Genomic DNA, 57671 nt, shown 5'->3' with positions numbered 1-57671 from the left:
TGGCAACAGGTTCAGCAACTACATGGGCTTCTGGTGTTGTCGTCGCTGCAACTGCTTCAATGTCTTGTTGAACAAATGCAGTCAGCTCATTTAAGAAACGCTGAACCTCTTCACTTAACACCACACGCTGACCCGCAGCTAAAGTGTCAAATAAGTGAATGAACTCTTGATGTGCTTGCGCAAATAACTCATAGCCATAATCAGCATGGAGTAATTCAGGCTTTTCAACTAAAGACTGATACGCTGCACGCAGTTGAGTTGTGAAATCATGGATTCCAACAGAGGCACGATTATCCGTATGTTCAATCAACTCTAAAGCTTGCTGACTGAGCTGTTGAATATAGTCTGGGAATTCAGCAAGGGCACGTTTATCAAACTCAAATTCAGCATCTAATAACTGATCAATATTTAATTCGATTAGTTTAGAAACCAAACCTTGTGGATTATCTTCAGGCGCCAATTGATCTTGGCTAGCAAAACCATAATCATCCCAAGCGGCTTTGAAGGTTTCATAAATAGATGCAAGATTTGCCTTATCTCCTGAACGCAGCACGTGTAAATAATCACGAACAAATTCAGCATATTGAATCAATAAAGTAGTTTCTTTCGAGCTCGATACAATTTCGTCTTGTAATAAGGTTTTGAATAAGTTTTCAACTTTTGAACTGGCTTCAAAAATCTCTTCGATTTGCGCCATCGACGAACTACCACGCAATGTGTGTAGCGCGCGAATCAAACCATTATAGTCTTGTGATTTACTGTCATCAGATTGGAGGAACTGATCAATCGTTTGTAGATGTTCTTCAGCTTCTTCAATAAAAATGCTCACTGTCTCTTCGACCAGTGATGCATCTGCATCCACTTGTTCAGGAGCAGGTTCTGATTCAACAACCGCATCAATCGTGTTTTCAAGCACTTCTACAGGTGCTGTAGCTTCAACATCAGTCAGTTCTAAACCAGTGACACCATCTTCAGATTTTAATTGATCTGCCAGTTTTAATAATTCTTCGAGTGCAGGCTCAAGGCTAATATTTTGTTGTAATTGTTGCCCCATTAAAACCAATGGACGTAAGTCAACATCCAATTCGGCAACATTTTTAAACCGTGGATAGAGCTTATATTGATAAACATTTAAAACTGTTTGTGCAAACTTTTGAACGGTTGGCGTTAACTGTACTGAACCCGCAATGACACGGTTCAGCGTATCTTCAACTGCCCATGCAGTTTCACCCGCCGATTTTGCCCCAACCATACGACCTGAACCTTTCAGTGTATGGAAATGACGACGAATCGTCGTTAAAGTGTCTTTATCTTGTGGATTTTCCAACCAAGTTGTAAATAAACCCGCCAGTTCTTCAAAGATTTCTTCTATTTCTTCAACAAAAATCTCTAAAATTTCTGCATCTTGATCAAGATAACTATCTTCAGGAAGCGTAGTTGTTTCAACTAAATTTTTTAATATTTCTTTCATAGCTAAGGCTTCTTATGTTTTGCCACCAAGAAGGTTGCTCAAACTTAATTGTAACCATCACCTAAGACTTAACTGTGACGTTAAGTTCACCTTATCGATGTGTTATCTGTAATCGGTGCAGTACCCTAGCCGTAGCTAAGGTACTGCAGGTTTGCGCCTGACTTACTCTGGGAGTTTAAAGTCAGATACAGATTCACGTAATGATTCAGCCATGTTCGCCAATTCAGATACCGAACGTGCAGTATCAAATGTTGCACTGGTGGTTTGCGAGGTAATTTCTTGTACAACGTTCATCGTTGTCGCAATATGACCAGCTGAAGCAGACTGAAGTTTTGCGGCATCCGAAATGTTTGCGATCAGTTTCGCCAAGTTACCCGATACAGACTGAATTTCATCTAGTGCTACGCCGGCATCCTTAGACAAGTTCGCACCACGTACAACTTCCGAAGTCGTTTGTTCCATTGAAATTACGGCTTCGTTAGTATCCGTTTGAATGGTTTTTACCAAGCCTTCAATCTGTTTGGTTGCAGACGCTGAACGTTCCGCAAGACGCTGTACCTCATCCGCTACCACGGCGAAACCACGACCTGCTTCACCCGCCATCGACGCCTGAATTGCTGCGTTTAATGCCAAGATGTTTGTTTGGTCGGCAATATCGTTAATCAGTGCGACAATATTACCAATCTCTTGAGAAGACTCACCCAAACGTTTAATACGTTTAGACGTTTCTTGAATCTGCTCACGAATCGTGTCCATACCTTCAATTGAACGGTTTACGACATCTGCACCGTTTGCAGCAATTTGTACAGAACGTTCTGCTACGACAGCTGATTCTTCAGCGTTCGAAGATACTTGGTCAATCGACATTGCCATTTCGTTAATCGCGGCAGATGCACCAGCAATTTCTTGCGCCTGATGTTCAGATGCTTCTGCAAGCTGGTTGGTAATACCCTGCGTATTCGCCGTATATTGCGCAACTTCTTGAGAAGTTTCTGTAATACGCGATACAAGGTCACGTAATTGGTCGATTGCGAAGTTAATCGAGTCGGCAATCGCACCAGTAAAGTCTTCAGATACCGTCGCATACGAACGTAAGTCACCGTCTGCAAGATCGGCAATTTCATCGAGTAAACGTAAAATCGCGTTCTGGTTACGGTCATATTCTTCTTGAAGACGGGTTACACGGAATTTATCCGATTGACCACGTAAAGAAAGAAGTTTGAACACACAGATCAAGAAGGCCGTTAAAGCAAGAATCAACAGTACCGCAGGTAAAATGGTTTTCAAGCCTGTGCTAGAAGACAATTGATTTAAGTTGTCCAACAATTTGTCTGACTCAGCAAAAATTTGTGAAGATGCTTTACGTACGTTCACAATTTGCGTTGAGTTTTTCAAAATTGTCGCAGCCGCTGATTTTAATACATCGTCATATTCAGCTTTAATGCCTTCAAGTGACTCACGTAATTCAGGGCTTTCAATACGTTGTACACCAAGCTCTGTACTACCATCCAATTGGGCATTTAAGTACAAACCGAAGGTTTCAGTATCGGCACTGAAGTCATCTGCAGACTCACGTGAGCTATCAGAACCTGAAAGCACCGAACTGATCGAACGTAAAATACGTTCTGCAATGAATACTTGGTTTTTCGCAATCACCACCTGGTTCGAAGGCATGTCTTGACGTGCCATTTGGTCGACCATCAAGTTATATTCCGCCTGAATCCCCGGAATGGTTTCACCAATCGCGATGTTCGTGTCATATAATTTATTAATGATTTTTTGTTGCGAAGTAATCAAGTCAATACTTTTTGAAACCTCAGCCCACTGCGTATCTACAGATTTCAGCGCATCTGTATTTGCATGAATGTCTTTTACAGTTTCTAAGTTTTCTTTGAACGAATCTTGAGAGGCAATTAATTTTTTCATTGCATCTTCAGTACCTGATGCAGTTGCCTCAGTTGCTTGACGCGAAATTGTTTGCGAAAGAAGACGGAGTTCACCCAAACTTTGCGTTAATTGGTTACCGCGAGGAACGCTATAGAATAGGTATAATAAAATAATCGTTGCCAGTACTAATGAACCAATCGCACCATAAATAAATGGTTTGGATTTTTCACTATCACCAAAAACTCGAGATAATTGATCTGTCTGTGATTGCAGTTTTGCCAGAAAAGCATTACCGCCTTTACGACCACTGGTGCTTTCACCCGTATTTTTCTTTTTAAGTTTAAAGCCCATTCAGCTTCTCCCCGATTACGCCTTCTTTCGTTCGTGCGCGACAATTAATTTATAAATTTTATAGATGCGTTCATGTATTTTGGATTTTGCAGTAAACGACTGAAGAGAAATACATTCCACTGCTGGTTATGCTGGTGGAAATACCCCTGACAATATTCCTGCAAATTTCGATCCAACTCATTATCTTTAGAAAAATAACTTTTCTTATTAAAGTGTTGAATACCCAAAACTTGATCGACTATCAAACCGACATAATGGTCATTATGACTAATACATAAAACTTTTTGAGTGGGTGAAAAACTACTTCGATGACCGGTTATATATTGTGCTAGGTCAGACAAAGAAAGTAAGCGTCCCCGAATATTGGCTAGTCCCATCACCCAAGGTTGGGTGTTGGGAACTGGCGTATATTTTGGTGGGTAGATCACTTCAGCTACTTCACCTAAAGGAGCAACGTAATATTGCCCCATCATCTCAAAAGCAATGCCTGACCATCGGTTTACTTCATTTTCAGTGGAAACGTAGTTTTTGTTTCCTCGTTTTGCGATTCGAAGTAATTCGATAAATCCATTTGCTGCCATAGAGCTTTATCCTGCATTGAGGTGTTGCTTAATCACATCAATTAATTGTTTTTCGTCTACAGGTTTAGTTAGATAATCAGAAGCACCTTGGCGTTTACCCCAAACACGGTCAGTTGCCTGATCTTTGGTACTTACAATGACAATCGGGATATGTTTGGTGGTCGCACCACGTGCAATTTGACGTGTTGCTTGGAATCCATTCACACCCGGCATTACCACATCCATTAAGACCAAATCAGGTAACTCAGCTTGAGCCATTGTCACCCCATCAGCCCCATTTGAAGCTTCAATCACTTCAAATCCGTGTTTACCTAAAATTTCTTTAAAACGGAATGTTTCTGTTGGTGAATCATCAACGATTAGGATACGTGCCATGCTTTTTCCCCAAAAAAATAAAAAATCTAATTAAGCTGTAACGTGATTACGAATTGCATTCAGCAATTCATCTTTACTGAATGGCTTAGTCAAGTATTCATCCGAACCCACAACACGACCCTTCGCCTGATCAAATAAACCGTCTTTACTTGAAAGCATAATCACAGGAATATTTTGATAATTTTGAGAGTTTTTAATCAGGGCACAAGTTTGATAGCCATCTAGACGTGGCATCATAATATCGACAAATACGATATCTGGATTCGCATCTGCAATTTTTGAAAGTGCTTCAAAACCATCTACAGCAGTGACTACTTCACATCCTTCACGCTGAAGCAGCGTTTCGGCCGTACGACGAATGGTTTTTGAATCATCAATTACCATGACTTTTAGATTTTGGAATTTATCGTCCATTTATTGACCCTACCCATTGAGGATGTACAAACAATTAAGTTAGCAGCATTATTATTTACAAGTTATGAACATTTTTAACATATCTTTACTTGCGTTTTCAATGAACATTTTCTGCGCAAACACACAAGATTTCTTGTTTTTATTAACTGCTTCACACTTTCCGATGACCAACGATTTTTTTTTAACTTGGAATAGTATTTAATTGTCTTAATTAAGCATATTATAGCAAGATTATTACTTTAAAATAAGTAATTTAGTCAACTTTAAACTGGGGAGTACAAGGTTGAGTCCGCTTACAAAAAAAATTCACTTGATTGGCCTTAAACATTTCTCAAAAAAAGTCATCCTGACGACTTGTTTACTGGCTTATACCCCGCTTTTATTTGCTGCACCAAACAATATGCAGCAACCACAAAAGGCGACTTGGTATCGCTACTATGACAATAAAGGTGTAGCAAACATCAGTACCAATGTGACACCAAATCACATCCGCTATGGTTATGAAGCACTTGATCAAAATATGCAAGTGATTAAACGTAACCGCCCCTACAATGCTGAAGCTGACGTTAGACAAGCTCCTCAGCGTGCTGCTCAAGCACGTCAGCAAGCGTCAGATATCAAACTTAAAAAAGCCTATACCAATAGCCGAACTGCGGCCATCAAAAAGCGTGATGCACTGACTGGTATACGTAAACAGATCGTGTTTGAACAAGAACAATTAAAACAATTACAAAATGATCGTGTATTATTTGTTCGCCAAGAACGTGAACATTTTCGAAAAGGTGAAACCGTTCCGGCAAAATTAAAAACAATGTTGGATAATAATCAAAAAAATATGGTAGCGAAAAAAGAATACATTCAATCGTTACAAACTCGCTATCGAAATACAGAAGCTGAATACGACAGAATTATTACGCGTTTAAAAGCGATGGAATAAACTTGTTATTCAATTGCTTTTGTAGACCGCTGATATAAGGACCATTATGCACTCTGCACAGCAATCATCCCCATTTTTAAAGCTTAGCCTGCTTTGCATAAGCCTGACTTTGGCTGCATGTCAAAAAGAAGATCCGCAGCAAAGTGTAAAACCAGAAAATAAGATTGAATTGATTCAACAAGATCTGGTCACGATCGAACAAGGCAACGCCATTTCAAAAACTGCCTTTACTGGTACCATTCGGGCGGTCAATCAGAGCAGTATTCAAGCCCAAGTCACTGCGACTGCAACCAATGTTAATGCCGAAGTCGGACAACGTGTCAGCAAAGGCCAAGTGTTGGTGCGTTTAAATAATCAAGACAATGCCGCACGTCTTGCTCAATCTCAAGCAAACCTTGCCTCCACGCAAGCTCAAGCCAATCAAGCCAAACTGATGATGGAACGTAAACAGCGTTTGCTGAATCAAGGCTTTATTTCCAAAGTAGAGTTTGAACAAAGTCGTGTCGATTACCAAGCTCAAATGGAAAATGTTCGTGCCCAACAAGCTAATGTCGACATTGCGCGAAAAGCCAATCAAGATGGTACCATTTATAGCCCTATCCAAGGCGTGATTACCAAACGTGATGTTGAACCCGGACAAACAGTTGCTGCCGGACAAACCCTTTTTGAAATCGTTAATCCAGACCAATTAGAAATTCAAGCCAAATTACCAAGTGATCAGCAAGCTGCACTGAAAATTGGACAAAAGATTGAATATAGCATCCAAGGTAATAGCAATTTACTCACAGCACAAATCAGCCGGATTTCACCGATCGCCGATCAAGCCAGTCGTCAAATTGAATTTTTTGCAGCCCCAAATGAAACTATTACTTCATTAAGTATTGGTGCTTTTGTCGAAGGTCACATCTTAGGCACGGATAATATTTCAGGCCAAAAAATTCCACTCGATACCATTCAAAGTCTAAAAGATAAACCTTACGTCTGGGTCATTCGTCAAAATAAAATTGCCAAAGTACCTATACAAATTTTGAATCAGAGTTATAGCAATAACACCGCGATTGTTCAGGGCTTACAAAATAGTGATCTGATCAGCCGAATTAAATTTAATGATTCAGATATCAAACAAGATGTAAGTATCAGCCAAAATTAAAAGAATAAGGCAGGACAGTTGTTATGTGGTTAACCCGAATTAGTGTGAAATATCCTGTTTTCACCATCATGATGATGTTTTGTCTGATGGTGTTAGGACTTGCTTCTTGGCAACGTATGGGCGTTGAGGAGTTTCCTGATGTCGACTTCCCTTTTGTTGTAGTCTACACCAACTATCCGGGTGCTTCTCCTGAGTCTGTCGAATCTGAAATCACTAAGAAACTTGAAGATCAGATCAATACGATTTCAGGCCTCAAGCAAGTCATTTCACAGTCCAGTGAAGGTTTATCCACGGTTATTGTCGAATTTAATCTAGATGTCTCGTCCTCTGTAGCTGCACAGGATATTCGAGATAAAATTGCACCAGTAACCGCACAATTTCGTGATGAAATTGATGACCCGATTGTAGAACGCTACGACCCTACTGCCAGTGCGATTATGTCGATTGTTTTTGAATCGAAGGACATGTCTTTACGTGATTTGAGTTCCTATCTGAATCAACGGATTGTGCCACAGCTTAGAACGGTTCCCGGTGTTGGTACGGTCAATTTATTGGGCGATGCGCAGCGTCAAATTCGGATACAAGTAAATCCACAAAAATTACAAAGTTTCGGGATTGGGATAGACCAAGTTATAAACACCCTAAAATCTGAAAATATTGAAGTTCCGGGGGGGACTTTAAAACAAAAGAACTCAGAATTGGTGGTCGAAATTAAATCTCGGGTTATTCACCCAAATTCTTTCGGAGATTTAGTGGTTGCCAATAAAAATGGCGCGCCGATTTATCTCAAACAAATTGCTGAAATCGAAGATAGCCAAGCTGAAATGGAGTCGAGTGCCTATCTGAATGGTAAAACAGCCGTCGCTGTCGACATTCTGAGAAGTTCGGACTCTAATGTAATTGAGGTGGTTGATAATACCCGTAAAACCTTAAGTAAAATCCAACAGCAATTGCCGCAAGGCACGACCGCAGAAATTGTGGTTGATTCTTCAAAAGGTATTCGTGGCAGCATTAAAGACGTGGCACGTACGATTATTGAAGGTGCAGTACTTGCGGTACTCATTGTTTTGTTATTTCTCGGCTCATTTCGTTCGACAGCCATTACAGGTTTAACCCTACCGATTTCGCTACTGGGCACCCTCACCTTTGTTTGGATTTTTGGTTTTACCATTAACATGATGACCCTACTGGCTCTCTCACTAAGTATCGGTCTCCTGATTGATGATGCCATTGTGGTTCGTGAAAATATTGTCCGCCATGCCGATATGGGCAAGGACCACGTCACCGCTGCACTCGACGGCACGAAAGAAATTGGTTTAGCCGTATTGGCCACAACATTGACCATTGTCGCAGTATTTTTACCTGTGGCATTTATGGGCGGCATTATTGGGCGTTTCTTCTATCAATTCGGTGTAACCGTCAGTACCGCTGTACTGATTTCGATGTTTGTAAGTTTCACCCTTGACCCGATGTTGTCTGCTCACTGGGCAGAGCGCCACGATCCAAATAAAAAGCCGGGTAAAATCAAACGTTTTTTTAACTGGATTTCGGGCAAGCTCGACAACCTAAGCCATCATTATGAAAAATTACTCAAGCTTGCTTTAAAATTTAGGCTCATTACCCTTTTAATCGCCGTCGCGTCTTTATTTGGTGCATTAGGTTTATCCAAAATGATCGGAACTGAATTTGTACCCGTACCAGACAAAGGTGAAATTCGGATCAAATTTGAAACACAAGTTGATGCAACCCTTGAATATTCGCAGGCTAAGCTTAAGCAAGTAGATCGTATCATTCGCCAACATCCAGAAGTCAAAGCCACTTATGGTGCAATTAATAGTGCCACTGATCGGGGTAAAAACCATGCTAGCATTCGTGTCACTGTTTCACCACGTACGGAGCGTAGTCAAACCTTAACGGATCTCAACAATGAATTCCGTACCCGCTTAAAACATGTAGCAGGTATTACCATTACCTCGATTGCTTCAGCTGATGAAACAGTATCTGGCGGCCAAAAGCCGGTTATGATCTCGATTAAAGGACCAGACTTAGATGAGTTACAACGCATTTCTGACCGATTCATGAAAGAAATTTCGAAAGTCGACGGTATTGTCGACTTAGAAAGCTCACTCAAAGAACCTAAACCGACATTAGGTGTACATATCAATCGCGTTTTAGCCAGTGATTTAGGTTTATCCGTCAATCAAATCGCCAATGTTTTACGCCCTCTTCTTGCTGGTGATAATGTAACAACGTGGAAGGATGATAAAGGCGAAACCTATGATGTAAATTTAAGACTCACTGAAGATCAGCGTCGACTGCCAACTGACATTCAAAGCATGTACATCACATCACAAAAAACCGATGCTGCAGGCTTACCTATTTTAGTTCCATTGGCAAGTGTGGCAAGCTTTGAAGAAACACTTGGTGCTTCACAAATTAACCGTCGTGATCTGGCACGTGAAGTGATGGTTGAAGCCAACACAGCAGGACGTCCTGCGGGTGATATTGGTGCCGAAATCAATGAGATAGAGAAAAACTTCGACTTGCCACCAGGTTATAGTTTTGTCACGCAAGGTGCCAATAAAGATATGGCTGAGTCTGCGGGTTATGCAATGACAGCGATTACCCTCTCTATTGTATTTATTTATATTGTTTTGGGTTCACAATTTAATAGCTTCATTCACCCTGCAGCCATTATGGCTTCATTACCCTTATCATTGATTGGGGTTTTCTTAGCCCTATTCTTATTTAATTCAACCATGAACCTCTTTTCCATTATCGGGATTATTATGCTCATGGGCTTGGTGACAAAGAACGCAATTCTACTCATCGACTTTATTAAAAAAGCCATGGACCATGGTGTAGATCGTTATGAAGCGATTATTGAAGCAGGTAAAACCCGTTTACGTCCCATTTTAATGACTACCAGTGCAATGGTAATGGGTATGGTTCCGCTTGCACTTGGTTTAGGTGAAGGCGGTGAACAAAGTGCACCAATGGCACATGCCGTGATTGGCGGGGTGATTACCTCTACCCTACTAACACTTGTGGTTGTGCCGGTGATTTTTACCTATTTGGATGATTTCCGAAACTTCCTTGCACGTCAGGCCAAAAAAATCATGTCATAATGACAAAATCTAAAATGAGGTGACTTTGGAAAATGTTCACCTCATTTTTTATTGTATACTCTCCACTTTAACGCTTAATTTTTTAGGACAGTTTCCATGCGCGCGAGTCGCTTTTTATTTGCAACGTTAAGAGAAACCCCAAACGATGCTGAAGTTATTTCACATCAGCTTATGCTTCGTGCCGGGATGATTCGTAAATTGGCTTCAGGTTTATACACTTGGCTGCCGATGGGCGTTCGCGTATTAAATAAAGTTGAAGCGATTATCCGCGAAGAGATGGATCGTGCTGGTTCACTTCAAGTCCTGATGCCTGTCACTCAACCCGCATCTTTATGGGAAGAATCAGGTCGTTTCGTACAATATGGTCCAGAACTTTTACGTTTTAAAGACCGTCATAACAATGACTTTGTACTTGGCCCTACACATGAAGAAGTGATTACAGATCTTGCTCGCAATGAATTGAAAAGCTATAAGCAATTGCCTGCAAACTTCTACCAAGTACAAACCAAATTCCGTGACGAAATTCGTCCTCGTTTCGGTGTGATGCGTTCACGTGAATTCATCATGAAAGATGCCTATTCTTTCCATGTTGACCAAGCTTCTTTACAAGAAACCTATGACAAGATGTATGCAGCTTATTGCAAAATTTTCACGCGTTTAGGTTTAAATTTCCGTCCAGTTCAAGCGGATACAGGTTCAATTGGTGGTTCGGGTTCACACGAATTCCACGTCCTTGCGTCTAGCGGTGAAGATGATATCGCATTCTCTACAGAGTCAGATTATGCTGCTAACGTAGAAATGGCGGAAGCAGTATTAGTAGGTGAACGTGCTGCCCCGACTAAAGCACTTGAGATTATTGATACACCAAATCAAAAAACCATTGCTGAGGTTTCTCAATTCCTTAAATCAGACCCTACTCAATCTGTCAAAGCATTATTGGTTCAAGGTGTTGCTGAAGAAGGTAAAGCTGCACCAGTGGTTGCCTTATTCCTACGTGGTGACCATGAACTGAATGAAATTAAAGCAGAAAAACACCCATTAATTGCTGCTCCTTTAACTTTTGCAACTGAAGCACAATTAGCTGACTTAGGCTTAACTGCTGGTTTCTGTGGCCCTCAAGGCTTAACCGAAAAAGGCATTACCGTTATTGTTGACCGTGCAGCGTCTGTACTTTCAGACTTTGTTGCTGGTGCAAACCAAGTCGATAAACATGCTGTAGGTGTAAACTGGGAACGTGATGCACAATACACCGAAGTTTATGACCTTCGTAATGTTGTTGAAGGTGACCCTTCTCCAGATGGTCAAGGTACAATCTTGATTAAACGTGGTATCGAAGTTGGTCATATCTTCCAGTTGGGTCAAAAATACTCTGAAGCGCTTGGCTGTAAAGTTTTAGGTGAAGATGGCAAACCTCTCGTTGTGACTATGGGTTGCTACGGTATTGGTGTAACCCGTGTTGTTGCTTCTGCGATTGAACAAAACTTCGATGACAAAGGGATTATTTGGCCGTCTGCAATTGCTCCTTTCGAAGTTGCTATTGTGCCCATGAATGCACATAAGTCACCGCGTACAATGGAAGCTGCTGAAGCACTGTATGCAGAATTAACTGCTGCTGGTTATGATGTGCTTCTTGATGATCGTAATGAACGTCCGGGTGTTAAATTCTCTGATATCGAGTTAACAGGTATTCCACACCGTATTGTCATTGGCGAGAAAGGTTTGGATGCTGGTACATTTGAGTACAAAGGTCGCCGTGATGAAGAATCAAGCAACTTAAGTAAAGAAGACCTTTTAGCGAAAATTGCAAAATAATTTGCGCTAAACATAAAAAATCCCGCTAAGTGCGGGATTTTTTTATATGAAATATTTTAAGCCTTAACAGAATTTCAGACCGCCGAAGCAGTTAGAACGAAACTCCTGTCCAGACAGTTTTAAATTGGTTAATGGGAAATCAATTAATGACGGGTTTTTAATCTCTTTAACATCCAAAGAAGAACCTGCAACACAACCAAAGAGTAAATCTCCACAGTTACGAACATTGGTACTTAGGTCATGGTTAATTCCGGCGATCGTTTGTTTCAATACTTCATCCGTAATCGCCACTTTATCTGATGGTGTAATACTGCCCAAATCGACTTCATCTTCCATCGCCAGCCACCACCCTCTTTCTGCTGCGACTGCAGCACCAGGCCAGAGTATTTTTTGAGCTTGTAAAGATAGCGAAGCAGGGTTATTTAGATAAAGTGCGTGAATCAAACCTAAACTTTGATTTACCGTAATATCGGTTTTTAGCCCAGTAAGATACCCCGTCACATCTTTATTCAAATTAATGTTTAAACCGAGTAAAGAGATTTGAGCTTCTAATGGACCACTAAAATCTAGACGATCAACAGTTCCTGTACCCTTTAACTGTACATCTGTCATTCGATTCCCACTTACAACAGTGGCTGGAATCGTAAAAGGAGCCGTGGTTGATTTTAAATTAAAAGAATAATTATCTGATTTGTAGTGAAGCGGTAGATCAACTTCAGCACCAAATAATGTCCCCTTAACAGCCCCTTCAATGTATTGCTGCGTAGAAGCATAGTCCATCACACGCTCGGCAGTTGTTGCAACACCCGCAGACGCTTTTGTTTTCATATAACCACTAAAGGTATTGATACCATTGGGTGTATTGCTATTTTCTGTACCTAATGTCATTAATCCAGAAATTTTTTCAGCGCTCAAACGAAAGCCCATCACTTCACGTGTTGCCGCTGATTTCGGATCTTTAATTGCAATTTCGATAAAAGGATTGGTCAGCAAAGCTGAAGTTGCCGCACGTTCATCCGACGTATAATTGCTATTTGCAGGCAAGCCACTCAGTGAAATATGATCAATATCAATATCACAAGCACCTGAGCCATTTGCACCACCACAACCCAATTGGAGCTTTTTAATATTGGCATTGAGCTCCATTTCAGCTTCCAAACCAAGTTTATAAAAGCCAACTTTGGATTGGTCAACGGCTTGTCCACTCTCATCCACAGAATTATACCCCTGCGTATATTCCATGGAGAGTAAAGCTTGACCATCAACTTTTGATAAGCTTTCATCATCTAAAGCCATCATTGCATGAGATAAGCTACTCATCGCAAATGTCGAGAATATCAAACCTCTGATTAACTTCTTTTTCATAACAAATTCCCTGTTCGTTATTTTATTTATTTGTTATTGATTTAATTTTACTAGCGTGGAGTAATCCCCATCGTACTTCGCATTGTTCCACCGGTTAGGGCAATATCCGCCATCTTTTGCATATTGCCATTTGTTAACATCGAAACTTCTGCACGAAACGCTTTAGACATATTATTGGTTGGATTGAATTTTACCTGATTATCAAACTCTACCGAATCTTGTTTCATTTTAATTCGAGCATCAAAGCCTAGATCGCCCTGCATTTTATTAATATTGATACTTGAAGCTGAAACGACACCGCTGGCATTTACATCTTCATTCATCAAACTTAAATAGCTTCCCATAACTTTTTGATCTTTCTTTTCAGCATCAGTTAATGCTTTAAATTCAAAGCTTCCACGGAAAGACAAATAGTTATTTTCTGCACTGTCATTTAGACCCGGCACTATAAATAGCTCACCCTTACCATCGAGTTTAAACGCAATATTCGTCAACACATCATCACGTTTAGAGAAATTATCTAAAGGTACTGTAGTCCCACATTTGGCAGAAGCTGTAGTCGCACAGTTATAGGTTGAACCCGGAAGTTGACCAATCGCTAACTCGGCATTGGCTGCAATCAATAAATTATCTGCACGTACATAGATGCCATCATTTTCATAACCAATCACACCATCAGATTGAATAAGTGCATTGATGTTTCTTAAGCCTGCATAATAATTGACTTCTTGACCATTAATACCTTTTTTACCATCAATCAAAATAATGGATGTTGTACTTGGTGTTCCTGTTTTTTTATCAACACCATAACCATCTGTGCTCATTACAAGGTTATAGCCAATACCTGATTTTTCAGCCGCATTTTTATAACTGTATTTTTTCTCTGATAATGCAACGTTGGCATTCATATTATAAATCGGGATACCAATCCCCCAACTGTTGTCATTACTTGCAATTGCAGCAATTGAGTTATCCGAAATAAATCGTGCGGTACGCGCGATGGACTGAAAATCCATACCACGAATCGCCACAAGTGCAAAATTTCCACCCGCCGTTTGATTTGACAGATTCTGGGTTAAAACATTATTGGTTAAACCTAATGTCGCTTTTAATTTATCATTTACCAGAAAATCAAGGCTTTTTGCTTGAATGGTATTGATATAAATATCGCCAAAATCAATATATGCATTTTTATCAGCAACTAAAGACGTTAAATTAGAAAATTCAATGGAATAACTACCAATACCCGTATGGCCAATTTCTAAGGTTGTCGGTGCTTGACCTGCAACAAGACTCGGATCATCTTTTGAAGTGAAATCCGCGCGCACACCTAAATGTAAACCACCTGAACCAACGGACTCATATCCTGAAGCTTTCGTTGCTAGACCAAAATCTTTAATTCCTTCTTGATTGGCATTTAAGGCAACTCGTGCATTAGTGACAGCACCCGATGCTCCCATACGAATTAAATTGCGCTGTGCACCACCATCGGTACCGTATCGTAAATCGATATTAACGCCGGGGTTTGTGGCATCGCTACGTGAGCTATGTACATCTGAAGTATCCTTTACCCGCCCCAAATTGACCGCATGGTCTTTGCTCCCTGTGGATTTTGTGGTGAGAACAATGCCTTCATCAGCTGCGACATACATATAACCTGAACCAGCAAAGTTAAAGTTAAAGTCCTTTAAGGTTACGCTATGTCCATTCATACCATGACTAATACTGGCATTTTGCAATTGAAATTTCATATACGCCGTATCATTACGGTTAAATAGACCATTGCTGGTTTCAAGTAATACTTTTAAAGGTGAAGATGTTGCAATCGTAAGTGAACCTAAATTTTGTGTAGGCGTTTGGCACGTTGCACCTTGACACAGCAACATAATATTTTGTGCAACAGCCGTAAAAGGGCTGACACTCGCAGCTATACGCATGCCTACACCAGCATCCGTAGTCCCAACATCAAAATCTAATTTTGATGTAATGGTGCTTTGCCCAACGCCATCTATTTGTACATTGTGCAAACCCATTTTCATCTTATTTTGGTCAGTTGGGTCAACCCAATTTAACTGATCAACTTTGACTCTAGAAACTTCATGGGTAATCGAAATACCATCTTGGCCAGTAACTGCACCCAAGCTTTCATCGGTCATCGCTTCAAAAGCATATGCATGTTGAGCAAGTAAAATACTGGTTGCGAGTGCCGTTAAAGTTGTTATTTTTCTCATCACAATATCCTTATATTCAGTCACAGCTGATTAACAGCGACCTGCACCATTTCCAGTGCAGTTAAAACTGAAGATGTTTAACTTTCCACTCATGTGCATGTTGCCATGCACATTAACACCCATAAATCCTTGTTCTGAACCACGATCAAAATCAGGCACTGCTAAAGTTGAAGTTGTTCCATCAGCTTTCTTTTCGGTATAGGTCGTATAAGTACTGGTATTTTCATAACCTTCCTTACCTGTCGTCCCTGTTTCCACCGCCAACGTAGCAAAACCTAAATTTCTAATTTTTAATGGCTTATCATCATAAAATGTCAACTGCATAGCCGTTTGTGGATTGCCTTCACGATTGATAATCGTCACACCATCTAGTGAAAATTGATCGATCTGTAACGTTCCTTGAAACTGTTTAAACACCAACCATTTCTTATTACCATTTGCATCCACATGATTATTGGGCGCAAGTGCTAAGCGACAAAACTCATTGGATGAACATTGATATCCATAAAAAGCTTGAGTCGTTTTTCCATTCGCATCCATGATAGAAATGTTGTTTTTCGACATATCATTGGCGTATTGATGGTTTAATGAAAGTGTCCAACTGAGATCAGCACCGCCTTGACCGGTTGCAGCAGTGAGTTCGGTATTATCCATAGACACTAAGCCTGCATGAGTTTGTGTCAGTGCAGCACAAACAACAGCGCATAAAATTTTATACATTTAATTTCTCCTACAGCCCTGTTGTTCTTATTTTTAAGTGCTGAATCAATACGCCATCTATGGCAACAGATCCTAAATTCGTGCTTTGTCCATTGACACCTTTAAAGACCACACCTGTCGCCGTATCCGTACTTTTTGCATTCAGCAGATTACCAGGCAAGCGCTCTACTGTACCGATTGCAATACTACTATGTGTTGCATTACGCCCTTGATATAGTGCTGTCGCATCTGAAGAGTTTGCTTTTAACTCCGTACCACAACTATAGACGTTACAGGTTGAACCTTTAAAGTCAGCAGCGGTTAAACCCGATGTACCTGTGGTATTTCCAGCGATATCTGTATAGTAAGTATAAATTTTACTGTATATAGAAGGCACGTTAGGAATACGTGTTACTTCCAAAATAATATTTCGACCTTCCGATCCCACAATAAAGGGTTGATACATATTGCCTAAAACTAAATTGATGTTTGGGCTATATAAATATAGACCTTCCGTTTCATGGAAAATCGGAGCGACAGAACGATCCATAGCGGGTGTCGCTGCAGTACCATCATCCAGTTCGGAGCGTGCAGCTGTACTGATACGCATACCGCGAGCATCCAAATCACCGTCATTGATACTCAGTGACTCAGCACGATCATTGGTATTAATACGAATTAAACTGGCTAAACCTAAAGTTTGGTTATAGTTGGTATTTGTTGATTTTAGGGTTTGAAAAATTCGAACTTGTGAACCATTTAAACTCAGGCCATTGGCAACAATTTGAGTCCGTAAACGATAGTCTTTATCTAAGCCGCTGGTGGGCGCACCGGTAATCGGATCAACAACATTGCTTGAATTCAAAGACCGTGAAAATACATCCATCCACAAACCAAGCTTGATGTTGTTAGATGCATCATCTGCCGCAATTTTCTTTAATGGTGCCTCAATCGCTAAGTAACCAACATTCCCCTTATTATCTTTCGCAAATTGTTCAACATCTTGATTACCCGCATGGAAAAGCCATGGGTTTTCTGCTGTACCCCAATTAAATCCTTGGTCTGTATAGCGCGTTGCTAATGAACTTTTTCCATTTTTATCTTTGCTATTGGACAGGGCTAAGCCATATATAAATACATCTGCTTTCGATCTGAGGCTCGATACGGTCGCAGTCGAGGCAATTTGTTTTGCTGTAATTTCAGCATTTTTCTTCACCGTTGCTAATGCTGAATCACTCGCCTTTTGAGCTTCAAGCTTGGCATAGTCCGTTGCCAACTGATTGAGGGTTTCTGCAGCTTTGGCATTTAACTGAGCATCTTTTGTTGGATCAATAAGATTTGAACGTGTAATTTTTCCTGAGACATAATTTTTATAAAAAGTCGAAGTGGTCGGTAAATTACCCGTACTATTGTTACCGTATAGTAACTCAATCATTTCATAGGTATTTTTTAAAGCAGCAGTTTGTGACTTTTCTTTTAGTCCTGGAGTAATTGATTTTTTCGTTGTGCCATCGTTTTCAAAAGGTAAGCCAGCCGATGACCCATTATAATAGTCTTTATAACGCTGATCGTAATATGCCTTCATCGTTGGCGATTCAAGATAAGACTGTACTAATCGACCACGATATTCTGTTGAATATGTTGTTATGGTTTCATTGGTAATACGTGTAGCATTATTGGTCTCATAAGTGCTTTTAGAACTTAAGAAAGTTGAGTCATAAACACCGTTATAGCCCGTAACTCGGCCTTGCTGATAAGCATCAACATAGGCTGCTTTGTAGATTTTATCGTAAGCACGCTGGCCTAATTGTTCATAGTTTTCACCTGTAGGAATAATTCGAATAAAACCTGTATCATTTTTCCCGGGATCAACCATACCAGACGCATAACTAGAAGCCGCAGAACGGTCATTTGGGCCTTGAAAGACCATTTTGAAATTTTCTAAAGTGAGTGCAACACCTTCACCCGTTGTGGCTGAAAGTGCTTCATCTGATAAATCTTGAAGCGCATAAACAGATGGTGCAGCAAACATGCTGACTGCGGCTGCTAAGCAACTCTGGCGGAATAACTTAGCCTGGGTGAATTGAGTCATCTCGACCTTCCTTTTATCAGATGCTCTGCATCTCTCTTATATTTATTCCTGAGAACTGGCTTTGATGTTATTGTCCATTTATTCCTTAAATGGAGACTTGTGATAGACCAGTCACTTAACTTTTTATTATGCTGAATAATTACTCAATTGCAAAAACTTCCCCACCGAATGGTCTATTTTCCGATGAATGACCCAACAAAAAAGCGGGCTAATTCGCCCGCTTTTTTTAAACTCAATCCGAAGGATTAAGCTTTCGGTAAAGTCACACCGGTTTGACCTTGGTATTTACCACCACGGTCTTTATAAGAGGTTTCACACACTTCGTCTGATTCAAAGAACAACATTTGTGCGACACCTTCACCCGCGTAAATACGTGCAGGCAAGTTGGTTGTATTCGAAAATTCTAAAGTCACGTGACCTTCCCACTCTGGTTCAAGAGGCGTCACATTGACAATAATACCGCAGCGAGCATAGGTTGATTTACCCAAACAAACGGTTAACACATTACGTGGAATACGGAAATATTCGACTGTACGTGCTAGTGCAAACGAGTTCGGCGGAATGATACAAACGTCTGATTCGATATCAATAAAGCTTTTATCGTCAAAGTTTTTAGGGTCAACAATTGCTGAATGAACATTGGTAAAGACTTTAAATTCACGAGCACAGCGCACGTCATAACCATAGCTCGACACGCCATACGAAATAAGCTTTTCGCCATTTTCATCATAACGGACTTGGTTTTCTGCATACGGTTCAATCATGCCGTGTTTTTCGCTCATTTCGCGAATCCAACGATCAGACTTAATAGCCATTTATCTCTATCCAAAAACTTAAATCAATTATTGCGTGGTACTTTAACTGAAATCCGACTTAATGAAAATAAGCTTTGCCGAACTAAGCGGATTTAGTCATTTTCAAATCAATTTAAAGTTTTAAAATCGCAGAATAACTCAGTGGTATCGAAAAACTAACCAAGACTAGCGATGCTGTTCGTTGTAAATTGGCTTGATTGAGCCAACTAATTTTATTCGATGCCAAAACTGAACCAAGGAAGGTCCAAAAAAATGCAATAGGAACGATCAACAACAAAAAGATCAGCATGTGAGCTACATAATACTGCGCATTTTGCCAAGCCAATGCAGGAAAAATCGCAGATGCGAATAATAATGCTTTGGGGTTTAATAACGTCGCAACAAAGAGTTCGCGTGCACGAATGCCCTTTTGATTAAAATTTTCAGCAACAGTTGCTGTACGCCATAATCGCATAGCCAAAAATAGAATATAGCCAGCACTAAACAGTTTTAAAATGGTCGGCAGTAAAGGCAGATGTACGGAAATTTTACCAATGAGAAAACCCCATAGGCTAATCGAAATAAGATAACCAAAGGCTTCCGCTGGAATGAGTCGGAATGATTTACGTAGCCCAACTTGAATACCCGAAGATGCGAGTAGCGTATTGGTTGGTCCTGGCGTTAACAAAATACTGATAACTAGACCAATAAAAAACCATGAAATCATACTTTGACCTCAAACTTAATCCGCGAAGATTAATTCAGTTGTTTCGTATTAGCAAAATAAAAATAGATATCGCTTATAGAGAACTCCTTATTTAATTTTATGAATTCAGCAACTTAAATAGAAAAAACAGAACCTTAGATGAACAGTCATTCAGAGCACTTTACAATTCAAAGAAATAGTTTGAACTTATATTTATTAATAGAAAATTCACATAAACCCCATACATACCCTACAGTTATTACACGTAACAAAATATTATTAAAATAAACAATACCGCCCCATGCCATTCTTACGCATAGCCATTATTTATTGGAGACTAAAAATCAAAAAAAAATACTTTTCAAAAATAATTGATTAAGTTATGTTCAATTGAGTAGTGGAAATTAAAATTAAAACTCATCAAATCAATATTCAAAATTTATGTGTAAAAGGACGTTTCTATGAACCAATGGACAAAACTCACGTTACTCTCGGTTACTTTGGCGTGTATTACTGCTTGCTCAAATGATCAATCTACTTCAAAAAATACCACGGAAGGAAAAAGCGCAGAAACTGCTACATCTGACAAACTTCAAACCAAGTTCGTAACCATTGCAACTGGTGGGGCATCAGGACCTTACAATGTGATTGGGACAAGTCTTGCAGAAATTTATAACAAAACCTTTGGTGTAAATTCTAAGACTCAAACTACAGGTGCATCCGTCGAAAACTTAAACCTTCTCAAACAGAATAAAGTTGAAATGGCATTTGTTATGAGTGACAGCTTAACAGAAGCACTGAACGGAACAGGAAGTTTCGCAAATGGTAAAGTTGAGAATGTCAGCCAAGTCGCAGCGCTTTATCCCAACTACGTACAAATCGTAACCTCTAAAAAATCAGGGATCAAAAATATCGAAGATTTGAAAGGTAAACGTATCGCTGTAGGTGCACAAAATTCAGGTGTAGAAGTAAATGCACGTACACTGTTGAATGGTTTTGGAATCACCTATAAAGATATTAAAGTTGATTATTTAGGCTATGCTGAAGCCGCTGATGCTTTAAAAGGTGGCAAGCTTGATGCAGCATTCCTGACTAGTGGCATTCCAAATTCATCACTCATGGAACTTCAACAAAGCTTTGATCTACAGTTGGTTTCAATCAATGCAGATAAAGTCAAAGAAATAGCTAAAGATCAAAGTTATTTCTTACCGATGATTATTCCAAAAGGCACATATGGCAATACTGCGGACATTCAAACTGCCGCAATTAAAAATGCATTAGTTGTTCGCACAGATATATCGGATGATGATGTCTACAAACTAACAAAAACTTTCTTTGACAGTTTGCCTCAATTGGCAACTTCACACCAAGCAGCAACAGAAATCACGCTTGAAGGTGCTCAACAAGGCCTTGTAGCGCCTCTACATCCAGGCGCGAAACGCTACTATGATGAAGTGGTTAAAAAATAATAAGCTTCAAAAAAATGCAGTTTATACTGCATTTTTTATATTGTTCTTCTTAATCTATGCTAGCTATCCAACACTGTATACGCAGGTTAGAGTTGAAACTGATATATGCAAAATTTCAACTGATCAATTTGATTTACAGTGGAAGCATTCAGTAGAAAAGACGGCTTGGTCTGAACAATATCAGCGTCAAAAGAATAAGTTTTTACTGCGCCACACCGATTTGATTTCATTTGGTGCAGGTACACCCTCAAATTATCCCATTGAGTTTCAAAAAAATGGTGTGATTAGAATGCGGGTCAATCAAAATATAGATGAAATCAACTGGGTGATTTCTAGAAATATGCAAGGCACGATCCTCGCTGACCAAAAAATTTGGTCTATTTTTCAAAGTTACCCAGACTATAGTTTGGTCAACATCTCGGTTCAATATCAACCCAAATGGAAGTCTTGGTGGATTGGAGAATGCCTATGAATTCCAAAGAAGATAAAGTTGTATTAGAACAACTCGATGAGAAACAACAACAAGCCATATTAGAAAAATTTGATCGGGAATCTGTTACTCGAATCAATATGAGCAAATCTGTTACCTACTTTGTTGCATTTGTAGCGATCTTTTATTCATTATTTCATTTATTTATTACGTTTAATCCTTTACCTGAGTTAATACAGCGTGCAGCCCATGTCGCTATTGGCCTAGCACTCATTTTCTTACTCTATCCAGCTCGTCAAGCAAGCTCCCGGCAGCATATTTCACTTCTCGATTGGTTCTTGGCTTTGCTTTCCATCTTCAGTTTTTTATATTTATGGAAAGAATATCAATCTATTATGACCACTCGAGGTGGTATTCCAAATACCTTAGATATCGCGTTTGCAATTATGAGTGTGGTATTAGTCATAGAAGCAACTCGCCGGGTCATGGGGTGGATGCTGCCCATTTTAAGTTTAATTTTCCTGACCTATACATTTATCAGTCACTTTGATTGGTTGCCAGATCGATTAATTACTCGCCCTTATACCATCAGCGACATTTTCGGACATATGTATTTAAAAACCGAAGGCTTATATTCTTCGGCAATTGGTGCATCCGTCACCTTTATTTTCTTATTTATCCTTTTTGGTGCTTTTCTTGCAAAATCAGGTATGGGGAAATTGTTCAATGATCTTGCCATGGCATTGGCGGGTCATAAACAAGGTGGTCCTGCCAAAGTTGCTGTAATTTCAAGTGGATTTATGGGCAGTATTAATGGAACTGCTGTTGCCAATGTTGTTGGCACAGGCTCATTTACCATTCCATTGATGAAAAAAATTGGTTATCACAAGAATTTTGCTGGTGCCGTTGAAGCCAGTGCATCCGTCGGTGGACAAATTTTGCCGCCAGTCATGGGTGCGAGTGCCTTCATTATGGCCGAAACAACTGGCGTGAGTTATGGCACAATTGCACTAGCCGCCTTATTACCTGCTTTATTGTATTACCTTGGCGTCATGGCTCAAGTTCATTTCCGTGCGGGTAAAGATGATCTGAAAGGCGTACCTAAAGCTGATTTACCAAAAGTAAAAGAAGTTCTAAAAGAGCGTGGACATTTACTTATTCCAATTTTGGCACTGGTCTTTTTCTTATTTCAAAATATTCCTGTGAGCTATGCTGCTGTCTACACCATCGTCCTGACCATCTTTGTAGCAGCTATAAGAAAATCAACACGAATGGGCGTAAAAGATATTTTAGATGCGCTCGTTGATGGAGCCAAACAATCATTATCTGTGATGGCTGCTTGTGCTGTCGTTGGTATTATTATCGGCGTAGTAAGTCTGACAAGTTTTGGTTCAGTAATGACTTCTTCAATTATGAGTTTAGGTGCAGGTAGTCTCTTTCTAACTTTATTTTTAACCATGATTGCATCGATGATTTTAGGCATGGGGCTTCCATCTATTCCGGCCTATATCATTACTGCCACTATGGCAGCACCAGCACTCGCAAACTTTGATATTCCTGTATTAGTCGCGCATATGTTTGTGTTCTATTTTGGTTTATTTGCAAACATCACCCCACCAGTTGCCCTTGCCGCCTTTGCTGGTGCAGGAATTGCAGGCGGTGATCCAATGCGCACTGGGTTTCAGGCCTTAAAACTCTCTCTTGCTGGTTTTATTGTTCCATTTTTATTCGTTTATAACCCTGCCATGCTGATGATTGATACCACCAATGTTGCAGTCAATGCTCGAGAATTTGCCTTTCCAGCATGGACAACTATAGCGAGTATTACTGTCACTTCAGTGATAGGAATTCTCGCTTTAGGCTCCGCAGTTGAAGGTTATTTCAAGACTTATCTCAACTGGTTCTGGCGTATTTTTTTAGGTGTGGGTGCGCTGTGTATGATTATTCCAGAAACCATTACAGATATTGTAGGCATTATCATGGTCATCATCGCAATTACGGTGAATATTATCACTGCTAAGCGTAAAGCAAACCCGTCTCTTTCCTCCTAAAAAACCAATTAAAAAGCCCGGTAATTACCGGGCTTTTTAATTTCTTAGACTAAGGCGTACCCTCATTTGATGGGGGGTTAATGACTTCAAATAATATTTAAAATTATTTGTTCCTCTATATTTTTTCAATGCTAAGCCCCTTGTAACAAAGGACATTTGGCAAAAAATCTAAGACACAATGCGTTTGTACAGTTACTGCCGTTCAAAGAATTGATCCTAGCCAAAATAATAGAAATGTCGTGAAAGCTATTTTGTAAAAACTAAGTACAAACGCGACATCCTTTGATATGCCTCAAGAATTTTATCCTTGGCAGACGGCTTATAATCGCAGGGAAAATAAGAAATTGTGCAAATCGTTTTTTAGATGTGTAATTCATGGACATCGTTGAATGTCTAAAGTTCAGTACTCATAATTTTCAAACACTCCCAATACCACGTTATAAAAAATCTGGCACGAGGCCAGATTTTAATACGGTCAACTTAAATTTCAGTTCACTCTTAGAAAATACGGTTTTTATCTTTTTCAGCCTGAGGTAATGCATCTGCAACTTTTTGTGCAATCGCCATGTAGCTTTCAGCAGCATCATCACCTGCTATCACAGATGGTTTCCCTGCATCGGCATTTTCACGAATTTGTACATTCAGCGGTAAACGACCTAAGAGCGGAATGTCGTATTGGGCTGAAAGTTGGTCGCCACCACCTGTACCAAAGATTTGCTCTTCATGCCCACAGTTCGAACAGATGTGAGTCGACATATTTTCAACCACGCCCATCACGGGAATATGTACACGATTAAACAACTCAATGCCTTTGGTCGCATCCATTAATGCAACATTTTGTGGTGTCGTCACAATCACAGCACCTGTCACCGGTATACGCTGTGCAAGCGTCAACTGGATATCACCTGTGCCTGGTGGCATATCAATGACCAATACATCCAGATCAGGCCATAAAGTTTGGTTAAAGAGCTGCATTAACGCCCCCGTCGCTTTCGGCCCACGCCAAGCCACTGGCGTATTGTTATCTCCAGTTAAGTGACCAATTGAAAGCACAGCCATACCATAGGCTTCGATGGGAACAAATTGCTCAGCTTCAATCATAGGCGTACGGCCAGCGTTACCGAGCATAGTTGGAATACTTGGACCATAGATATCCGCATCTAAAACGCCAACTTTTAGCCCCAATTGCTGTAATGCCAAAGCTAAGTTAACTGTCGTGGTTGACTTACCCACACCACCTTTGCCTGAAGACACTAAAATTACATTTTGAATGCGTGGGTGTTTCGGTACATCACGTTGTTGTGGAGCCGCTTTTTGAATCGGCGGATTGTTTGGATCTTCTTCAGCCTTGGCTTGAGTAGCAGATGCATCCACAACAGGTGGCAGATTACTCGTAGTAGACTTTTGCTCAGTTTGTTCATTAGCTTTAGGCTGTGTTGAACAGCTTTCACCTTCTGCATTATGATGACCACAACCACCTTCAGATTTATGCCCTGTTTTTTGTTGAATCACGTGCATATTTAATTCTGTGATGCCACATTTTTCCAATGCATCGGCCAAATCATCATGGATTTTTTGTAAGTCATCGGCTTCTGAAGGAAAGGTATTAATCGTGATCTGTAAGATCTGACCTTGCACATTCACCTGAGTAATACGGTCTTTTAAGGCATTATTCGAATTGGGAAGTACATAGTTTTGTAAAACCTGTTGGATTTCCTCCTCTTTCACCTCTTGGGAGGGTGAAAACACAGATTTTAGAGAAGAAAGCCACGACATTATGTTGTCTCCAAACAGGAACATCAAAAGATAATAGCGATAGTTTACCTGTTCATCTGCCCCAGAGTAAGAGGGAGATGAATGACTTATCCCTATAAGCTTATAAAGTTGAGTAACTGATGTTACGCACCTAAAAGTAATTTCGCATTTTAAAAATGATTTTTAAGTCTATTCAACGGAGTCTTATATCTAGGGTTTGAATAAAGAGATTAGCCTTCGGCTGGAGGTACTTTTGTTTTGGCAAAAGTACCCAAAACCATTGTCATCCGCAAAACTCGTTCACTAGCGTCAAATTATTCAAAGTATCGCAAAACCATTTTTGATTAGAAGGAGTCCTGTCTCAAACACTTGCGGATGACCTTACCGCGTATCATTCTTTTATTTGAAGCAAACGGTGCGTCTGATGTTACTGCGTAACATCAGTGAGTAATTTAGTCAGCTTTCAAGCAAGTTTTCAAGCGTGTGCCACTTAAAATGCCCTTATAGTTGATCTATGCGGCTAAACCAAAGCCATTAAATTTTAAATTGATTACATATCAACCATACTTTTACAGCGTAATTTCAGTTTATATTTCAGTCGTTTCAACAGAATAATCAAAGCGATGGATGTGCAATCTAAAGGCACATTTTGTACTTTTAATTTTAAAAATGGGGAAGACTATGTATAAGAAGTCTGTGTATAAAACGACTTTATGCGCCTTGATGCTCCTGACTTCAGCAGCCTATGCAGAAATTGCGACTGAAGCCATTCAAACACCTGACCGACAAACTGTGGCGATTGGTGATAGCCTCGATCTCATGCGCTCGCGTATGCAAGCTTCTCCGATGAAAATGGTGTCCTATCCGCTGCAAGAGAAAAATCAGCCTGCAAAATTGGCGGTAGATTACACCTATGAAATTGCCAATATGCGCTACGTAATTACCGTAGTCGATGATCAAGTCAAAAATATTAAGACTGAAAATTTGGATGGATTAAAACAATAAAACCTAAAAAAGCCGCTCTTGATAGAACGGCTTTTTTCATCAAACCTAATTAAGCTTGGTCATCTTTTTTAAACTTATGCAGTGTGTCAGTGGCTTTCTTTTTTAACTCGTCAAATTTCACTGTCGCCTGCACTTTTAGTTCATCAAATTTTTCCACAGCCTCATGTTTCAGTTCGGCTGCTTTGACTTTTGCTTCATCAAATTTATGACTCGCTTCTGCTTTTAACTGCTCTAGACGATCTTTGGTTTCTGCATGCTGTTCTGCATGTTCATGTTTCGCATCATTTAAGGCTTTTTCACCCTCAAGCTTGAGCTCTTCAACTTTATGCTTTGTACCATCGAGTGCTTTTTCACCTTCAAGTTGCGCCTCTTTGGCTTTGAGCTTTAGATCATCACCCAACTCTGATGCTTTATTTTTTAAATCATTTAATGTGTTTTCTGTTGTCATCTCGCTCACCCTGTTCTCAGTTATTGTCTAACAATAGTTATAACGCGATTTGAAGCAGATACCTGAATTAGACGCATTTAGAAACAATTCAACCACAGGAAAACGCCATGTGATTGCCTATTTTCACAATGGTTTAATGCAAATATGTATGGTCGATTTTACTCGAAGCTTTTAATTTTAAAGGGTGATGTTATGCAAAGAGACCAACGCCATTCCGATGCATTGATCTCTTGAAATTAAACTTATTTGCTGACCGTACTCATAAAGCTCACTGCGGAAAACAGCCAAATAAACAGGATGAAACTCCGTCCCTGATTAAAATGTGCGACATCGGTACCATGCAAAATATTATGGCGCGTCATCGCTACTGTTGAACTGCTATCCATTTGATAGGCTGCCAATTCGGCAAAATACGGATTCAACTCATTAGCAATTTTAGATTTGTGCCACAGGCTTTTAATTTCGCTGCCTTTAAGCCCCGGTACAATTTTATAGACATCGACAAACTTGGTACCGCTCTGCTTTAAAAAGCCCGTTTGAATCAGTACATCCGTTAAAATGCCTTCTAACTGTGCATACAAGACAGGGATACAACCGGCATGGAAGTTCAGCTTATACAGTTTAAAAGCTTCAAGTAGAACCAAACGACGTTGCGCTTTATTTTCACCAATCTCTAAGGCATCAAAGGCTTTCAACATTTCTGTCTGAAAAAACTCGGTGTTAATCGCATCGAGTAAATGAAACTGTTTTTGATCTTCATGTTGATGCAGCAATTGCCAAAAATACAATAAATTTAAAGCATCATTCGCTACTTTCATTTCTACAGGCTGATCTAGTTCATCGGCCAAAATATCGAAATAAGGCTCATCTTGTGCCAAATGACGCAGGGTTTGAATCAGTAAGGCATGCTCATCTGCAGAAATCTGTTCTAAATATTGCTGCGCATCTTTAATAATGTGATGCCCCAATTTATGACGCTGTTCATTTTGAGGAATACGAGTGATTGGCTGATCGTCTTCATAGTCATCTTCATACATGGGCTTGTTACTCTTAGGCATCACAGTTATGCCCTATTATCACTGTAATTGTGTCAGCAATATAGATTTTTTTACTTTTGCAAAGATTTCACCTATTCCCTTGTGCAAGTACTGGCTATCTCATGTAAAATTACAGCCCATTGCATAAATACGAATGAGAGAGTCATATCCGTGCGTAATATTTTAGTTACTAACGCCCTTCCATACGCGAATGGCCCAATTCATATGGGTCATTTACTCGGTTATATCCAAGCTGATATTTGGGTTCGTGCCATGCGTGCAATGGGTCATAACGTGACTTATGTATGTGCGGATGATGCTCACGGCACAGCGATTATGCTACGTGCGGAAGCCAATGGTATTTCGCCTGAACAGCAAATTGCCAATGTGCAAAAAGAACATGAACGTGACTTTGCTGGCTTTAGAGTTGACTTTGACCATTACGACTCAACTAATAGCCCTGAAAACCAAGCACGTGCTTCTGAGATTTATATCAAAAACCGTGAAGCGGGCAACATTGCAGTACGCCCTGTGACGCAATTGTTTGACCCTGAAAAAGCAATGTTCTTGTCGGATCGTTTCATTAAAGGTACATGCCCGAAATGTAAAGCGGAAGACCAATACGGCGACTCATGTGAAGTGTGCGGTACAACCTACAACGCAACTGAGTTACTCAATCCAAAATCGACTTTGAGCGGTGCGACACCTGTAGAAAAATCTTCAGATCACTACTTCTTTAAACTGCCAAACTTTGGTGAATACCTGCAAAAATGGACACGAGACGAAGGCCGTCTGCCTGTGTCAATTGCCAATAAACTTGATGAATGGTTTGAAGCAGGTTTATCTGATTGGGATATCTCCCGTGATGCGCCTTACTTCGGTTTTGAAATTCCAGATGCGCCAAACAAATACTTCTACGTTTGGGTAGATGCGCCAATCGGCTACATGTCTAGCTTTGAAAACTACATCAAAACTAAACGTCCTGATTTGAGCTTTGACGATTACTGGAAAAAAGATTCTAAAAATGAGGTGTATCACTTCATTGGTAAAGACATCGTTTACTTCCACGCTTTGTTCTGGCCTGCAATGCTTGAAGGTGCAAACTACCGTACCCCAACAAGCTTATTCGTCAACGGTTTCTTGACTGTAAACGGTCAAAAGATGTCTAAATCTCGCGGTACGTTCATTAAAGCGGAAACGTATCTTGAGCATTTGAACCCTGAATACTTACGTTACTACTTCGCATCTAAGCTTTCTGACAAAGTTGAAGATTCTGACTTGAACCTTGATGATTTCGTTCAAAAAGTGAATTCAGACCTTGTTGGTAAAGTGGTCAACATCGCAAGCCGTTGTGCGAAGTTTATCAATACGAAATTTGATAACAAACTTTCTGCAACTTGTGCTGAGCCTGAGTTAGTTCAAAGCTTTATTGATGCAGGTGCATCAATCGCTGCTCAATATGAAGCACGTGAATTCTCAGCGGCAATCCGTGAAATCATGGCGCTTGCTGACAAAGCCAACCAATATATCGACGAGAAAAAGCCTTGGGCTTTAGCGAAAATTGAAGGCGAAGAACAACAAGTTCATGACGTATGTTCTGTCGGCATCAACTTGTTCCGTCAATTGGCTGTGTATCTTGCACCAGTACTTCCTACATTGGCAGCAGAAGTTCAAAGCTTCTTAAAATTAGAATCTTTCGACTTTGCTTCAGGCAAAACGATTTTAGTAGATCATCAAATTGCTCAATTCCAACCATTGATGCAACGTGTAGACCCGAAAGCAGTTGCTGCTATGGTCGATGCGTCTAAAGATTCTTTAGCTGCTCCTGCGGAAGCACCAAAAGCGGAAAAGAAAAAAGAGAAAGCCAAAGAGAAGAAACCTGAACCTAAAGTTGGCGAAGCTGAAATCATCGGCATTGAAGACTTTATGAAAGTTGACTTACGTGTAGCGGAAGTTTTAGAAGCAGCTCATGTTGAAGGTTCAGACAAACTGCTTCAATTGACTTTAAATGTCGGCGAAGCTGAGCCACGTAACGTGTTTAGCGGTATTCGTGAGTTCTACCAACCTGAAGACCTTAAAGGTAAACTGGTGGTGATGGTGGCTAACCTTGCACCACGTAAGATGCGTTTTGGTATTTCTAACGGTATGGTTTTAGCTGCGGGTAATGGTGAAGGTGTTTGGGTGATTTCACCTGAAACTGGTGCTAAACCGGGTGATAAAGTGTCTTAAGATTTAAGTCTTAGATAGGAAAAGCCTCTACTTTGTAGGGGCTTTTTTATGCCTTTAGTTTCCCTCTCCTTTTAGGAGATGAGAAGCGCTGCTTCGCAAGGGAGAGGTGTTTTATGAATCAATTTTTATATGGTTAGAAATATATATCTTTGGTTTTAAATCAAAAAACTCTACTCTTTTTTTCCATGAATCCACAGCTAATAAAAACTGTATCGAGTTTATTTCAATTAAAGATGAAACAGGCTGCTCTAAAACAAGCCATAATGCAGCTGACTCAAGTTTATCTTCAAAAGGAATAACTCTTTGTTTGATAAGTTCTACAGCCCCTTTCGACTGTTCTATATTATAAATTAGATCTTGAGGTTTTCCTGAAATTTTAACTGAAATTATTTCATTATCCTTATATAAATCAGCAACTTCAAACTTATAATTACGCCCTTTACTAGATAAGGATTGTATTGCTTCTAATTGCCTATCAAGCAATTTATAGCCATTGTTAAGACTAAGTTTCTCATTAAAATAGTATTCACGGTACGTTATTTCATTACCTAAATTTACTCCATTTCTGATTTGGGTTTCTTTATTTTTTTTCCAAGTTAAATAATCACTTTCAATTAAATCCTGTTCAAATATTAGTGTTATTTGTTCTAAAGATTTTTTTAAATATGCTTTGAAAGTTTCGTTGAATTTAAACCATTTTCCACATTTTAGAAAATATTGAGCATCTTCATATGAGGTGTAGAAATCTAAAATTTCTTTTAGTGGTTGTGTGAAACGACCACTACCTTCTATTTTAAATTTCACGTACAAATCATCAATACTTTGAAGATTATGTTCTTTAATAAAACTAGAAATCATAGAAATATCAAATGAATTGCCAAGTTCAAGTTTTGCAAGTTGCTTACGCTCTTTCTTGTAAATTAATTCGTAGTTATATTCATTAAATCGAAAAGAAATATTAATTCCAGCCACATGTATTTCTTCAAGACAGATAGATACATTTTCTTGTAAAGAATCTATAATTTCGGCATCTAATTGGGTTATTAAATTTTGATCTATAACTGGTTCTAATTTAGGTAGTTTTATTATTTCTTCAGTACCTAAAGTATCAGAAATTTCATTTAGAATTTGTGCCAAATCACTAGGAGACTTATCTACATTTAACTGTACTGAATCAGCAAAAATAATATTTTTATCTCCCCATATTTCAGAGTTGGAAGCTTTAATTTTTAGATGCTCAACTGACTCCCCTGATTCATAGCTATTTATATTAAAGTTCTCATAGGATGAAACTTCATGTCTTTTCGTACCTGTAAAGTATCTACTTTTTTTAAGAATGGTAGTTTGTTCATTACCCATTCTTACAGCTAGGCTGATCCCAAAATTTGGCTCAATAAATTTTGCAAGATAAAAGTGAGATTTCCCTAAACTCACAGCATATATTTCTTGAAGGTTGTCTTCATTTTTACAAATCAACAATCCAAAATGGAAAATATTTTTTGGCGAATTATTTTGAGAAATCAAAAAATCCTTGTATGTTTCGTGCCACCAAACATCATTACCTTCAACTTTTTCTGAAAAATAAAAAGTCATTTCATAGTTATCGTAAATTTGAGTCTTTTGCTCTACTAGACCTACTGACTCGAGTTTTTCGAGTAATCCCTTCATTTCAGAAAATTTTAATTTATATATATTGTATGTATTGATCATTTTTTCATCTAATTATGTTAATTATTAATCCTATAAATTTGTACAAAAAATGTAAAGTTTTTTTATCAATACTTTTTTTTAGCAAAGATAATCTATTTTAAAGTCCTTAAATAAATGCCATAAACAAGAAAAATCCCTTTAAAACTTATAACAATCCTAAGAAAACTTTATAACCAATATTTTTAGTAATTACCCTAAGCTACTTTCAGTAAACTCTCCCCTTACGAAGCAGTGCTTCTCATACCCTAAAAGGAGAGGGAATTCATTGTAAATTTAAATATAAATCCAATAAAAAAGCCTCTATTCGTAGAGGCTTTTTGGGGGAGCTAAGTTCAATCACTTCATCCCAAAAATCAGCTTTAAACCTAGCACTGTCATCACTGCCCCAGCTGCCCGATCAAAACCAGCTTTAAACTTCAAATAAACTTTGCGTGGTTTTTCTGCCGATAAAGCTACAGCGACCAATGAGCACCACCCTGCATCGATAAAGAAACACAAAACTGGCAGTACAAAGTAAAAATACGTCGGAATGTCTTTCGGTAAAAGTGCCGTAAAAATACTGGCTAACACAATTGCAATTTTCGGATTCGACAACTGGGTAATTAAACCAGTCGTAAATGCACGACGGAGTGACATCTGCGAGCTGCTGGCATCACCAGCTTCAATCGGTTCTTTGGCATGTTTTATAATTTTAAATGCCATCCAAAGCAGATATAAACCACCACAAATTTTTAAAGCCAAATATGCAGAAGGTACAGCCAATAAAAATGCCTGCAAACCCAATACCGCTAATAGCCCAAATATTGCAGCGCCCAAACCTGTACCAAGTGCAGTAAATAAACCGTGTTTACGTGAAATCGCAATGGAATTCTTCGCCACATAAATTGACGTTGGCCCCGGGCTCATTGCACCAAGTAATAGTGCTGCCGCAATCGAGCCTAATATCCAAAATGATTCCACTGTCACACCGTTTTCACTTAAATTCGTGGCAATTTTACAGGCAGAATCTCTGAATTTCTCCCTATAATTTGCAGTGTTTATTTTAATTGACAAAATTTTTCACTATAAATAACTTGAATACTGCATTAATCCATCGCATGATCGCTAAAAGTACAAATTAATATCAAGACAATGAAATTAGCCGAAGCCCTACTTTTACGCAGTGACTTACAAACTAAATTGGCCTCGCTGCAACAACGAATCAATAACAACGTGCTCATTCAAGAAGGTGATGCACCTAGCGAAGAACCGAATGCTTTAATTCAAGAAGCATTTGCTGTAAATACAGAACTTTATGGTTTAATTGAAAAGATTCACGCCACCAATGCACAGGCTAAAACCAGTTCAGGACGCTGCATGCTTTCAGTGCTCAATGAACGTGATTTATTGACCCAGCAGCATCGTATCTTGCAACAAGCGATTGACAGCTCACGCCGTGAAAATGGTCGTTATAGCTCAAGTGAAATCCGTTGGATTAAAACCATTGCAGTGGCAGATTTACAAAAACAGGCCGACAATATTAGTCAGCAACTTAGACAAAATAACTTAGAAATTCAGGCATCCAATTGGCAAATAGACCTGATAGATTGACCTGATTTAAGCATCTGAACCACGGTTCATTCCAGTTCGGGCATACTGGGCGAGTACAGAGCCTTTTTAAATGTTTGTAAGGCTTTAATCCAACAAACTACACTGCAGAAGTAAGGCGTCTACTTCAAAATGTTCACACATCTGACGTAGCACACTGCATCTGTGACTCTTTACATGTCACGTCTCACTACCGTGTACTGACAGTATGTCCACCCTATTTTTTATGCACCTATGTGCTAATCGTCATCTGCAGCGGCTTCATTGAGCGCAACATCTTCACGCGGTAATTTATAGTCATGGTCATTTACAGGGACACCACCAATGATCATGGTGCGATGTTCGTTTTGAGGACGATGCAATTCGTCAGTCGTATCACAGCCAACCATCCAAAAACTGCATAGGCACAGCATAGGCAGCACAGCCCGACTTAATTTGCGCATTGGATGCCCTCCATTTTTATAATTATCTTGTTTATAAATTCAGCATAGCATTTTTATGCAGATATTCACCTTATTTATCTGCCGATTTAGGGTCAATTGTCAGGAATTATGTCTCGACTGTCTTACCAATGCGTATGCAGATTGATGCCGATAGAAAAATATTTCCTTTAAAAATAAATAATTTATTCATTTTGTTAAACCTACATAGAAGACAAGTTACAAAACTGCTATCGAATACGATTTTACTTCGGACACTTTTGTCCGTTTAATAGCTAGATAAATTTATAATGATGATGTCAAAGAATAATGTCCACACGTCAACAACTCGCTGCACAAAACCGAGAAATCCTTTTAGAAGCTGCGATTGAGGTATTCCGTATTCACGGAATCAATGCGCCTTTACAACTCATCATGGATCAGGCTCAAGTTGGACGTGCGACGTTTTATCGTAATTTTAATGACCGTCGTGAGTTGGTACTCGCCTTAATGCAAGCTGCCTTGAACCGACTTGAACAGCGTGCGCTTAATTATGCACAGTTCGATGATGGATTTATTCGCCTCATTCAAGACCATATTTATAATATTCCCTATCTCACAGCCCTAATGGAATATTGGCGCGTGATCGATCGAGATGATCCTGCCATGGTTGAAATATACCAACGACGTGATGCCATTTTGCAACCGATGATTGATCAGGCCATTCAAAATGGTCGCTGCCGAGCAGACTTTAAACCGGCAGACTATGCCATGGTCACCTCCATTTTACGTGCAGCTTTGCAAGGCCATACCGAGGCAGATCAGGAAAAACTCGCCAAACGTGCCGTGGAATTTTTACTACATGGTATTTGCGGGTAATACGTCATGTCCAAATCTCCACGTTTATTGGAACCTGCTCCGGATTGGACACCCGAAGAAAAACCGACTTTGCCCGGCTCTCCGGCTGCCATTGCACATCCCACCTATAAGCGATTTTTATACTTCTTTATCGGTTTATTTGTTGCGATCTCGGGGAGTTTAAGTAATGGATTTATCACGGCAAATTTACCCCTTCTACAAGGTGAATATGGTTTAACGCCTTCAGAAGCGGCATGGATTCCTGCGGCATTTGTTATGGCAAATGTCAGCTCTAACCTGATCTTATTTAAAGCCCGTCAACAATATGGACTTAGGCTATTTTCAGAAATTGGTTTGGTTTTATTTATCGCGGTGATGGTGCTGCATTTATTCGTCCATACCTATGAAATGGCAATTTTTGCACGGGTGATTAGCGGCTTACTTGCAGCTCCACTCAGTTCGCTTGGGATGTATTACATCATGCAAGCGTTTAAACGTGCTCATTTTGGTCGTGGGCTTTATCTAGCTTTGGGCTTTCAGCAGTTGGGGATTCCGCTGGCCTGGATCATGTCGCCTTATCTGGTCGATGTAAATGATTGGTCTATTTTCTATACCTTTGAATTAGGTTTAGCCTTATGTTGTTTGGCGATGGTGGTCTCTCTAAAACTGCCACGAAGCCTACGTATCGAAGTGTTTGAAAAGCAAGATTTATTCACCTTTGCATTATTGGCACCCGGCTTTGCGTTGCTATGTATCGTGTTGACTCAAGGCCCGATTCTTTGGTGGTTTGAAGCTGAATGGTTGGCCTATTTACTCATCGCCGCTTTGATTCTTTTAGTTGTTGGTCTGACCTATGAACATTTTCGGGTCAATCCACTGATTGTCACACGCTGGCTCGGAACATCGTCTACCGTGAGTTTTATTATTGGTGCCTTTGCCATTCGCTTTCTCATGTCAGAACAAAGCTATGCGGCCGTGAATTTTTTGAAAACCATGGGCATGGGACCCGACCAATTCGTTTCTTTTTATACCGTTGTGCTGATCGGAATTGTCTTAGGCACAGTGTTTAGTGCCCTGACCTTTTCCAAAGAAAAAATCGTTCTTCATCTACTTGGTGCAGCAGGTCTCGTGCTCTTCGCCTGTGCACTGGATTACCACCTGACCAGTGATGTACGACCGCATGATTTTTATTGGAGTCAGTTTTTGGTGGGCTTTGCCAGTGGCATGTTTATTGGCCCACTTTTGCTTACAGGCATTGTCAGTGCTTTGCAAAAAGGCCCATCTCACATGGTGACGTTTATCGTGCTGTTTTCTGCAACGCAAACCTTTGGGGGATTGGTCGGATCCTCGTTCTTTTCAACCTATCAGCAAATGCGTACCCAAACCTATCAGGCACAGATTTATAATGATTTATCGCAAACCTCACCTATAGTGGAACAGCGCCTACAACAATTGGCGCAAAGTGCGCATCAATATTCTTTAGACCCTAATTTAGATCAACAACAAGCCATACGTAGCCTTAATCAAACCATCACTCGAGAAGCCCAAGTTCGAGCCTATAACGATGTGATTTTTTTAAATGGCATATTCGCCGTTTTATTGTTGCTTTGGGGTTTATTGCTGATGGGCAAAAATAAATATCAATTACGCCAACAGCAACGCACGGATAGTAGTTAGATTTCTTCGATTTACACAACATAAGCCACAGCCAAATGACCTAATTGATATTGAGAACAACATGACAGAAGACCATAAACCCACTGAGCAAGCAGCACCGCAGCAACCACAAACAGCAACCGCTATGCCTACACCATCGAGCAAGCTTATTTCTACGCCGCAGCGTACCCTGATTTTCATGTTGATCATCCTCTTGTTGGGAATTGCGCTGATCTTATGGGCGTGGCGGATTGGTCCATTTCATAACAGTATCGAGTCGACTGAAAATAGCTATGTCAAAGGCAAAACCACGGTGCTTTCATCACAAATTAATGGTTATGTGAAAGATGTTTTGGTGACGGATTTTGATCATGTGAAAAAAGGTCAAGTGCTTATGCATATCGATGCAACGACCTATGATCAAAAAGTCACACAGGCTGAATCTGGGGTGGAACAAGCACAGAACTCACTTGCCAATCAAAGCCAGGCCATTGAACAACGCAGAGCAGATATTACGGCAGCCGAAGCGAAAGTGGACCAATCACGTGCGGCCTATGAATTAGCTCTTGCACAAATGACGCGCTACCAACAACTCGGCAATACTGGCGCTGCATCGAAATCAGAACAAGATAAAGCCACTGCAGACGCTAAAAATAGTTTGGCCCAACTTCATCAAGCAGAAGCCAATTTACTAGTTGCCAAAGAATCATTCAAAACTGCACAAGTTGCAGCGACAGGGCTTAAAGCGCAAGTGAATAGTGCCAAAGCACAATTTGATCAGGCAGTGACCACTAAAGACTACAGCACGATTGTGGCACCTATGGATGGTCAACTTGGCGAAGTCAGCCCACGGATTGGTCAATATGTTGCGGCAGGCTCTCAACTGATGTATTTAATTCCACAGCAGCGCTGGGTGACTGCCAACTTTAAAGAAACGCAAATTGCAGATATGCATATTGGTCAAAAAGCGTGGTTCAGCGTCGATGGCATGAAACATCAAAAATTTTACGGCAAAGTTGAGCAAATCTCCCCTGCGGCTGGTTCTGAATTTAGTGTATTGAAACCTGACAATGCCACAGGAAATTTCACCAAAGTCGTGCAACGCATTGCCGTAAAAATTGCGATTGATCCTAATCAACAAGGTTTAGAAAACTTAAGACCCGGTATGTCTGTCGTCACCTCCGTTGATGTTGCTAGTTAGCAGATATCGACAGTGAAGTGCTATAAGCAGAGTTGAACTGACCAAGATGCAAAGGATTTTATCTTCTGCACCTCCCGTTTTACAATGCCTACCTATTTGACCTCTAACCACCAAGATAACGATTACCAACATGTTTGAATCTATCGCCCACGCCATTCCTGAGCAGACTATTCAATATCAAGGGGTTAATTTGTGTATTAAGCGTTTGGACTTGGTTCACCCACAAATATCGGGCAATAAATTTTATAAACTTAAATATAATTTTATTGAGGCGCAAAAATTAGGCTTTAAACAGGTGCTTAGCTTTGGCGGCGCTTATTCAAATCACATTGCAGCCACTGCATATGCTGCATATTTATTTGGTTTCGGCAGTCTAGGCATCATCCGTGGGGAAGAATTACAACATCAAGCCCGAAATCCGACTTTAGCCACCGCCGAACAGTTTGGTATGCAGCTCAGTTTTGTCACACGCCAACAGTATCGAGAAATGAAACAAGTTGACGCTTTAGCGCAATTACAACAGCAATATCCCGAACATTATGTCATTCCTGAAGGTGGAACCAATGCATTGGCTATCCGTGGCTGTACGGAAATCTTAAGCCATGAAAATCAACAAAATTTTGATCTCATCTGCTGTGCCGTCGGTACAGGTGGAACCATAACAGGCTTAATTGAAGCCAGTGCGGAACATCAACATGTTCTTGGTTTTTCTGCGCTCAAAGGAAATTTTCTTTGCGACGATGTTGCTCAGTTGACGCAGAAAACCAATTGGAGCATCAGTGATGAATTTTGCTGTGGCGGCTATGCCAAAACAACGCCGGAACTTTTACAGTTTATGCATGACTTTGAACAACGCTATGTGATCCCATTAGAACAGGTTTATACGGCTAAAATGCTGCGAGGTATTTTCTGCATGATTGAGCGTGGTCAGATTACAAAACATCAGCGTGTTTTAGTGATCCATACTGGTGGCCTACAAGGTCGCTTGAAAGGTGCAACCGAAGCGCTAAAAAGCGTATAATCCTGCGTCCTTTCTTCCACGCGGAAACTTACCATGTCGCAAAATCAATATGATGTCCTTGTTTTAGGTGCTGGTGCATCAGGCTTAATGACGGCATATAAAGCGGCACAGCGTGGACGCAAAGTTTTGGTGGTTGAAAAAGCTAATAAAGTTGGCAAAAAAATCCTAATGTCTGGCGGCGGTAAATGCAATTTCACCAATTTGTATGTCGAACCAGAAAATTATATTTCACATAATCCACACTTTGTTATTTCAGCATTAACTCGCTATACCAACTGGGACTTTATTGGTATGGTCTGCGAATATGGCATTGAGTACGAAGAGCGCAAACATGGGCAATTATTTACCCAAAATGGTGCAAAAGAAATTCTCGCCATGCTATTGGCAGAATGTGACAAAACTGGTTTGGTGGATATTAAAACCAACTGTGAAGTAAAAGCAGTCAATGCCTTGCCTGAACAAGGCTTTCAAGTGGCAACCAATCTAGGCTTTTTTGAAGCAGAATCCGTGGTTATTGCCAGTGGCGGTCTTTCTATTCCTACTTTAGGTGGTTCAGGAATTGGCTATGAAATTGCCAAACAATTCGGACATTCCGTCTACCCCACTCGCGCAGGCTTAGTACCCTTCACTTTCTCCGATAGTTTTAAAGAAGTCACCACACGCTTGAGCGGCAATGCTGTTGAAGCCACGTTATCGAATGAGTTAAATAGTTTTACCGAGGCTTTACTCTTTACTCACCGCGGTTTAAGTGGCCCAAGCTCATTGCAGCTTTCAAACTACTGGGATGTCGGTCAACGCTTTAACATCAATTTCCTGCCAACTTTAGATGTTTTAAATTTCCTCAAATCTAAGAAATCTAGTCAACCAAAAGTGTTACTGCGCACACTGTTCAATGAACACTTACCGAAAAGCGTGGTTGTGGAATTACAAAATCTGATTTGGCCTGAACAAGCTGAATTAGCCATTGGCAATATCAGTGATGAAAAACTAGAACTCATTGCAAGCCGTTTAGAAAGCTTTGAAGTAAAACCATCAGGCACTGAAGGTTACCGTACTGCTGAAGTTACACTCGGTGGTGTGGATACCACTGAAGTCTCATCAAAAACCATGGAAAGTAAAAAACAGAAAGGTTTGTACTTTATTGGCGAAGTACTTGATGTAACAGGTCATTTAGGTGGATACAACTTCCAATGGGCATGGGCTTCTGCGCATGCAGCTTCCGAATACGTTTGATCTTGACAAGAATTAATTAAACATAACCTGCAGATGATCTCTGCATAAAAAAGGGCTGATTCATTCAGCCCTTTTTCTTATCCGATCTGATTTATTCAAGATAGTCAGTTTTAAATAATGATACCGACGACGTCGAAGTTCGTTGAATTGTCAGATCCATTTTTTCAACGGCAACTGAAATATGTTGTGGTTGCACACTTGCGGTTTGTTTGAGTGTCGATACTAAAGTATTGAGCATTGAAATTACCCCCATTTTGCCATTCCTTTGCACGGATCATAAGTGTCATTCATGACAGCAATATGAATCCTAAGTTTTTATATTTTAAGTAATATTCCATATATCACTATTACTTAAAATACCAATTTTCGGGTAAATTTCAATCATTATTTTTGGACTGATTGGTATAATTTTTTTCACTGTTTGGCGGTGATTGTTCTGTCTGCTCCAAATTAGTGCGTTTTGGTTTTGCAAAAATAAAGCGTCGTGCGCTTGCCAAAAAACCCACCGTGATCCCTGCAATAATCACTGGGGCTAAAAATTTATTCGGTGCTTTTGCCATACAATATTCCTTATAGAGCATTAAAATCGACCACCTAAGCGTGGCCGATTTTGTAAAGACAGAACAGGTTAATTAGGGTCATTCGGTTTTGGCGGAGCTACAGGTGCCGAAGGTGCATCGACCTCTTTTTCAGCCTCACCAGTTGAACCAAATGGATTATTTTGTGGTTGATCACTTGGGTTTACATCCAACTGATCTGGCGTCGCAGTTTCTTTTTCACTGACGCCGGGAGCAGCCTGTTGAATGTTTGGATAGCCATCATCGGTTTTCACTTCAGAAGTCATGACAGATGTTGATGGCGTTGGACTCGCTGCAGACGATGTAGTCGTATTAAATGTGGTTTTTGCCTTCGCCTGTTCCTGTACTGGATTCGGTTCATTGGCTTCGCGTTTCGCTTTATCGATAAGATCTGATAACAATCGTTCCGCCGGATTGCGACCGCCTAAACCAAAGGCCAAAGCGAAAGCAACTGCGACCGCGCCGAGGGTTAAACCAAAAGCCAAATTTACGATCGAGTCGGCAATACCCATGGCACGTAAGCCCATGGCTACAACCAAGCCCATAATCAGCACACGAACCAAATTACCTAACCAACGTGAACTGTTGTATTCCCCTCGTTGCACCACATTTGCCACAATATTGGCAAGCCAGAAGCCCACCACCAAGATCACAGCACCAAGTAAAATACTTGCACCGAACTGGATAAACATCGCAATCAAGGCACTGATTTGTTCAAAGCCTAAACGGTTAGCGGCTTCAGATACCGCAAACAGCATGGTGAAAAATACGATCAGGCAACCAACCACATCCGACACTTTGGTATTGCCCAAAAAGCGTTGAATGTCTAATTTTTCAGGTACAGCATCGACACCAGTACCCGAGATCACATCTACCACTAGACGTGCCACAAAACGTGATACCACATAAGCCAAGATTAAGATTAAACCTGCGGCAATAATATTCGGTATCGCATACATGATCTCATGTAACATGGCCGTTGCCGGCTGAGAAATCGCCTCGATACCAAGTGCTTCGAAAGCCACAATTAATGCAGTGATAATGACTATAGCAAAGACAAAATTACCCAAAACTTGAGCAAGTTTTGCGTTTTTAAACATGCCCACTTTTTCGACTTGCTGCTGCAAACTCAAACTGTTCACCAAGCCTTCCACGATGCCTCGCACAATCTTCGCCAAGATGTACCCCACAAAGACGATGACACCGGCAATAAAGATATTGGGAAGATAAGAAACAACTTCAGTGACCATATTTTGGATTGGGAACAAGAGACCGTTTAAACCCAAGATCGATAAAACAATCGGTAGGAAAAGTAACAAGATTAGCCAATACACTATTTCACTGATATTTTGACTGATTGGGCTAACGCCAACCTCAGAACTGAGTTTTTCATCGAGTTGGGTTTTATCCAGCAGTTTCTTTGAACCGACTTTGACCAAACTTGCCACGATCCAACCAATAAAACCTACAGCTACCGCAGCCAAAAGCTGTGGAATAAATAACAAGAACTGCTGAATCATATTACTGAATGGGCCGCTGACACTGGTCAAATTCAGCACATTGAGTGCACCAATGACGGCAATGATCAAAATAATCCAGAACACAACTCTGGAGACTATATTTTCAACATTGGAACGGTGCCCAGTTGCATTTGAAAGTTTTTGATTTGTACCTAATTTTTGCAAAACTTTTTTGACGCCAGCAGCAATCAATAAGGCAATGACCCAACCTATCAGGAGAATTGCTACTGCACTTAAAATGGGGTGAAACTGTTCCCAATAATACATGGCATCAAAACGGCCACGCGGACCACCCAGATAATCATTCATACGTTCGCCCTCATTGTTATACATGATCTGTTGTTATGTGCATTTTTACGTATGCCGCGATATCACACAGCATTAGTGCTTTGAACTTAAGCTTTCTTTTCCACCTTAGTTTTTGCGTATTTTTTAATCAACCAAAGTATGCATAACTCCAACAAAAGCTCACAATTGAATGTAAAAAAGCCTTGGCATAACCAAGGCTTTATTTATGTCACTCTGATGAGAAACTTAAGGTTCAGATCTTGCACTCATGTAACTCTGACTCATGTTTATCATCAATTATTATCAACGATCTGTCGCAGTTGCAGTATTTGAATCATTAGCAACAGCTTCATCCCCCGCTGTACCGCTAGTCGTATCATTGGCTGTTGCAGTTTGTGCATTCGGTGCAGGATGATCAGGCGGTGCATCCGAAGCAGAGGGCTTCATATCTGCAAACATATAAAATAATAATGCGATTAAAAAAATACCCACTAAAATCAGTATGTACACAGGGATACGTTTTTTTTGTGTTGTTTCTTCCGTACTGGTGGTATGGGGTGGTTTATTAAAATCGTGTGTCATATTCCCCTCGCTATTTTGTTGTTCATAGTTGAATTTTTATACTAGCAATACAATATCCTGTATTGTGTGAAGAACAATTACAATCAGTGAAAACGTGTAACTTGAATGATAAATCTCGAATGATAAGTTTAATAAATATACTTTCCTTTGGAGCTAGATCAGTTATTTTCAAATATAAATCAATATATAAGGGCGCAAATATCGGGCAAAGATTTAAGTGCAATATTTAAATCTAAAGCATTTTTTATTGTATGACCTCTTACAAAATAAATGCTTTTTTGAGCCCGGTGGAATTATCTGCTTTTGATGAATGAAATGAGCTATAATCATGCACCTTATTTTTCACCTGTTATCAAATCTATGGCGTACCATCAACAAGGTGTAACGCTTGATCTTGACACTGACGTCACTCATCAATGTTCCCTTCATTACACTCGCGATCAACATCTTATTGGCATTATTGAATTTAGTAAGCCAAGTTATGTGTTGAAATGGGGTGATTTGGAATATTTTCGCCGACGTACTGAAGAGTTTTCAGTGATGCCTTTCCCTGAATGCATCAATGCGATGGTGATTGATATTCGAAATATTGCGGCTTTTTTAGATAATGAAGTGCCTATTATTCCTTGGCGCTTGCTCGAAGAAGAATGTCCGATTCGCTTAGTTGTTCCCCAAGATCGACTGGAGCATTATGCTGGCTTTTTTGAACCGACTTGGTTGACTTCCGACGTAGACACAGCGATTCAAGAAATTCGTGAATTTATGGATATGTTTGTGCATTAATACGGAGATTAAACTAAAGTTTAATCTCGAAAACCTCCATTTGGAGGTTTTTTTATGCCCTTTTATTTTAATTATTTATTTCACAATAAAATTAAATTATTTTATATTTAATGACTTATAGCAAACCTTCTTATAAAAAATGTTCATAACTTATCCCATTTCTTAGTAACAATTCGGCAATAAATTTTGCTTGAGCCTTGCTCGATTTATCACCTAAGATGTAGAAAATGATCTCTTTTTTATTGTTGAAACATTCTTAAAAACAAAGCAATAAAATCAAACGAGAAACAAGATCATAAAAAGTGGATATTAAATCAGGGTAAAAGGAGTTTTAACGATGACGTCAAAAAAACATTTAGCAACTTTGTTCTGTGCAAGTGCGCTCACTTTAGGGCTTAGCGCATGTAGTGACAATAAAGCACCTACAACGGATAAAGCTGCAGGAAGTGAAGCTGCTGTTTCTGACTCAGGGACTTTAGATAAGATCAAAAAATCCGGCACGATTGTATTAGGCTATCGCGATTCATCGATTCCATTTTCATATATCGCAGATAATCCAAACCAACCTGTAGGTTATGCACACGATCTCCAATTAAAAGTCGTTGAGGCGGTTAAAAAGCAATTAAATCTTCCCGATTTAAAAGTCCGTTATAACTTAGTGACCAGCCAAAACCGTATTCCATTGGTTTCTAATGGCACAGTCGACTTAGAGTGTGGTTCAACCACAAACAATAAAGAACGCCAACAACAAGTAGATTTCTCAACAGGTTTCTTTGAGGTCGGTTCACGCTTACTTACAGCAAAAGACTCTGGGATTAAAGATTTTGCTGACCTAAAAGGCAAAAAGTTAGTCACCACGGCAGGAACGACATCTGAGCGTTATATTCGTCAACATGAAAAAGAATTAGGTATTGGTGAAGTCATTTCTGCCAAAGACCATGCTGAGTCTTTCCTCATGCTACAAAATGGTCGTGCAGCGGCATTTATGATGGATGATATTTTGCTGGCGGGTGAAAAATCGAAAGCCAAAGATCCAAATAAATGGGAAATCGTGGGTACAGCGCCGATTCATGAAATCTATGGTTGTATGCTGCGTAAAGGCGATACTGGCTTTAAACAAGTGGTTGATGATGCAATCAAAGCGACCTATAGCTCTGGTGAAATCAATGACATGTATAAAAAATGGTTCCAAACGCCAATTCCACCAAAAAATATCAATTTGAATTTCCCGATGTCTGATCAATTAAAAGCATTGATTAGTAATCCACATGACCGTGACGAATAACTTTCCCTAAACATTCTAAAGATGCTTAAGCCAAACGGATTTTGGCTTAAGCTCATTATAGGGAGTTCCTATGAATTATAGCTGGAATTGGGGTGTGCTGTTCCAATCTACAGGTGTAGGTGATTCGACCTACCTGAATTGGATTTTAATTGGGATCGGCTGGCTGTTTGTCATCGCTTTGGTGGCATGGAGCATTGCGATGGTGCTCGGCAGCATCTTGGGTATTATGCGTACCCTACCGAGTCCTGTAGCACGAGGTATTGGTACGGCCTACGTGACTATTTTCCGAAATGTACCCTTATTGATTCAACTATTTATATGGTTCTATGTTGTACCCAACTTCCTCCCTGCTGCAATTAAAAGCTGGTGGATGAATGACCTTGGGGCAAATACGACCGCCTTAATTTCTGCAAGTGTCGGCTTGGGTCTTTTTACAGCTGCACGGGTCTGTGAGCAAGTCAGGACTGGTATTGAAGCGCTTCCTTTGGGGCAAACCAATGCAGGTTATGCCATGGGATTTAGCACGGCTCAACTTTATCGCTATGTGATCTTACCGCAGTCGTTCCGCACGATTTTGCCACCACTCAGCTCTGAGTTGACCAACTGTGTCAAAAACACCTCAGTCGCGTCTTTGGTTGGTGTTGCAGAAATCATTTCACAGATGAAAACCATCAGTGAATACACGCAAAACACCATAGAAATTTATACCTACGTCACCATTATTTTCATCGTGATCAATATCTGTTTAATTGGTTTCATGAATTTTCTGGAAAAACGCCTACGCGTTCCTGGCTTAATTGCAGGAGATAAATAATGGAATGGCTCAGTTCTTTTATTCAAGACCTCCAAGCGTCTGGCCCTGCGCTATGGCATGGTTTCAGTATCACACTCAAAGTGGTGATCACGGCAACCATTGGTGGTGTCTTTATTGGGACTTTATTGGCGTTGATGCGCCTGTCTTCGATTAAAGCTTTTAATATTTTTGCTAAAGGCTATGTGAACCTCTTTCGTTCTATTCCTTTGCTCTTGGTGCTGATGTGGTTCTACTTTGCAGTACCCTTTATCTACACAGGGATCACCGGTAACTATCTAACGATTGATACTGCCCTCGTTTCGAGTATCGTGGCCTTCATGCTATTTGAAGCGGCTTACTTTTCAGAGATTGTCCGTGCCGGGATTCAATCAATTCCTAAAGGTCAAACTTCTGCAGCTTATGCTCTCGGTATGAGTTATAGCCAAGCAATGCGCTTAATTATTTTGCCGCAATCTTTTCGCAAAATGACGCCACTTCTCTTACAGCAAACCATCATTCTGTTCCAAGATTCAACCATGGTTTATGCCATCGGACTCTTAGACTTTTTCCGCACCAACTATGTTCGAGGCGACCTCATGTCATTGTTAACTCAATACATTCTGTTTGCCGGTCTGGTGTATTTCACTATTAGTATGATCGCTACCTATGCAGTTAAAAAATTACAACGGAGGTTAAGTGTATGACCGATCAAAAAACGATGATTGACCTCCAAAATGTCAGTAAATGGTATAAAGATTTTCAAGTGCTTACCGATTGCACGACTCAAATTAAACAAGGTGAAGTGGTTGTGGTGTGTGGACCTTCGGGTTCAGGTAAATCAACGCTCATTAAAACCGTTAATGGACTTGAGCCTTTTCAGGCCGGTACGATTTTAGTCGACGGTATTTCCATTAATGACCCAAAAACCGATTTAAATAAATTGCGTAGTCGTGTCGGTATGGTGTTCCAGCACTTTGAATTGTTTCCACATTTATCCATTACCGAAAACCTGACCATTGCGCAGGTTAAAGTCTTGGGTCGATCAGAAGCCGAAGCCAAGAAAAAAGGTTTGGCTTATTTAGACCGTGTGGGTTTAAGTGCGCATGCCGCTAAATTCCCTGCACAGTTATCAGGTGGACAACAACAACGTGTTGCGATTGCACGTGCGCTCAGTATGGACCCGATTGCCATGCTGTTTGATGAACCGACTTCGGCACTTGATCCAGAGATGATTAACGAAGTGCTTGATGTGATGGTGGGTCTTGCCAAAGAAGGTATGACCATGATGTGTGTAACCCATGAGATGGGTTTCGCGCGTCAGGTTGCGGACCGTGTGATCTTTATGGATCAAGGAAAAATTGTGGAAGACTGCAGTAAAGATGATTTCTTTAATGCCCCTCGTGGTGAACGAGCGCAGCAGTTCTTAAATAAAATTCTGCATTAATATCAAAACGTTTATTTAACTGATTTTACGCAGTAACATCAGAAGCGTAATTTGATTCAAATAAAAGTACGATACGCGGTAACGTCATCCGCAAGTGTTTGAGATAGGACTTCTTCTAATCAAAAATGTTTTTGCGATACTTTAGATAATTAGATGCTAGTGAACGAGTTTTGTCGGTGAGGTGCATTGCACCGCAAGATGGTTTCCTTACGAAGCACGCTTCTCATTTTGCCTAATGAGAAGCGTGCTTCGTAAGAGTACCTCCAGCCGAAGGCTAATCACTTTATTCATTCCCTTGATGTAAGACTCCATCGAATTGGCTTAAAAATCATTTTAAAAATGCAAAATTACTTTTGCATGCATAACATCAGTTATTTAATTTCCGAAAATAAAAAAGCTCATCCATCGATGAGCTTTTTTTCATGGCAGATTACCAATAATTTTCTACAGCAATATTTCCTTCACCACGACGGTTCATAGTCAAACCACGCGCCTTTAATGCTGCTTTGGTATCATCAACCATTTGTGGATTACCACACAGCATGGCATGCGTCGTTTCCACATTAAATGCTAAGCCAGCCGCCTGTTCTAATTCGCCATTTTCAATTAAAACTGGTAAACGGTCATGCAATGGTGCATTTGGATCACGTGTCACAATAGGAATAAATTTGAAGCCCGTATGCCCTTCGCCAAAGGTCTCGGCGATTTCTTGAATACGCTCGACATAAGCCAGTTCTGATACGGTGCGTACACTGTAAACTAGATTAATTTTTTCGTATTTAGTCCACGTTTCAAAGTCTTGTAGCATCGATAAAAAAGGGGCTAGGCCCGTTCCTGTACCCAACAACCATAAGTCCTTCGGCAATGGCAACTGATAACGCGCCAAAGTGAGGAAGCCATAAGGCACTTTTTCTAAATACAGCTCATCGCCCACTTGTAGATGCTGCAAATTTGAAGTAAACGCACCGTCAGGAACGACGATAGAGAAAAATTCTAAAGTTTCATCAAAGGGTGACGACACCACAGAATAGGCACGAACCACCAATTCATCGCCCACTTTCAAACCAATTCGAGCGAACTGACCAGCAGTGAATTTAAAATGTGCAGGGCGTGTCATGGTAAAACTGAACAAAGTATTGGTCCAACGGTGTACAGATAAAACCTTTTCTAAGCTAAATTTTTCAATTGACATGATTTGAACGTGGCGTGACAGACTGTGCTCATGTTAGCATGACAGCATAATTTATTAATATTTTTTAAATGTTAAGGCCTGATTCATGCGCATGACTTTACGCCAGTTGGCTGTTTTTGTAGCAGTCGCTCAAGAAGGTACCGTTACCAAAGCCAGTGATGCTGTCAAACTTACTCAAAGTGCAGCAAGTATGGCATTGGCAGACCTCGAAGATGGTCTCGGTGCTCCACTGTTTGACCGACTTGGTAAACGCTTGCAATTGAATGACTTGGGTCGTTTTTTATTGCCACAAGCTTTGGAAATTTTAGGGCGCTGCGAAGCTTTTGAACAAGCAGCGAAAGGCGAACTACAAAGTATTGATCTACGTTTGGGCGCTACCCTGACCATCAGCGACTACCTGATGCCAGACCTCATGGCAGATTTCCTACAAATTCAGCCTCAAGCACATTTACAACTTCAAGTCGGCAATACCCGCCAAATGATTGAAGCGGTAAACCAATTTCAGTTGGATTTGGCCTTAATTGAAGGTTCATGCCACCTACCACAACTGCAATGTATTCACTGGCGTGACGATGAACTTGCCGTGTGCTGTTCCCCAGAGCACCCTTTAGCGAAGTTGGATCGTGCACTCACTGCAGCTGACTTTGATAACGTGGAATGGATCTTACGTGAAGAAGGTTCAGGCACACGTGAAGTATTTGACAACGCAATTTTAAAAGACCTGCCAGATGCCAACATACGTTTAACCTTGGGTCATAACGAAGCCATTCTAAAAATCGTGGCAGGTGGTCTTGGTATGTCATGTATTTCTAAACTTGCGATTGAGCCTTTACGTGAAAAAGGTCAATTGGTGATTTTAGATACGCCGTTCTGGCAACTAGCCCGTCCATTATTCATGTTGGTACATCGTCAGAAATACCAAGGACCGGGTCTCAAAGCCTTTATGCAATTTTGTGAAAAATAAAAAAAGCGCCTTAAGGCGCTTTTTTATCTATTTTTAAATTGGCGTTCACATGGTTCGCCATCATTATTGCCGTCCATTTTCGTATTTGGACAATTATTATTAAAGAACACTGCTTCTTCGTATGAACGCATCTGACTACAATGCGTACGCCCATCACAACTAAACTGTGCTTTCTCTACTGCCCTTGGCGTATCACTTGAAGAAGGTGCCTGCGCAGTGTATTGAACAACAGACTGAGCTTGCGTTGAAGCTGTGCCGTATAGATTTTTTTCACCTTGCTCAGTCAGCACCCGATCGGGTAAATCCCCCTGTGCTTTTCGTTGTTCTTTTACAATATTTTCATTTTCTTGCATGAGCTGTTGTAAATGTAGTTGCTTCTGTTCTTGGTACTGCTGATATTTCCCATATACAGCCACAGCTAATACTACAATTACAATGAGTCCAATCATGCTGAAGATTTTACTGCCCCAAACTGTGCCTTTGGCTGTATCGTGAGGAGTAGCTTGGTCATTCACTCGATCCGACCTTGATTCAAATGACGGATTTATCTGTTCATGAGTGGACTGCTCTTTTTTCAAATCTAAACGGATGATATTTACCGCTTTAAATTTACCTTGATCTGCTTCAATCCTGTATTTGAGATTTTCTCCAACACGTGGTTCGATGTGTCGGCTAGGAAAATCACGAATATGAAAAAAATAAATCCTGTGCTTGATCTTGTTGTATAAATCCAAAGCCGCGCTCAACGTTATAGCTTTTGATTTTCCCCTCTTTAAACATAAAAATTGTCTCTCATCTTTTCTTTTAATACTCTTATGATAATAAAAAAAGAGGCCCTATAGACCTCTTTTTCAATTTCAAAGATTTCCATGAAATCTTAAAATCACATTATTTACGCAAATTCGAAAGCAAAGCTGAAGTAATTGACTGGTTATTTGCCACTACTTTAGATTTTTTAGCTTTTGCAGATTTGTCTTCTTCACGCTCAATGTTTATGGCTTTATAACGATCACCATTTTTCACCACATTAAATTTCACACGATCATTACGTTTTGGCTCGACACCATCTGCGGGAAAGTCAGAGATATGGAAAAATACATCACCTTCTTCACATGAAAGAAAGCCAAAGTCCTTTTCAGGATTGTACTGCTTCACTTTACCTTTATATTGTTCGGACTTCATAAAATACCCTATTCCATTTATGCCAATGTCTTTAGTATATAAAAAAGAGGCTATAAAAGCCCCTTTTCTGTTCATGATGCAAAAATTAGTCTTTTTGAACTGAACCGAAAATTTTATCGCCTGCATCGCCAAGACCAGGAACGATATAACCGTTTTCATTTAAACCTTGGTCTACAGATGCTGTATAAATGATCACATCTGGGTGAGCTTCATTTACACGTTTAATGCCTTCTGGAGCGGCAACAAGCACCATGACACGAATATCTTTACAACCACTAGCTTTTAGAACGTCAATAGCAGCAACGAGCGATGAACCCGTTGCAAGCATTGGGTCAATAATCATCGCTAAACGGTTTTGTACGTCTGGTACTAATTTTTTGTAGTAAGTACGCGCTTCTAAAGTTTCTTCATCACGCTCTAAACCCAATACAGATACTTTCGCACTTGGAATCAGGTTTAAGAAACCATCCAACATACCAATACCTGCACGTAAAATCGGTACGACTGTTATTTTTTTACCGGCAATACGATCTACAGTTACTTTACCATTCCAACCATCAATTTCATGATCGACCATTGGTAAATCTTTCGTTGCTTCATAAGTCAGAAGCATAGTCACTTCTTGAGCAAGCTCACGGAAGTTTTTAGTACTAATATCTGCACGACGAAGTAAGCCGAGTTTATGTCGAATAAGCGGATGACGGATTTCATGGATAGCCACGGGAGAACACCTAAAAGGTTAAGATAAAATTTCAACCATTATAAAGCTATTTAACAAATGATAAAAATAAAAAAGCCCCCTTTACAGGAGGCTTTTTTGTAATAAGCAAATTAATTGCTTAATTCATTAGTTAAAACCACTTTGAATTAAGCTAAAAATGAACTGTTGTAATTCAGGTGAGATCGCAAAGTATGCCACTTGAGAAACTGCAATGATTGGATCTGGATATACACCGATCAACAACACAAGTGCAGCTGCGCCAAGCACCATAATACCACCCACTTTTTGACCCCAATGATCGACAGCGTCGATACGTGGATTTTCCGGTGGAGTCATGTACATCACAACCATCACACGTAGGTAGTAGTACAAACCGATACCTGAACCAAGGATCACCATCGCAGCTAAGAACCATGAACCACCAGCAACTGCTGTTTTGATCACAAGGAACTTACCAATGAAGCCAGCTGTTAATGGGATACCTGCAAGAGATAACATCATGACAGTGAGTGTTGCAGTCAACACTGGACGACGCCAGAACAAACCACGGTACTCAGCAAGGCTACCTGCTTCGTCTTTGTTGTTGTAAGGGCTAGACATCAGTGTCACAACACCGAACGCACCAATCGTTGTTAATACATAAGTAATCACATAAACGTTGACGCTGCTAAATGTTGCAAAGCCTTGTACTTGAACAAAGTCAGTATTACGTGCACTTACAATCGCAACAAGTAAGTAACCAAAGTGAGCGATTGAAGAGTATGCAAGGATACGTTTCAAGTTCACTTGACGTACTGCTAGTAAGTTACCCGCAAGGATAGACAATACTGCAATAATGGTCACGATTGTAATGAAGCTGTCAGAAAGGATTAAGCCAGAAGCCAAGAAGTAACGAACGAATAGACCGATCATTGCCACTTTAGCCACAGTCGCTAAGAATGTCGCGATTGGCGCTGGCGCACCTGCATACACGTCTGGTGTCCATTTGTGGAATGGCGCAAGAGACAATTTAAATGCAACAGCAAAGACAATTAGTGCAAGACCAAGGACTACACCCGGTTGGCTGAATGTTGTGAACATTTTGCCTGGTTCAGCAACGAATGCCATTGTACCTGTATACGCATATACATAAGCCATACCCATCAACAACATCGCAGAAGCGGTTGCTGAAAGCACCAAGTATTTCACACCCGCTTCAAGCGACTGTGAACGTTGGTGTGTATAAGCCAATAGGCCGTATACAGGAATCGACATTAACTCAAGACTGATAAAGAAAGACGCATAGTGAGAACTTGCAACCATTAACAATGCACCTGTTACAGAGCACAGCATCAAGATATAAAGTTCTTCACGGTTATCTTTATAGGTTTCGATATACGCATGTGACAATGTGCAGCAAGCAAGTGCTGCAATCAAAATCACGAATTGGTACAACATCGTAAATGGATCTACGATGAACAAATTCATTACGTTTGCAGGTGCATACTGCCCTGCAACGAAAACAAAAATAATATAAAAGGCTGCAAGGTTCAGACCGATAACGGAAGTCGTTGCAACTAAATTGTGGTTACGCTTGATTGCAATTAGCAACATCACGACGATCGCAGTTAAAGCCACGATCATCACAGGAGCTAATGGCATAAGCTCAGAAAATGACATTGTGAAGTCCATGGCTTATTGCATCTCCACATTTTCAGGTTGTACAGCAATCTGCTGCACAACATCAACGACTTCTTGAACTGGGATATAGCTATTTGCAATCCACGCCATGCTTGAATTTGAAATATCAAGGAAGCTTTGTGGGAATAGACCAAGCCATACTAGACCAAGAGCACAGATTAAAAGAATCACAACTTCACGCGCATTTAAGTCTTTCAACGGATTTGCGTAATGCTGTTTTTGTTCTTCGTTTGGTGTACCAAACAACGCTTTGTGGATCAGGATTAAACCGTAAAGACCGGCAAATACTAAGCTTACTGCAGCAAGAATTGTATACACAGGGAACTTGTCATAAGAACCCATCAAGATCAGGAATTCACCGATGAAGTTACCTAGACCCGGAATACCTACAAGTGCCGCAACAAAGAACATTAAGAAGAATGAAAGGTATTGGAACTGACCACGAATACCGCCCATCAAACGCATGTCACGTGTATGCAGACGTTCGTAAACCTGACCACACATAATGAACAATGCAGCAGAAGATAGACCGTGAGCCAGCATCATAATCATCAAGCCTTGGAATGTCAGGATGTTACCTGCATACAAGGCAAGAAGTACGAAGCCCATGTGCGAAATAGATGTGTACGCAAGCAGACGTTTCATGTCTGTTTGTTGGAATGCACACCATGCACCGTAGAAAATACCGATTAGACCAAGAATGATCGCGATGTCAGCAAACTGAGCAGATGCTACTGGGAAGAATGGAATTACGAAACGTAAAAGACCATAAGCAGCAGTTTTAATCAAGATACCTGCAAGGTCTACAGAACCCGCTGTAGGTGCTTGCGCATGTGCATCTGGTAACCAGCCGTGTAATGGGAAAACTGGAAGTTTTACCGCAAAACCAATAAACATACAGATCATGAATGCATACGCAAGTGCTGGAGCTTTCGCCTCAACAGTGTGTGCAACACTCATCAAGAAGTCATAGTTAAAGCTGATTTGACCGTGAAGTTGGAAGCCAACAACCACTAGCCCCAAGATACCGATCAACATGATCAGACCCGCAACCTGAGTATAGATAAAGAATTTAGTTGCAGCGTAAACGCGTGACTTACCTTCTGCCCCTTTATGACCCCAAAGTGCGATCAAGAAGTAGATTGGTACCAGCATCATCTCCCAGAAGAAGAAGAAGAGGAACATGTCAATCGCTAAGAATACACCGATCACACCACCTAAAGACCACAGTAGGTTTAAGTGGAAGAAACCAACGTTCTTTTGAATCTCACCCCATGAACAGCCGACCGCAAGTACACCCAGTAATGCAGTTAAACCTACCATAAGCAGTGAAAGACCATCCACCGCAAGGTGAATGTTAATCCCTAAAGTGGTAATCCACGGTAGGTTAAATTGAGCAGCCCACTGTGGAGCTTGTGTACCCAACTCGTAGTTATAAGTACCGCTTTGCCATAAAACGACGGTTAACACCAACGTTAATAGCATACCAATTAAGGCAATATAGCGTGGTAAGTGCTTGTCGAGTTTATCGACAAGCCAGCATACAAAACCTGCAATGAACGGAATAAGGATCAGAGCGGGTAGAATTAAATTGTTTGGAGTTTCCATTTTATTTCCCCACGACCTGAATCACGACCAGGATCAATAGTAATGCAAACGTACCGAATGCCATACTAGATGCGTATTCACGCAATGAACCTGTTTGACGTGAACTTGTAAAGCTATTACCGCCTTTAACAAGTGCAGGCAATACAAGCCATAAGCCGTCAATTGGATCACGACCAAAGATTTTAGCCAGTAGTAAATAAGGCTTAACGAAAACAATGTTGTACAAAGCATCGAAACCAAGTGCATTACGACAGATATTTGCAAGACCCGCGCCCAGTGAAGTTTTCGCGAACGATTTCACTGCACCATAAGCAAAGGCAAATAACACCACACCAACTGCAAGACCTGCAAGTGCAATACCAACAGCTGTGTATTCAGCGCTATGCATACCGTGTTCTAGTGCTTCTGGAATATTAAACGCTGGGATTTGTGCAGCATTTAAAATATTCGTTACTGGTGCTTTTAATACATAAGCTAAACCAGTTGAAAGCACTGCAAGAATCGCCAATGGACCCCAGTAAGTAACACCTTTGATTTCGTGGTAAGGCGTGTTTTCTTTACCAAAGAATACAACCCAAATAAGACGGAATGTATAAATTGAAGTTAAGAACGCACCTGCTACACCAGTCCAGTACAAGCAGTCATAAACTGCAATCGCTTGACCTTTCACCCATACCGCACCAAGAATCGCATCTTTCGAGAAGAAGCCGATCGTGATGAATGGAATCGCTGCCAATGCACCGCCACCAATCGCGAAACAAGCAAACAAGAATTTGTTTTTGTGGAATAGACCACCCATCTTGAAGATGTTTTGTTCATGATGGTAAGCCAAAATCACAGCACCAGAAGACAAGAATAATAATGCCTTGAAGAATGCGTGAGTCAGCATGTGGAATAGACCAGCTTGGTAAGCTTCAGCACCTACAGCCATAAACATATAACCCAACTGACTCATAGTAGAGTAAGCAAGAATACGTTTGATGTCTGTTTGTACCAATGCAGCAAAGCCCGCAACCAACAATGTTACCGCACCCGTGATTGAAATGAACATCATCACTTCTGGCGCTTGTTCAAACACGCTGAACATACGGCTACATAGGTAAACACCCGCTGTTACCATTGTTGCTGCGTGGATCAATGCAGATACTGGTGTAGGACCAGCCATCGCATCTGCCAACCATGTTTGTAATGGGATCTGAGCAGATTTACCTGCAGCCCCCAAGAACAACATCAATGCAGTCCAAATCGCAATTGAAGAACTCTGAGCCAAAACTGTTGGCGCAGCAGCTACAACTTCTGCAATGTTTAAAGTGCCGAATTGTTGGTAGATCAAGAACAATGCGATCAGTAGGAATACGTCACCCACACGTGTCACAGTGAATGCTTTAATTGCAGCAAAACCGTTTGCAGGTGTTTGGTAGTAGTAACCAATCAATAGGTATGAACATAGACCTACACCTTCCCAACCGAGGAATAACAACGCTAAGTTGTCACCCAACACTAAAAGCAGCATGCTTGCTACGAATAGGTTGAAGTATGAGAAGAAACGTGCAAAGTCTTCTTCGCCACGCATGTACCATGTTGCAAAGATGTGAATTAAGAAACCCACACCTGTGATCATGCCCATCATCAATAATGATAAGCCATCTAAATGAAGCGTGAAGCCCGGTGCTAAGTTACCTGCACTGAACCAAGTCCAAAGATGCTGAGTTGTTGCAACTGAACCATTATTAACAAAGTCAATACCGGCAATTAATGCAAATAAAGCTGAAAGACCAACTGAACCTGCACCAATAATTGCAGCAACTGATTCAGGAAGGCTTTTACGACCTGCCGCCAACAGGATAAAACCAATTAGCGGGAAAAGTACTGTTAAATATAAATAACTCATCCGCGCATCTCACTAGCAGCATCCACATCCAGATGATGGAAGCGATGATAGAACTGAAGGACGATCGCAAGACCGATACACGCCTCTGCTGCAGCAAGCGTTAAGATCAAGATAAACATCACTTGACCATCTGGCTGTGCCCATGCGCTTCCTGCCAAAACGAACGCTAAAGCAGCAGCGTTCATCATGATTTCAAGGCTCATTAAAATAAATAGTAGGTTGCGTCGAACCATCACACCGTAAAAACCCAGTGCAAAAAGAATGGTTGCAACGATCAAACCATGTTCTAAAGGGATGTTGCCCATTATTCTTTGTCCTCTTCTGCACCTGGCTCACGTTTGCCAAGATGGAATGCAGCGACAAGTGCGCCAAGCAATAACATCGCAGCAACTTCAACCAGCAATAAGTACTGAGTAAAGAGTGAAGTACCCACTTCTTTCGGACCGACAACTTGAGTACCCATGACAGTGCCAGCAGTTGTGTAGTCTGACTTCAACATCCAAACAAGGATTAGACCCATTAGGAAGCTCATCAACGCAGGATATGCCCACGCTGAAGAAGTCAGCCATTTGCTTTCTTGTTCAACTGTATTTTGACCAAGATTCAGCATCATCACGACGAATACGAACAGCACCATAATTGCGCCAGCGTAAACGATAATTTCGAGGGCACCGGCAAACGGCGCACCCACGATCATGAAGATACCTGCAACTGCAAGTAAAGAGATAATCAAGCTTAATAAAGCGTGTACTGGGTTCGTGTTAGTTACAACACGAACGGTAGAGACGATGGCCACAAGCGCCATCAAATAAAATGGCCACATCATGGTAATAGACTCCGTACATCAACTGGTGTGCTTTCGCGTTGAGCCTGACCTTTATCTTTACCGGCAACAGCCATACCTGTTACGCGGTAGAAGTTATAGTCTGGGTATTTACCAGGACCTGAGATAAGAAGGTTTTCTTTCTCATATACTAAGTCCTGACGAACATACTCACCTAACTCAAAGTCAGGTGTCATTTGAATCGCAGTCGTAGGACATGCTTCTTCACACATAC

The 57671-nt window shown here is 40.4% G+C and carries 51 protein-coding genes and 1 pseudogene (2 of these 52 running past the window's edge); 21 read left to right on the top strand and 31 right to left on the bottom strand.

Annotated features, from left to right (window positions below):
• The 5 genes from FTU75_RS00805 to pilG form a co-directional block, all read right to left on the bottom strand.
• Positions 1–1471, bottom strand: the 5' portion of a protein-coding gene (locus FTU75_RS00805; protein ID WP_180114732.1) for an Hpt domain-containing protein. 3044 nt of this gene lie to the left of the window's left edge; 1471 of the gene's 4515 nt are visible here — the first part of the coding sequence; it begins with the start codon at positions 1469–1471; its stop codon lies off the left edge, out of view.
• A gap of 162 nt (positions 1472–1633) precedes the next feature.
• Positions 1634–3709 (bottom strand): methyl-accepting chemotaxis protein, encoded by a 2076-nt coding sequence (locus FTU75_RS00800; RefSeq protein WP_078192256.1) that lies wholly within the window; start codon positions 3707–3709, stop codon positions 1634–1636.
• A 44-nt stretch (positions 3710–3753) separates the two neighbouring features.
• Positions 3754–4290 carry a chemotaxis protein CheW gene (locus tag FTU75_RS00795; protein WP_111884922.1) on the bottom strand — a complete coding sequence of 179 codons (537 nt, stop codon included), beginning with the start codon at positions 4288–4290 and terminating at the stop codon, positions 3754–3756.
• Between the two features lie 6 nt (positions 4291–4296).
• Positions 4297–4665 (bottom strand): response regulator, encoded by a 369-nt coding sequence (locus tag FTU75_RS00790; protein WP_078191059.1) that lies wholly within the window; start codon positions 4663–4665, stop codon positions 4297–4299.
• Between the two features lie 30 nt (positions 4666–4695).
• Positions 4696–5079 (bottom strand): twitching motility response regulator PilG, encoded by a 384-nt coding sequence (pilG, locus tag FTU75_RS00785; RefSeq protein WP_078191060.1) that lies wholly within the window; start codon positions 5077–5079, stop codon positions 4696–4698.
• Positions 5080–5425: 346 nt separating this feature from the next.
• Between pilG and FTU75_RS00780 the strand changes: the two genes are divergently transcribed.
• From FTU75_RS00780 to FTU75_RS00765, 4 genes are all read left to right on the top strand, one after another.
• A complete protein-coding gene (locus FTU75_RS00780) occupies positions 5426–6016 on the top strand; it encodes a hypothetical protein (RefSeq protein WP_373683972.1) in 591 nt (196 codons plus the stop codon).
• Positions 6017–6062: 46 nt separating this feature from the next.
• Positions 6063–7166 carry an efflux RND transporter periplasmic adaptor subunit gene (locus FTU75_RS00775; protein WP_180114730.1) on the top strand — a complete coding sequence of 368 codons (1104 nt, stop codon included), beginning with the start codon at positions 6063–6065 and terminating at the stop codon, positions 7164–7166.
• 23 nt (positions 7167–7189) lie between these two features.
• Positions 7190–10294, top strand: a complete 3105-nt coding sequence (locus FTU75_RS00770) for an efflux RND transporter permease subunit (RefSeq protein ID WP_180114728.1) — start codon at positions 7190–7192, stop codon at positions 10292–10294.
• A gap of 96 nt (positions 10295–10390) precedes the next feature.
• Positions 10391–12106, top strand: a complete 1716-nt coding sequence (locus FTU75_RS00765; protein WP_180114726.1) for a proline--tRNA ligase — start codon at positions 10391–10393, stop codon at positions 12104–12106.
• Between the two features lie 63 nt (positions 12107–12169).
• Here the strand turns inward: FTU75_RS00765 and FTU75_RS00760 are convergent, their stop codons facing one another.
• From FTU75_RS00760 to FTU75_RS00735, 6 genes are all read right to left on the bottom strand, one after another.
• On the bottom strand, positions 12170–13471 hold the full coding sequence (locus FTU75_RS00760) for a hypothetical protein (protein WP_111884918.1): 1302 nt from the start codon (positions 13469–13471) through the stop codon (positions 12170–12172).
• A 50-nt stretch (positions 13472–13521) separates the two neighbouring features.
• On the bottom strand, positions 13522–15702 hold the full coding sequence (locus tag FTU75_RS00755; RefSeq protein ID WP_180114724.1) for a DUF6160 family protein: 2181 nt from the start codon (positions 15700–15702) through the stop codon (positions 13522–13524).
• Positions 15703–15732: 30 nt separating this feature from the next.
• The gene (locus FTU75_RS00750) at positions 15733–16422 is read right to left on the bottom strand and encodes a hypothetical protein (protein ID WP_067764582.1); all 690 of its coding nucleotides are present in this window, start codon (positions 16420–16422) and stop codon (positions 15733–15735) included.
• A gap of 10 nt (positions 16423–16432) precedes the next feature.
• Complete coding sequence (locus tag FTU75_RS00745) at positions 16433–18493, bottom strand: hypothetical protein (protein WP_180114721.1); 2061 nt, start codon at positions 18491–18493, stop codon at positions 16433–16435.
• Between the two features lie 245 nt (positions 18494–18738).
• Positions 18739–19308: a dCTP deaminase gene (dcd, locus tag FTU75_RS00740; RefSeq protein WP_005008040.1), complete on the bottom strand. Its 570-nt coding sequence runs from the start codon at positions 19306–19308 to the stop codon at positions 18739–18741.
• Positions 19309–19420: 112 nt separating this feature from the next.
• A complete protein-coding gene (locus FTU75_RS00735; protein ID WP_078192265.1) occupies positions 19421–20014 on the bottom strand; it encodes a LysE family translocator in 594 nt (197 codons plus the stop codon).
• A gap of 440 nt (positions 20015–20454) precedes the next feature.
• Between FTU75_RS00735 and FTU75_RS00730 the strand changes: the two genes are divergently transcribed.
• Genes FTU75_RS00730 through FTU75_RS00720 form a run of 3 tightly spaced genes read left to right on the top strand, consistent with a single transcriptional unit; the run spans position 20455 to position 23943 of the window.
• Positions 20455–21462 carry a TAXI family TRAP transporter solute-binding subunit gene (locus FTU75_RS00730; protein ID WP_180114719.1) on the top strand — a complete coding sequence of 336 codons (1008 nt, stop codon included), beginning with the start codon at positions 20455–20457 and terminating at the stop codon, positions 21460–21462.
• Positions 21440–21934 (top strand): DUF1850 domain-containing protein, encoded by a 495-nt coding sequence (locus tag FTU75_RS00725; protein ID WP_227591861.1) that lies wholly within the window; start codon positions 21440–21442, stop codon positions 21932–21934. Before FTU75_RS00730 ends, FTU75_RS00725 begins: the two co-directional genes overlap by 23 nt.
• Positions 21931–23943, top strand: coding sequence for a TRAP transporter permease (locus FTU75_RS00720; RefSeq protein ID WP_180114717.1), 2013 nt, complete (start codon positions 21931–21933; stop codon positions 23941–23943). Before FTU75_RS00725 ends, FTU75_RS00720 begins: the two co-directional genes overlap by 4 nt.
• 498 nt (positions 23944–24441) lie before the next feature.
• On the opposite strand, the gene apbC is transcribed toward FTU75_RS00720, so the two are convergent.
• Positions 24442–25719 carry an iron-sulfur cluster carrier protein ApbC gene (gene apbC, locus FTU75_RS00715; RefSeq protein ID WP_180114715.1) on the bottom strand — a complete coding sequence of 426 codons (1278 nt, stop codon included), beginning with the start codon at positions 25717–25719 and terminating at the stop codon, positions 24442–24444.
• Between the two features lie 660 nt (positions 25720–26379).
• Between apbC and FTU75_RS00710 the strand changes: the two genes are divergently transcribed.
• Positions 26380–26703 (top strand): hypothetical protein, encoded by a 324-nt coding sequence (locus FTU75_RS00710; protein ID WP_180039686.1) that lies wholly within the window; start codon positions 26380–26382, stop codon positions 26701–26703.
• Between the two features lie 49 nt (positions 26704–26752).
• On the opposite strand, the gene FTU75_RS00705 is transcribed toward FTU75_RS00710, so the two are convergent.
• Together FTU75_RS00705 and FTU75_RS00700 are read right to left on the bottom strand one after the other, a co-directional pair.
• Positions 26753–27151, bottom strand: a complete 399-nt coding sequence (locus tag FTU75_RS00705; RefSeq protein ID WP_180114713.1) for a hypothetical protein — start codon at positions 27149–27151, stop codon at positions 26753–26755.
• A 242-nt stretch (positions 27152–27393) separates the two neighbouring features.
• Positions 27394–28188, bottom strand: a complete 795-nt coding sequence (locus FTU75_RS00700; protein ID WP_180114859.1) for a hypothetical protein — start codon at positions 28186–28188, stop codon at positions 27394–27396.
• Between the two features lie 171 nt (positions 28189–28359).
• Here FTU75_RS00700 and metG point away from each other — a divergent pair, with 171 nt between their 5' ends.
• Positions 28360–30417, top strand: a complete 2058-nt coding sequence (gene metG / locus FTU75_RS00695) for a methionine--tRNA ligase (protein WP_180114711.1) — start codon at positions 28360–28362, stop codon at positions 30415–30417.
• Between the two features lie 111 nt (positions 30418–30528).
• On the opposite strand, the gene FTU75_RS00690 is transcribed toward metG, so the two are convergent.
• A complete protein-coding gene (locus tag FTU75_RS00690) occupies positions 30529–32127 on the bottom strand; it encodes a DUF6119 family protein (protein WP_180114709.1) in 1599 nt (532 codons plus the stop codon).
• Positions 32128–32463: 336 nt separating this feature from the next.
• Complete coding sequence (locus FTU75_RS00685; protein ID WP_078192408.1) at positions 32464–33087, bottom strand: LysE family translocator; 624 nt, start codon at positions 33085–33087, stop codon at positions 32464–32466.
• A gap of 171 nt (positions 33088–33258) precedes the next feature.
• Between FTU75_RS00685 and FTU75_RS00680 the strand changes: the two genes are divergently transcribed.
• The gene (locus tag FTU75_RS00680; protein ID WP_180114707.1) at positions 33259–33717 is read left to right on the top strand and encodes a DIP1984 family protein; all 459 of its coding nucleotides are present in this window, start codon (positions 33259–33261) and stop codon (positions 33715–33717) included.
• Between the two features lie 236 nt (positions 33718–33953).
• Here the strand turns inward: FTU75_RS00680 and FTU75_RS00675 are convergent, their stop codons facing one another.
• On the bottom strand, positions 33954–34157 hold the full coding sequence (locus tag FTU75_RS00675) for an NF038215 family lipoprotein (protein WP_180023154.1): 204 nt from the start codon (positions 34155–34157) through the stop codon (positions 33954–33956).
• A gap of 306 nt (positions 34158–34463) precedes the next feature.
• Here FTU75_RS00675 and FTU75_RS00670 point away from each other — a divergent pair, with 306 nt between their 5' ends.
• The 5 genes from FTU75_RS00670 to FTU75_RS00650 all read left to right on the top strand — a co-directional run bounded on the left by FTU75_RS00670 (position 34464) and on the right by FTU75_RS00650 (position 40102).
• Positions 34464–35012, top strand: coding sequence for a TetR/AcrR family transcriptional regulator (locus FTU75_RS00670; RefSeq protein ID WP_180059305.1), 549 nt, complete (start codon positions 34464–34466; stop codon positions 35010–35012).
• Between the two features lie 6 nt (positions 35013–35018).
• On the top strand, positions 35019–36668 hold the full coding sequence (locus FTU75_RS00665; protein ID WP_078192276.1) for an MFS transporter: 1650 nt from the start codon (positions 35019–35021) through the stop codon (positions 36666–36668).
• 61 nt (positions 36669–36729) lie between these two features.
• The gene (locus tag FTU75_RS00660) at positions 36730–37848 is read left to right on the top strand and encodes an HlyD family secretion protein (protein ID WP_180034524.1); all 1119 of its coding nucleotides are present in this window, start codon (positions 36730–36732) and stop codon (positions 37846–37848) included.
• 130 nt (positions 37849–37978) lie between these two features.
• Positions 37979–38869, top strand: a complete 891-nt coding sequence (locus FTU75_RS00655; RefSeq protein WP_180034525.1) for a 1-aminocyclopropane-1-carboxylate deaminase/D-cysteine desulfhydrase — start codon at positions 37979–37981, stop codon at positions 38867–38869.
• A gap of 33 nt (positions 38870–38902) precedes the next feature.
• Entirely contained in the window at positions 38903–40102 is a 1200-nt protein-coding gene (locus FTU75_RS00650; protein ID WP_180034526.1) for an NAD(P)/FAD-dependent oxidoreductase, read from the top strand.
• 91 nt (positions 40103–40193) lie between these two features.
• Here FTU75_RS00650 and FTU75_RS00645 read toward each other — a convergent pair whose 3' ends face one another.
• From FTU75_RS00645 to FTU75_RS00630, 4 genes are all read right to left on the bottom strand, one after another.
• Entirely contained in the window at positions 40194–40355 is a 162-nt protein-coding gene (locus tag FTU75_RS00645; protein WP_162689753.1) for a hypothetical protein, read from the bottom strand.
• A 124-nt stretch (positions 40356–40479) separates the two neighbouring features.
• The gene (locus tag FTU75_RS00640) at positions 40480–40662 is read right to left on the bottom strand and encodes a hypothetical protein (RefSeq protein ID WP_180034527.1); all 183 of its coding nucleotides are present in this window, start codon (positions 40660–40662) and stop codon (positions 40480–40482) included.
• 68 nt (positions 40663–40730) lie between these two features.
• Positions 40731–42509: a mechanosensitive ion channel gene (locus FTU75_RS00635; protein ID WP_180034528.1), complete on the bottom strand. Its 1779-nt coding sequence runs from the start codon at positions 42507–42509 to the stop codon at positions 40731–40733.
• A 282-nt stretch (positions 42510–42791) separates the two neighbouring features.
• Positions 42792–43070: a hypothetical protein gene (locus FTU75_RS00630; protein ID WP_111884899.1), complete on the bottom strand. Its 279-nt coding sequence runs from the start codon at positions 43068–43070 to the stop codon at positions 42792–42794.
• 360 nt (positions 43071–43430) lie between these two features.
• Here FTU75_RS00630 and FTU75_RS00625 point away from each other — a divergent pair, with 360 nt between their 5' ends.
• The 5 genes from FTU75_RS00625 to FTU75_RS00605 all read left to right on the top strand — a co-directional run bounded on the left by FTU75_RS00625 (position 43431) and on the right by FTU75_RS00605 (position 47375).
• Positions 43431–43853 (top strand): hypothetical protein, encoded by a 423-nt coding sequence (locus tag FTU75_RS00625; protein ID WP_078191199.1) that lies wholly within the window; start codon positions 43431–43433, stop codon positions 43851–43853.
• Positions 43854–44190: 337 nt separating this feature from the next.
• On the top strand, positions 44191–45138 hold the full coding sequence (locus tag FTU75_RS00620) for a transporter substrate-binding domain-containing protein (RefSeq protein WP_078192283.1): 948 nt from the start codon (positions 44191–44193) through the stop codon (positions 45136–45138).
• 70 nt (positions 45139–45208) lie between these two features.
• Complete coding sequence (locus FTU75_RS00615; RefSeq protein WP_078191087.1) at positions 45209–45952, top strand: amino acid ABC transporter permease; 744 nt, start codon at positions 45209–45211, stop codon at positions 45950–45952.
• On the top strand, positions 45952–46635 hold the full coding sequence (locus tag FTU75_RS00610) for an ABC transporter permease subunit (protein ID WP_078191088.1): 684 nt from the start codon (positions 45952–45954) through the stop codon (positions 46633–46635). Before FTU75_RS00615 ends, FTU75_RS00610 begins: the two co-directional genes overlap by 1 nt.
• On the top strand, positions 46632–47375 hold the full coding sequence (locus FTU75_RS00605; protein ID WP_078191089.1) for an amino acid ABC transporter ATP-binding protein: 744 nt from the start codon (positions 46632–46634) through the stop codon (positions 47373–47375). Before FTU75_RS00610 ends, FTU75_RS00605 begins: the two co-directional genes overlap by 4 nt.
• A gap of 430 nt (positions 47376–47805) precedes the next feature.
• Here FTU75_RS00605 and FTU75_RS00600 read toward each other — a convergent pair whose 3' ends face one another.
• The gene (locus FTU75_RS00600; protein ID WP_180114705.1) at positions 47806–48567 is read right to left on the bottom strand and encodes a ferredoxin--NADP reductase; all 762 of its coding nucleotides are present in this window, start codon (positions 48565–48567) and stop codon (positions 47806–47808) included.
• Positions 48568–48652: 85 nt separating this feature from the next.
• Here FTU75_RS00600 and gigC point away from each other — a divergent pair, with 85 nt between their 5' ends.
• A complete protein-coding gene (gene gigC, locus FTU75_RS00595; protein ID WP_180114703.1) occupies positions 48653–49531 on the top strand; it encodes a LysR family transcriptional regulator GigC in 879 nt (292 codons plus the stop codon).
• 23 nt (positions 49532–49554) lie between these two features.
• Here the strand turns inward: gigC and FTU75_RS00590 are convergent.
• The 9 genes and pseudogenes from FTU75_RS00590 to nuoI all read right to left on the bottom strand — a co-directional run.
• Positions 49555–50311, bottom strand: a pseudogene (locus tag FTU75_RS00590) (cold shock domain-containing protein).
• 108 nt (positions 50312–50419) lie between these two features.
• Positions 50420–50713, bottom strand: coding sequence for a cold shock domain-containing protein (locus FTU75_RS00585; protein WP_180114701.1), 294 nt, complete (start codon positions 50711–50713; stop codon positions 50420–50422).
• 85 nt (positions 50714–50798) lie between these two features.
• Positions 50799–51434 carry a uracil phosphoribosyltransferase gene (upp, locus tag FTU75_RS00580; RefSeq protein ID WP_078192289.1) on the bottom strand — a complete coding sequence of 212 codons (636 nt, stop codon included), beginning with the start codon at positions 51432–51434 and terminating at the stop codon, positions 50799–50801.
• A gap of 126 nt (positions 51435–51560) precedes the next feature.
• Positions 51561–53105 carry an NADH-quinone oxidoreductase subunit NuoN gene (nuoN, locus tag FTU75_RS00575; RefSeq protein WP_078192290.1) on the bottom strand — a complete coding sequence of 515 codons (1545 nt, stop codon included), beginning with the start codon at positions 53103–53105 and terminating at the stop codon, positions 51561–51563.
• A gap of 3 nt (positions 53106–53108) precedes the next feature.
• Positions 53109–54722 carry an NADH-quinone oxidoreductase subunit M gene (gene nuoM / locus FTU75_RS00570; protein WP_078192291.1) on the bottom strand — a complete coding sequence of 538 codons (1614 nt, stop codon included), beginning with the start codon at positions 54720–54722 and terminating at the stop codon, positions 53109–53111.
• 1 nt (position 54723) lies between these two features.
• Positions 54724–56613 carry an NADH-quinone oxidoreductase subunit L gene (gene nuoL, locus FTU75_RS00565; protein WP_180023142.1) on the bottom strand — a complete coding sequence of 630 codons (1890 nt, stop codon included), beginning with the start codon at positions 56611–56613 and terminating at the stop codon, positions 54724–54726.
• Positions 56610–56918: an NADH-quinone oxidoreductase subunit NuoK gene (gene nuoK, locus FTU75_RS00560; protein ID WP_067665227.1), complete on the bottom strand. Its 309-nt coding sequence runs from the start codon at positions 56916–56918 to the stop codon at positions 56610–56612. The genes nuoL and nuoK overlap by 4 nt, the downstream gene beginning before the upstream one ends.
• On the bottom strand, positions 56918–57436 hold the full coding sequence (gene nuoJ, locus FTU75_RS00555) for an NADH-quinone oxidoreductase subunit J (protein ID WP_180114857.1): 519 nt from the start codon (positions 57434–57436) through the stop codon (positions 56918–56920). Before nuoJ ends, nuoK begins: the two co-directional genes overlap by 1 nt.
• On the bottom strand, positions 57436–57671 hold the end of the coding sequence (gene nuoI, locus FTU75_RS00550; protein ID WP_078191099.1) for an NADH-quinone oxidoreductase subunit NuoI. Its footprint extends 307 nt past the window's final position; only the last 236 of its 543 coding nucleotides appear in the window; the start codon falls outside the window, past its right edge; it ends in the stop codon at positions 57436–57438. The genes nuoJ and nuoI overlap by 1 nt, the downstream gene beginning before the upstream one ends.

The organism is Acinetobacter sp. YH12140, assembly GCF_013418475.1.
GTDB classification, from domain to species: domain Bacteria; phylum Pseudomonadota; class Gammaproteobacteria; order Pseudomonadales; family Moraxellaceae; genus Acinetobacter; species Acinetobacter amyesii.
The sequence above is the reverse complement of the archived record's forward strand: the minus strand, read 5'-3'. Positions and strand labels throughout refer to the sequence as shown.

Coding starts and splice junctions, on each gene's coding strand:
- FTU75_RS00800 (WP_078192256.1), bottom strand. CDS start 3,709: ATGGGCTTTAAACTTAAAAAGAAAAATACGGGTGAAAGCACCAGTGGT.
- FTU75_RS00795 (WP_111884922.1), bottom strand. CDS start 4,290: ATGGCAGCAAATGGATTTATCGAATTACTTCGAATCGCAAAACGAGGA.
- FTU75_RS00790 (WP_078191059.1), bottom strand. CDS start 4,665: ATGGCACGTATCCTAATCGTTGATGATTCACCAACAGAAACATTCCGT.
- pilG (WP_078191060.1), bottom strand. CDS start 5,079: ATGGACGATAAATTCCAAAATCTAAAAGTCATGGTAATTGATGATTCA.
- FTU75_RS00775 (WP_180114730.1), top strand. CDS start 6,063: ATGCACTCTGCACAGCAATCATCCCCATTTTTAAAGCTTAGCCTGCTT.
- FTU75_RS00770 (WP_180114728.1), top strand. CDS start 7,190: ATGTGGTTAACCCGAATTAGTGTGAAATATCCTGTTTTCACCATCATG.
- FTU75_RS00765 (WP_180114726.1), top strand. CDS start 10,391: ATGCGCGCGAGTCGCTTTTTATTTGCAACGTTAAGAGAAACCCCAAAC.
- FTU75_RS00760 (WP_111884918.1), bottom strand. CDS start 13,471: ATGAAAAAGAAGTTAATCAGAGGTTTGATATTCTCGACATTTGCGATG.
- FTU75_RS00755 (WP_180114724.1), bottom strand. CDS start 15,702: ATGAGAAAAATAACAACTTTAACGGCACTCGCAACCAGTATTTTACTT.
- FTU75_RS00750 (WP_067764582.1), bottom strand. CDS start 16,422: ATGTATAAAATTTTATGCGCTGTTGTTTGTGCTGCACTGACACAAACT.
- FTU75_RS00745 (WP_180114721.1), bottom strand. CDS start 18,493: ATGACTCAATTCACCCAGGCTAAGTTATTCCGCCAGAGTTGCTTAGCA.
- dcd (WP_005008040.1), bottom strand. CDS start 19,308: ATGGCTATTAAGTCTGATCGTTGGATTCGCGAAATGAGCGAAAAACAC.
- FTU75_RS00735 (WP_078192265.1), bottom strand. CDS start 20,014: ATGATTTCATGGTTTTTTATTGGTCTAGTTATCAGTATTTTGTTAACG.
- FTU75_RS00730 (WP_180114719.1), top strand. CDS start 20,455: ATGAACCAATGGACAAAACTCACGTTACTCTCGGTTACTTTGGCGTGT.
- FTU75_RS00725 (WP_227591861.1), top strand. CDS start 21,440: ATGATGAAGTGGTTAAAAAATAATAAGCTTCAAAAAAATGCAGTTTAT.
- FTU75_RS00720 (WP_180114717.1), top strand. CDS start 21,931: ATGAATTCCAAAGAAGATAAAGTTGTATTAGAACAACTCGATGAGAAA.
- apbC (WP_180114715.1), bottom strand. CDS start 25,719: ATGTCGTGGCTTTCTTCTCTAAAATCTGTGTTTTCACCCTCCCAAGAG.
- FTU75_RS00710 (WP_180039686.1), top strand. CDS start 26,380: ATGTATAAGAAGTCTGTGTATAAAACGACTTTATGCGCCTTGATGCTC.
- FTU75_RS00705 (WP_180114713.1), bottom strand. CDS start 27,151: ATGACAACAGAAAACACATTAAATGATTTAAAAAATAAAGCATCAGAG.
- FTU75_RS00700 (WP_180114859.1), bottom strand. CDS start 28,188: ATGTATGAAGATGACTATGAAGACGATCAGCCAATCACTCGTATTCCT.
- FTU75_RS00690 (WP_180114709.1), bottom strand. CDS start 32,127: ATGATCAATACATACAATATATATAAATTAAAATTTTCTGAAATGAAG.
- FTU75_RS00680 (WP_180114707.1), top strand. CDS start 33,259: ATGAAATTAGCCGAAGCCCTACTTTTACGCAGTGACTTACAAACTAAA.
- FTU75_RS00675 (WP_180023154.1), bottom strand. CDS start 34,157: ATGCGCAAATTAAGTCGGGCTGTGCTGCCTATGCTGTGCCTATGCAGT.
- FTU75_RS00670 (WP_180059305.1), top strand. CDS start 34,464: ATGTCCACACGTCAACAACTCGCTGCACAAAACCGAGAAATCCTTTTA.
- FTU75_RS00665 (WP_078192276.1), top strand. CDS start 35,019: ATGTCCAAATCTCCACGTTTATTGGAACCTGCTCCGGATTGGACACCC.
- FTU75_RS00660 (WP_180034524.1), top strand. CDS start 36,730: ATGACAGAAGACCATAAACCCACTGAGCAAGCAGCACCGCAGCAACCA.
- FTU75_RS00655 (WP_180034525.1), top strand. CDS start 37,979: ATGTTTGAATCTATCGCCCACGCCATTCCTGAGCAGACTATTCAATAT.
- FTU75_RS00650 (WP_180034526.1), top strand. CDS start 38,903: ATGTCGCAAAATCAATATGATGTCCTTGTTTTAGGTGCTGGTGCATCA.
- FTU75_RS00645 (WP_162689753.1), bottom strand. CDS start 40,355: ATGGGGGTAATTTCAATGCTCAATACTTTAGTATCGACACTCAAACAA.
- FTU75_RS00640 (WP_180034527.1), bottom strand. CDS start 40,662: ATGGCAAAAGCACCGAATAAATTTTTAGCCCCAGTGATTATTGCAGGG.
- FTU75_RS00635 (WP_180034528.1), bottom strand. CDS start 42,509: ATGAATGATTATCTGGGTGGTCCGCGTGGCCGTTTTGATGCCATGTAT.
- FTU75_RS00630 (WP_111884899.1), bottom strand. CDS start 43,070: ATGACACACGATTTTAATAAACCACCCCATACCACCAGTACGGAAGAA.
- FTU75_RS00625 (WP_078191199.1), top strand. CDS start 43,431: ATGGCGTACCATCAACAAGGTGTAACGCTTGATCTTGACACTGACGTC.
- FTU75_RS00620 (WP_078192283.1), top strand. CDS start 44,191: ATGACGTCAAAAAAACATTTAGCAACTTTGTTCTGTGCAAGTGCGCTC.
- FTU75_RS00615 (WP_078191087.1), top strand. CDS start 45,209: ATGAATTATAGCTGGAATTGGGGTGTGCTGTTCCAATCTACAGGTGTA.
- FTU75_RS00610 (WP_078191088.1), top strand. CDS start 45,952: ATGGAATGGCTCAGTTCTTTTATTCAAGACCTCCAAGCGTCTGGCCCT.
- FTU75_RS00605 (WP_078191089.1), top strand. CDS start 46,632: ATGACCGATCAAAAAACGATGATTGACCTCCAAAATGTCAGTAAATGG.
- FTU75_RS00600 (WP_180114705.1), bottom strand. CDS start 48,567: ATGTCAATTGAAAAATTTAGCTTAGAAAAGGTTTTATCTGTACACCGT.
- gigC (WP_180114703.1), top strand. CDS start 48,653: ATGCGCATGACTTTACGCCAGTTGGCTGTTTTTGTAGCAGTCGCTCAA.
- FTU75_RS00585 (WP_180114701.1), bottom strand. CDS start 50,713: ATGAAGTCCGAACAATATAAAGGTAAAGTGAAGCAGTACAATCCTGAA.
- nuoN (WP_078192290.1), bottom strand. CDS start 53,105: ATGGACTTCACAATGTCATTTTCTGAGCTTATGCCATTAGCTCCTGTG.
- nuoM (WP_078192291.1), bottom strand. CDS start 54,722: ATGGAAACTCCAAACAATTTAATTCTACCCGCTCTGATCCTTATTCCG.
- nuoL (WP_180023142.1), bottom strand. CDS start 56,613: ATGAGTTATTTATATTTAACAGTACTTTTCCCGCTAATTGGTTTTATC.
- nuoK (WP_067665227.1), bottom strand. CDS start 56,918: ATGGGCAACATCCCTTTAGAACATGGTTTGATCGTTGCAACCATTCTT.
- nuoJ (WP_180114857.1), bottom strand. CDS start 57,436: ATGTGGCCATTTTATTTGATGGCGCTTGTGGCCATCGTCTCTACCGTT.